General features: G+C 32.9%; 57 protein-coding genes and 2 pseudogenes (2 of these 59 only partly in view). 9 read left to right on the top strand and 50 right to left on the bottom strand.

Annotated features, from left to right (window positions below):
- From DFR54_RS04535 to DFR54_RS04510, 6 genes are all read right to left on the bottom strand, one after another.
- Nucleotides 1-372: the beginning of an ABC transporter ATP-binding protein gene (locus DFR54_RS04535; protein WP_086340988.1), read on the bottom strand. The gene continues 633 nt to the left of window position 1, outside the view; 372 of the gene's 1,005 nt are visible here — the first part of the coding sequence; its start codon is at nt 370-372; the stop codon falls past the left edge of the window.
- A gap of 514 nt (nt 373-886) precedes the next feature.
- Nucleotides 887-1,126, bottom strand: a complete 240-nt coding sequence (gene acpP / locus DFR54_RS04530; RefSeq protein ID WP_206966621.1) for an acyl carrier protein — start codon at nt 1,124-1,126, stop codon at nt 887-889.
- 96 nt (nt 1,127-1,222) lie between these two features.
- On the bottom strand, nt 1,223-2,227 hold the full coding sequence (plsX, locus tag DFR54_RS04525) for a phosphate acyltransferase PlsX (protein ID WP_114289098.1): 1,005 nt from the start codon (nt 2,225-2,227) through the stop codon (nt 1,223-1,225).
- Between the two features lie 56 nt (nt 2,228-2,283).
- Nucleotides 2,284-4,323, bottom strand: a complete 2,040-nt coding sequence (recG, locus tag DFR54_RS04520; RefSeq protein ID WP_114289097.1) for an ATP-dependent DNA helicase RecG — start codon at nt 4,321-4,323, stop codon at nt 2,284-2,286.
- A gap of 85 nt (nt 4,324-4,408) precedes the next feature.
- Entirely contained in the window at nt 4,409-6,043 is a 1,635-nt protein-coding gene (locus DFR54_RS04515; RefSeq protein ID WP_170126922.1) for a DAK2 domain-containing protein, read from the bottom strand.
- Between the two features lie 98 nt (nt 6,044-6,141).
- A complete protein-coding gene (locus DFR54_RS04510) occupies nt 6,142-6,507 on the bottom strand; it encodes an Asp23/Gls24 family envelope stress response protein (protein WP_086340983.1) in 366 nt (121 codons plus the stop codon).
- A gap of 208 nt (nt 6,508-6,715) precedes the next feature.
- Here DFR54_RS04510 and rpmB point away from each other — a divergent pair, with 208 nt between their 5' ends.
- A complete protein-coding gene (gene rpmB, locus DFR54_RS04505) occupies nt 6,716-6,904 on the top strand; it encodes a 50S ribosomal protein L28 (RefSeq protein WP_086340982.1) in 189 nt (62 codons plus the stop codon).
- 82 nt (nt 6,905-6,986) lie between these two features.
- Here the strand turns inward: rpmB and DFR54_RS04500 are convergent, their stop codons facing one another.
- The 10 genes from DFR54_RS04500 to DFR54_RS04455 all read right to left on the bottom strand — a co-directional run bounded on the left by DFR54_RS04500 (nt 6,987) and on the right by DFR54_RS04455 (nt 17,858).
- Nucleotides 6,987-7,652 carry a thiamine diphosphokinase gene (locus DFR54_RS04500; protein ID WP_114289095.1) on the bottom strand — a complete coding sequence of 222 codons (666 nt, stop codon included), beginning with the start codon at nt 7,650-7,652 and terminating at the stop codon, nt 6,987-6,989.
- Nucleotides 7,652-8,305, bottom strand: a complete 654-nt coding sequence (gene rpe / locus DFR54_RS04495) for a ribulose-phosphate 3-epimerase (RefSeq protein WP_114289094.1) — start codon at nt 8,303-8,305, stop codon at nt 7,652-7,654. Before rpe ends, DFR54_RS04500 begins: the two co-directional genes overlap by 1 nt.
- 12 nt (nt 8,306-8,317) lie before the next feature.
- Nucleotides 8,318-9,199 carry a ribosome small subunit-dependent GTPase A gene (rsgA, locus tag DFR54_RS04490; protein ID WP_114289093.1) on the bottom strand — a complete coding sequence of 294 codons (882 nt, stop codon included), beginning with the start codon at nt 9,197-9,199 and terminating at the stop codon, nt 8,318-8,320.
- Nucleotides 9,200-9,311: 112 nt separating this feature from the next.
- Complete coding sequence (gene pknB / locus DFR54_RS04485; RefSeq protein WP_114289092.1) at nt 9,312-11,150, bottom strand: Stk1 family PASTA domain-containing Ser/Thr kinase; 1,839 nt, start codon at nt 11,148-11,150, stop codon at nt 9,312-9,314.
- A complete protein-coding gene (locus DFR54_RS04480; protein WP_114289091.1) occupies nt 11,147-11,902 on the bottom strand; it encodes a Stp1/IreP family PP2C-type Ser/Thr phosphatase in 756 nt (251 codons plus the stop codon). Before DFR54_RS04480 ends, pknB begins: the two co-directional genes overlap by 4 nt.
- A 24-nt stretch (nt 11,903-11,926) precedes the next feature.
- Nucleotides 11,927-13,333, bottom strand: coding sequence for a 16S rRNA (cytosine(967)-C(5))-methyltransferase RsmB (gene rsmB, locus DFR54_RS04475; RefSeq protein WP_114289090.1), 1,407 nt, complete (start codon nt 13,331-13,333; stop codon nt 11,927-11,929).
- Complete coding sequence (gene fmt / locus DFR54_RS04470; RefSeq protein ID WP_114289089.1) at nt 13,290-14,231, bottom strand: methionyl-tRNA formyltransferase; 942 nt, start codon at nt 14,229-14,231, stop codon at nt 13,290-13,292. Before fmt ends, rsmB begins: the two co-directional genes overlap by 44 nt.
- On the bottom strand, nt 14,224-14,715 hold the full coding sequence (def, locus tag DFR54_RS04465; RefSeq protein ID WP_167799525.1) for a peptide deformylase: 492 nt from the start codon (nt 14,713-14,715) through the stop codon (nt 14,224-14,226). Before def ends, fmt begins: the two co-directional genes overlap by 8 nt.
- 14 nt (nt 14,716-14,729) lie before the next feature.
- Entirely contained in the window at nt 14,730-17,150 is a 2,421-nt protein-coding gene (priA, locus tag DFR54_RS04460) for a primosomal protein N' (RefSeq protein ID WP_114289088.1), read from the bottom strand.
- Nucleotides 17,151-17,261: 111 nt separating this feature from the next.
- Nucleotides 17,262-17,858 carry a class I SAM-dependent methyltransferase gene (locus DFR54_RS04455; protein WP_114289087.1) on the bottom strand — a complete coding sequence of 199 codons (597 nt, stop codon included), beginning with the start codon at nt 17,856-17,858 and terminating at the stop codon, nt 17,262-17,264.
- A 141-nt stretch (nt 17,859-17,999) separates the two neighbouring features.
- Here DFR54_RS04455 and DFR54_RS04450 point away from each other — a divergent pair, with 141 nt between their 5' ends.
- On the top strand, nt 18,000-18,704 hold the full coding sequence (locus tag DFR54_RS04450) for a TIGR00266 family protein (RefSeq protein WP_086340963.1): 705 nt from the start codon (nt 18,000-18,002) through the stop codon (nt 18,702-18,704).
- Between the two features lie 37 nt (nt 18,705-18,741).
- On the opposite strand, the gene DFR54_RS04445 is transcribed toward DFR54_RS04450, so the two are convergent.
- From DFR54_RS04445 to DFR54_RS04420, 6 genes are all read right to left on the bottom strand, one after another.
- Nucleotides 18,742-19,614: a PhzF family phenazine biosynthesis protein gene (locus tag DFR54_RS04445; protein ID WP_114289086.1), complete on the bottom strand. Its 873-nt coding sequence runs from the start codon at nt 19,612-19,614 to the stop codon at nt 18,742-18,744.
- A 99-nt stretch (nt 19,615-19,713) separates the two neighbouring features.
- Nucleotides 19,714-20,025, bottom strand: a complete 312-nt coding sequence (gene rpoZ / locus DFR54_RS04440) for a DNA-directed RNA polymerase subunit omega (RefSeq protein WP_086340961.1) — start codon at nt 20,023-20,025, stop codon at nt 19,714-19,716.
- Nucleotides 20,026-20,640, bottom strand: coding sequence for a guanylate kinase (gene gmk / locus DFR54_RS04435; protein ID WP_086340960.1), 615 nt, complete (start codon nt 20,638-20,640; stop codon nt 20,026-20,028). It abuts the gene before it with no gap.
- Between the two features lie 102 nt (nt 20,641-20,742).
- On the bottom strand, nt 20,743-21,627 hold the full coding sequence (locus DFR54_RS04430) for a YicC/YloC family endoribonuclease (protein ID WP_114289085.1): 885 nt from the start codon (nt 21,625-21,627) through the stop codon (nt 20,743-20,745).
- Between the two features lie 10 nt (nt 21,628-21,637).
- Nucleotides 21,638-21,856, bottom strand: a complete 219-nt coding sequence (locus DFR54_RS04425) for a YdbC family protein (protein WP_086340958.1) — start codon at nt 21,854-21,856, stop codon at nt 21,638-21,640.
- Nucleotides 21,857-21,859: 3 nt separating this feature from the next.
- Nucleotides 21,860-23,560, bottom strand: a complete 1,701-nt coding sequence (locus DFR54_RS04420; RefSeq protein ID WP_114289084.1) for a patatin-like phospholipase family protein — start codon at nt 23,558-23,560, stop codon at nt 21,860-21,862.
- Nucleotides 23,561-23,675: 115 nt separating this feature from the next.
- On the opposite strand from DFR54_RS04420, the gene DFR54_RS04415 reads away from it, so the two are divergent.
- Nucleotides 23,676-24,071 (top strand): hypothetical protein, encoded by a 396-nt coding sequence (locus tag DFR54_RS04415; RefSeq protein WP_114289083.1) that lies wholly within the window; start codon nt 23,676-23,678, stop codon nt 24,069-24,071.
- A gap of 27 nt (nt 24,072-24,098) precedes the next feature.
- Here DFR54_RS04415 and acpS read toward each other — a convergent pair whose 3' ends face one another.
- From acpS to DFR54_RS04390, 5 genes are all read right to left on the bottom strand, one after another.
- A complete protein-coding gene (gene acpS, locus DFR54_RS04410; protein WP_114289082.1) occupies nt 24,099-24,449 on the bottom strand; it encodes a holo-ACP synthase in 351 nt (116 codons plus the stop codon).
- Between the two features lie 85 nt (nt 24,450-24,534).
- The gene (gene cshA, locus DFR54_RS04405) at nt 24,535-26,118 is read right to left on the bottom strand and encodes a degradosome RNA helicase CshA (protein WP_282957092.1); all 1,584 of its coding nucleotides are present in this window, start codon (nt 26,116-26,118) and stop codon (nt 24,535-24,537) included.
- A 134-nt stretch (nt 26,119-26,252) separates the two neighbouring features.
- Complete coding sequence (locus tag DFR54_RS04400) at nt 26,253-27,620, bottom strand: UDP-N-acetylmuramoyl-tripeptide--D-alanyl-D-alanine ligase (protein ID WP_114289080.1); 1,368 nt, start codon at nt 27,618-27,620, stop codon at nt 26,253-26,255.
- Nucleotides 27,621-27,734: 114 nt separating this feature from the next.
- Nucleotides 27,735-28,781, bottom strand: a complete 1,047-nt coding sequence (locus DFR54_RS04395; protein ID WP_114289079.1) for a D-alanine--D-alanine ligase — start codon at nt 28,779-28,781, stop codon at nt 27,735-27,737.
- 120 nt (nt 28,782-28,901) lie between these two features.
- Entirely contained in the window at nt 28,902-29,681 is a 780-nt protein-coding gene (locus DFR54_RS04390; protein ID WP_086340951.1) for a hypothetical protein, read from the bottom strand.
- Nucleotides 29,682-29,892: 211 nt separating this feature from the next.
- Between DFR54_RS04390 and DFR54_RS04385 the strand changes: the two genes are divergently transcribed.
- Complete coding sequence (locus DFR54_RS04385) at nt 29,893-30,669, top strand: class A sortase (RefSeq protein ID WP_114289077.1); 777 nt, start codon at nt 29,893-29,895, stop codon at nt 30,667-30,669.
- 82 nt (nt 30,670-30,751) lie between these two features.
- On the opposite strand, the gene DFR54_RS04380 is transcribed toward DFR54_RS04385, so the two are convergent.
- The 5 genes from DFR54_RS04380 to DFR54_RS04360 all read right to left on the bottom strand — a co-directional run bounded on the left by DFR54_RS04380 (nt 30,752) and on the right by DFR54_RS04360 (nt 38,303).
- Entirely contained in the window at nt 30,752-31,693 is a 942-nt protein-coding gene (locus DFR54_RS04380; protein WP_114289076.1) for a 3'-5' exoribonuclease YhaM family protein, read from the bottom strand.
- On the bottom strand, nt 31,690-34,443 hold the full coding sequence (locus tag DFR54_RS04375) for an ATP-binding protein (RefSeq protein ID WP_114289075.1): 2,754 nt from the start codon (nt 34,441-34,443) through the stop codon (nt 31,690-31,692). The genes DFR54_RS04380 and DFR54_RS04375 overlap by 4 nt, the downstream gene beginning before the upstream one ends.
- Nucleotides 34,443-35,648 carry a metallophosphoesterase family protein gene (locus DFR54_RS04370; protein ID WP_114289074.1) on the bottom strand — a complete coding sequence of 402 codons (1,206 nt, stop codon included), beginning with the start codon at nt 35,646-35,648 and terminating at the stop codon, nt 34,443-34,445. The genes DFR54_RS04375 and DFR54_RS04370 overlap by 1 nt, the downstream gene beginning before the upstream one ends.
- A 99-nt stretch (nt 35,649-35,747) precedes the next feature.
- Nucleotides 35,748-36,098, bottom strand: a complete 351-nt coding sequence (locus tag DFR54_RS04365; protein WP_114289073.1) for a YlbF/YmcA family competence regulator — start codon at nt 36,096-36,098, stop codon at nt 35,748-35,750.
- A gap of 66 nt (nt 36,099-36,164) precedes the next feature.
- Nucleotides 36,165-38,303 (bottom strand): PBP1A family penicillin-binding protein, encoded by a 2,139-nt coding sequence (locus tag DFR54_RS04360; protein ID WP_114289072.1) that lies wholly within the window; start codon nt 38,301-38,303, stop codon nt 36,165-36,167.
- A 181-nt stretch (nt 38,304-38,484) separates the two neighbouring features.
- Between DFR54_RS04360 and DFR54_RS04355 the strand changes: the two genes are divergently transcribed.
- Nucleotides 38,485-39,357 carry an RluA family pseudouridine synthase gene (locus DFR54_RS04355; protein ID WP_114289071.1) on the top strand — a complete coding sequence of 291 codons (873 nt, stop codon included), beginning with the start codon at nt 38,485-38,487 and terminating at the stop codon, nt 39,355-39,357.
- Nucleotides 39,344-39,769, top strand: a complete 426-nt coding sequence (locus tag DFR54_RS04350) for an HIT family protein (protein ID WP_346243192.1) — start codon at nt 39,344-39,346, stop codon at nt 39,767-39,769. Before DFR54_RS04355 ends, DFR54_RS04350 begins: the two co-directional genes overlap by 14 nt.
- A 27-nt stretch (nt 39,770-39,796) precedes the next feature.
- On the opposite strand, the gene DFR54_RS13345 is transcribed toward DFR54_RS04350, so the two are convergent.
- The 9 genes and pseudogenes from DFR54_RS13345 to DFR54_RS04310 form a co-directional block, all read right to left on the bottom strand.
- On the bottom strand, nt 39,797-39,994 hold the full coding sequence (locus tag DFR54_RS13345; protein WP_227258993.1) for an LPXTG cell wall anchor domain-containing protein: 198 nt from the start codon (nt 39,992-39,994) through the stop codon (nt 39,797-39,799).
- A gap of 66 nt (nt 39,995-40,060) precedes the next feature.
- Nucleotides 40,061-40,165, bottom strand: a pseudogene (locus DFR54_RS13520) (prealbumin-like fold domain-containing protein); the annotation flags it as partial.
- Between the two features lie 16 nt (nt 40,166-40,181).
- Nucleotides 40,182-41,585, bottom strand: a complete 1,404-nt coding sequence (locus DFR54_RS04340) for a prealbumin-like fold domain-containing protein (RefSeq protein WP_114289068.1) — start codon at nt 41,583-41,585, stop codon at nt 40,182-40,184.
- Nucleotides 41,586-41,776: 191 nt separating this feature from the next.
- The gene (gene proS, locus DFR54_RS04335) at nt 41,777-43,222 is read right to left on the bottom strand and encodes a proline--tRNA ligase (RefSeq protein ID WP_114289067.1); all 1,446 of its coding nucleotides are present in this window, start codon (nt 43,220-43,222) and stop codon (nt 41,777-41,779) included.
- Between the two features lie 286 nt (nt 43,223-43,508).
- Nucleotides 43,509-43,844, bottom strand: a complete 336-nt coding sequence (locus DFR54_RS04330) for a nitrous oxide-stimulated promoter family protein (RefSeq protein ID WP_206172089.1) — start codon at nt 43,842-43,844, stop codon at nt 43,509-43,511.
- Nucleotides 43,845-43,858: 14 nt separating this feature from the next.
- Nucleotides 43,859-45,361 carry a phosphohexomutase domain-containing protein gene (locus DFR54_RS04325; RefSeq protein WP_114289065.1) on the bottom strand — a complete coding sequence of 501 codons (1,503 nt, stop codon included), beginning with the start codon at nt 45,359-45,361 and terminating at the stop codon, nt 43,859-43,861.
- Nucleotides 45,362-45,376: 15 nt separating this feature from the next.
- Nucleotides 45,377-45,829, bottom strand: coding sequence for an arginine repressor (argR, locus tag DFR54_RS04320; protein ID WP_086340938.1), 453 nt, complete (start codon nt 45,827-45,829; stop codon nt 45,377-45,379).
- 69 nt (nt 45,830-45,898) lie between these two features.
- A complete protein-coding gene (locus DFR54_RS04315) occupies nt 45,899-46,915 on the bottom strand; it encodes a D-alanine--D-alanine ligase family protein (RefSeq protein WP_114289064.1) in 1,017 nt (338 codons plus the stop codon).
- A 150-nt stretch (nt 46,916-47,065) separates the two neighbouring features.
- A complete protein-coding gene (locus DFR54_RS04310; RefSeq protein WP_227258994.1) occupies nt 47,066-47,599 on the bottom strand; it encodes an AraC family transcriptional regulator in 534 nt (177 codons plus the stop codon).
- Nucleotides 47,600-47,752: 153 nt separating this feature from the next.
- Here DFR54_RS04310 and cls point away from each other — a divergent pair, with 153 nt between their 5' ends.
- Nucleotides 47,753-49,186: a cardiolipin synthase gene (gene cls, locus DFR54_RS04305; protein WP_249033364.1), complete on the top strand. Its 1,434-nt coding sequence runs from the start codon at nt 47,753-47,755 to the stop codon at nt 49,184-49,186.
- Between the two features lie 118 nt (nt 49,187-49,304).
- Here the strand turns inward: cls and DFR54_RS04300 are convergent, their stop codons facing one another.
- The gene (locus tag DFR54_RS04300) at nt 49,305-49,940 is read right to left on the bottom strand and encodes a CatA-like O-acetyltransferase (protein WP_114289062.1); all 636 of its coding nucleotides are present in this window, start codon (nt 49,938-49,940) and stop codon (nt 49,305-49,307) included.
- Between the two features lie 146 nt (nt 49,941-50,086).
- Here DFR54_RS04300 and DFR54_RS04295 point away from each other — a divergent pair, with 146 nt between their 5' ends.
- Complete coding sequence (locus tag DFR54_RS04295; RefSeq protein ID WP_114289061.1) at nt 50,087-50,434, top strand: DUF6176 family protein; 348 nt, start codon at nt 50,087-50,089, stop codon at nt 50,432-50,434.
- Between the two features lie 49 nt (nt 50,435-50,483).
- Here the strand turns inward: DFR54_RS04295 and DFR54_RS04290 are convergent, their stop codons facing one another.
- From DFR54_RS04290 to DFR54_RS04265, 6 genes are all read right to left on the bottom strand, one after another.
- On the bottom strand, nt 50,484-51,080 hold the full coding sequence (locus DFR54_RS04290) for a nitroreductase family protein (RefSeq protein ID WP_086340932.1): 597 nt from the start codon (nt 51,078-51,080) through the stop codon (nt 50,484-50,486).
- Nucleotides 51,081-51,360: 280 nt separating this feature from the next.
- Nucleotides 51,361-52,545, bottom strand: coding sequence for an MFS transporter (locus tag DFR54_RS04285; protein ID WP_114289060.1), 1,185 nt, complete (start codon nt 52,543-52,545; stop codon nt 51,361-51,363).
- Nucleotides 52,546-52,831: 286 nt separating this feature from the next.
- Nucleotides 52,832-53,308, bottom strand: coding sequence for a hypothetical protein (locus tag DFR54_RS04280; protein ID WP_114289059.1), 477 nt, complete (start codon nt 53,306-53,308; stop codon nt 52,832-52,834).
- A gap of 167 nt (nt 53,309-53,475) precedes the next feature.
- Nucleotides 53,476-54,225 (bottom strand): ABC transporter permease, encoded by a 750-nt coding sequence (locus DFR54_RS04275; protein WP_114289058.1) that lies wholly within the window; start codon nt 54,223-54,225, stop codon nt 53,476-53,478.
- Nucleotides 54,209-54,961, bottom strand: a complete 753-nt coding sequence (locus DFR54_RS04270) for an ABC transporter ATP-binding protein (protein WP_086340928.1) — start codon at nt 54,959-54,961, stop codon at nt 54,209-54,211. The genes DFR54_RS04275 and DFR54_RS04270 overlap by 17 nt, the downstream gene beginning before the upstream one ends.
- A gap of 16 nt (nt 54,962-54,977) precedes the next feature.
- On the bottom strand, nt 54,978-55,943 hold the full coding sequence (locus DFR54_RS04265) for an ABC transporter substrate-binding protein (RefSeq protein ID WP_114289057.1): 966 nt from the start codon (nt 55,941-55,943) through the stop codon (nt 54,978-54,980).
- A gap of 261 nt (nt 55,944-56,204) precedes the next feature.
- On the opposite strand from DFR54_RS04265, the pseudogene DFR54_RS04260 reads away from it, so the two are divergent.
- Nucleotides 56,205-56,672: pseudogene (locus DFR54_RS04260) on the top strand (GrpB family protein); the annotation flags it as partial.
- Nucleotides 56,673-56,721: 49 nt separating this feature from the next.
- Here the strand turns inward: DFR54_RS04260 and DFR54_RS04255 are convergent.
- Together DFR54_RS04255 and DFR54_RS04250 are read right to left on the bottom strand one after the other, a co-directional pair.
- Nucleotides 56,722-57,222, bottom strand: a complete 501-nt coding sequence (locus DFR54_RS04255; RefSeq protein ID WP_114289055.1) for a hypothetical protein — start codon at nt 57,220-57,222, stop codon at nt 56,722-56,724.
- Between the two features lie 40 nt (nt 57,223-57,262).
- A protein-coding gene (locus DFR54_RS04250; RefSeq protein ID WP_114289054.1) for a GNAT family N-acetyltransferase crosses the window boundary here: on the bottom strand, nt 57,263-57,671 show its 3' portion. It continues 95 nt past the right edge of the window; the window shows 409 of its 504 coding nt (coding positions 96-504); the start codon falls outside the window, past its right edge — the gene reads right to left on this strand; it ends in the stop codon at nt 57,263-57,265.

Here is a 57,671-nt window from a genome sequence, read left to right as displayed (position 1 = left end):
AGTATGATAAAACAGCGCTTCGGCAATTTGATCACCAATTCTCATTAATGGGTTTAACGCAGACAATGGATCCTGGAAAATCATACCGATATCATTTCCTCTTACCTTATTGTATAACGTTTCAGACAGACCATTTAAGTTCAAATCGTTATAGATGATGTCCCCTGTAATTCTAGTTTGGTCTGGGTTTTGTAATCCCATAATTGTCATAGCTAAGGTACTTTTACCACAACCCGACTCCCCAACAATTGCTAAAATTTCATTTTTATCTAATGTCAGCGATACGTCATCGACTGCATCATAATAATCATCCTTGATTCGAAAACCAGTGTGCAAATTTCTAATTTCTAATAACTTGTTGTCAACAAACAATAGAATTCTCCTTCCTGTTCTATTCCCGTACTGATTTCATTTCTTATCTTTCTTCATAAACACTTCATTATTGTCCATAGATTTTCATAAAAAAAACCTCAAGATATCCTTTAATTATATTAGAATTACACAAATTAATCAATAGTCATCACTAAAATACGGTTATATAATAATTAAAAAAAAATGTGCTTTTACTCATTTTAAGATAATTACACTCATTTTACCCAAATAATGCATGTTATATAAATGTTCATTTATCTGATAATTGTCTTTAAAATCTGATTTCATTATATTTTTATTATAAAACGAATTGTGTGTGATTCAGAAACAATTACGTGTAATTCAATATGAAAAAAAGACAGTTTTTCTAAAAAAAATGACTCTTTTTTTATTTATTTTACCAAAAAAGTGTGTTTTACGCACCTTTTTTATTAAAAAACCTATGTAATATAGTAAAAAACGAATTAACTATGTTTAAATCATTTTAAACATTTGCTAATTCGTTTTCTAATAATTACTGATTTGCCATAATATAATCAACAGCTGCACCGACTGTTTCAATTTTTTCTGCGGCTTCATCTGATATTTCTGCTTCAAATACATCTTCTAATTCTAAAACAAACTCCATAATGCTGATTGAATCTGCTTCTAAATCATCTTTAATACTGATGCTTTCAGTTACTTTATCTTCATCAATTTCAAAGTGTTCTACTATAATATCTTTAATTTTCCCAAATACTTCTTCACGATTCAAATCCATTGCACCCCCATTTCATTTGTACTGCGTTTTAAATCCCTCGTAAACTTAATTTTACTTCCAAAGAGAACATTTGTCTATCTTAAAAAAATTTTAAGCTTTTGACTCTTCAAAGAAGGTTTGTAAATCTTTTACTAAGTCTTCTTCTAGCATTGTTTTAATTTGGCTGATAGTATTTCTAACAGCATCTGGACCTGTTGAACCATGTGTTTTAACAACTGGTGCTTTAACACCAAACAACACAGCTCCACCGTGACTTGAATAATCCATTTTGTCTTTCATGCCCATTAGGCTATCCTTTAATAATAAGGCGCCCATTTTACTCTTCATACCACCATCTTTAATAGATGATTTTAACACACCCATAATAGCTTGAGCTGTTCCTTCAACTGATTTCAAAACAGCATTACCTGTGAAACCATCTGTTACAACAACGTCAGCTCCACCATCAAACACATCACGAGCTTCAATATTACCAATAAAATTAATACTTGGTTCATTAGATAATAATTCAAAGGCTGCTTTTGTTAACTCACTACCTTTTGTTTCCTCGCTGCCATTATTTAAAAGAGCAACTCTAGGATTATCAATATGTCTAACTTTTTTAGCGTAGAAAGAACCTAAAATACCGTAAGTTAATAAATGCTCTGCTTTATTATCTGCGTTAGCTCCCATGTCAATAAAATCAAAACCAGCATTTTTTTCTCCAGTAAAAACAGGCATGGTTGTCATTAAACCAGGACGCTCCACTTGTTTAATACGACCAATAATAAAAAGACCTGATGCTAATAATGCACCAGTATTTCCTGCTGAAAAAATGGCATCTGCTTCTCCATTTTTTACTGCATGAGCAGCTAACACCATTGATGCTTGTTTTTTCTTACGAATTGATTTAACCGGTTCATCATCACTTTCAATTTTTTCATCTGTATGAACAATTGTGACATTCACTTCGTCTGTTAAATATTTTTTTATTTCTGCTTCTTTACCAAATAGTAAAAATTCAATTTCAGGAAAATCTTTTTTTGCTAAGTTGATACCTTCAACAATCGCTTTTGGTGCATTATCGCCACCCATAGCGTCTACTGCTATTCTCACTTTGCCTACCTCCTAGTTTGTCATTACATTTGCTTTTTTATTTTATCATAAAGAACCTAATCAAAGAACTCTGATTCTTCTCTTCTTTCATTTAAACTAGTTACTAAACCAGCATTAGCTGGATCATTCATCCAGTCATCCGTTTCAATTAACTGGGTTGCTTCTACTCGAGCAGTTTCTAAAATCATCTCATCTGCCACAATATCTCCCACTTTAAACTCTGGCAAACCTGATTGCTTGGAACCAAAAAAGTCTCCTGGTCCACGCATTTCTAAATCTTTTTGACTTAAAACAAACCCATCTGTTGTTTCAGTCATGATTTTCATTCGCTCTTTCCCTTGATCACTTTTTGGACTGGCTACTAAAATACAATATGAGGCTAGACTACCTCGACCAACACGTCCTCTGAGCTGGTGGAGCTGAGCTAAACCAAAACGGTCTGCATCCATTATCATCATCGTCGTTGCATTAGGGACATTGACTCCTACTTCTATAACCGTTGTCGAAACAAGTATTTGCATGTCATTGTCTTTAAACTTAGTCATGATTTCATCTTTTTCTTGAGATTTCATTTTCCCGTGAAGTAAACCAACTTTGAAGTTTGGTTCAAAAAATTGTTTAAGGTGCTCATAAATTTCTGTCGCATTTTTTACATCTAACATTTCAGATTCTTCTATTAAAGGGCAAATAACATAAACTTGCTGACCATTTTTTAACTGGCTATTTAACCACGTTAAAACCGAATCTACTTGTTTAGGTAAAATCCACCTTGTTTCAATAGGTATTCGGCCTGCTGGAAGCTCATCAATGATAGACACATCCATTTCACCGTAAGCTGTAATGGCAAGAGTTCTCGGTATTGGAGTGGCTGTCATAAACAATACATCTGCTTGGTTACCTTTTTCTCTTAAAGCTTTTCTTTGATTCACACCAAACCGATGTTGCTCATCAATAATAGCTAAACTTAAATCATTAAAAATAATATCATCTTGAATTAAAGAATGAGTTCCTACTATAATATCCATCTCGCCACTTGCTAAATCAGCTAAAATTTGACGTCTCTCAGCCGTTTTAGTTGAGCTCGTTAAAAGTCCTACCTTAACATCTGTTTTTGAGAAAACATCGGTTAAACTTTCCATATGTTGTTCAGCTAATATTTCTGTAGGTACCATTAAAGCTCCTTGCAAACCTTCACTGACTACAGCATATAATGCAATCGCTGCGACAATTGTTTTACCACTTCCCACATCTCCTTGGAGAAGCCTGTGCATATGTTCTTGACTTCTTAAATCAGCACAGATTTCATTAACCACTCTTTTTTGAGCTCCTGTTAATTCAAAGGGTAGTGTTTTAATAAACTCTTTCAACACCTTCACATCGTACATAATTGATTTCCCTAAATCTTTTGATGTTTCCTGTTTTTTCAACTGAATCATCTTTAATTGAAATAAAAAGAACTCTTCAAAAGCAAGTCTTCTTTTAGCTAATCTATTTTCTTCTATTGTTTCTGGAAAATGCATGGCATAGGCAGCTTGTCTTTTTGGCATTAAACGGTATTTACTAGTTAACCACTCAGGTAAGTTTTCTGGTAATAAATGCCCATACAACTCCCAAGTTTGCTTAATTAAATCAACTAATGTCTTTTGTCTGATTTGTTTATTCACGTGGTAAATCGGAGAAAAATCTAGTTCTTCTTCTTGAGTTGCTAGAACTTTCATTCCTGTCAATGCTTTTCTACGTCCATCCCATTTCCCGTAAATCGCAATTTCCTCTGAAGCATTAATTTTAGATTTTAAAAAGGGTTGGTTGAAAAAAGTGACACCGATAACAGCTTGTTCAGTCATCATTCTAAAAACAAGTCTACTTTTCTTAAATCCGTAATAGCTGACAACAGGTTCAGCTAAAACCGTTCCTTTTAAAACAACTTTTTCTTGATCTTGAATCTCATCTAGACTTTTCTCTTGAATATCATCATAACGAAAAGGGTAGTAAGTTAATAAATCATAAACGGTTTTAATACCTAAACTATTTAATACTTCGCTTTTTTTAGGACCTACTCCTTTTAGCCAAGCGACTGACTGATTTAATTCATCCACAGATTCCCCTCCTCTACATTAGAATATAATCCTTCTTCATAAAAAAGAGGCTGAACATTTTCACGATCAGCCTCTTGTCATTTTGTTATTCAGCTGCAAATAGATATGGATAAACAGGTTGGTCACCTTGATGAATTTCAATTTCTAACTCATCGTTCCACTCTAAAAGTGCTTCTTCTAATTTTTGTGCTTCTTCTTTAGTTCCTTCTTCGCCGACAATAATTGTGACAATTTCAGAATCTTCATTAATCATGCCTTTTAATGTTGCTAAAGAGGCATCAAAACGATCTGGTATCGAAACAACGATTTTACCTTCAATCATTCCTAGACAGTCATTTTCTCTAATCTCAACTCCATCAATTGAAGTATCGCGAACTGCTGTTGTTACTGAACCACTAGTTACTTCTTCTAACATATCTCTCATTGCAGCTTCATTATCTGCTAAAGGTAATTGATCATTAAAGCCTAATAAAGCTGTCATACCTTGAGAAATTGTTTTTGAAGGAATTACCACTGCTGGTATTTCACTTACTTCAGCAGCTTGGTCTGCTGCCATGAAGATATTTTTATTGTTAGGTAATATAATCACATTATCTGCATTAACTGCTTCAATTGCTTTTAAGATATCTTCTGTACTTGGGTTCATTGTTTGACCGCCACTGATAATATAGTTAGCACCCATACTGCGGAATAATTCTTGAATTCCTTCACCTGCTGCTACAGAGATAATTCCGTAAGGCACGCGTTCTTTAGGAGCTGACGTATTTTCACTTTCACTCTCTAAAATAGTTTCATGTTGAACACGCATGTTATCTACTTTAATTTTGATTAAAGAACCAAATTTTTGACCATAGTTCCTAACTTCTCCAGGTTGCTCTGTATGAACGTGAACTTTAATAATCTCGTCATCAGCAACAACTAATAAAGAATCTCCTAAGTCATTCAAGTAGTTTCTAAATGTATCGTAATCAAACTCACTATCAACTGTTGGACCTTCACCAATACGTACCATAATTTCAGTACAGTAACCAAACTTAATATCCTCAGTTGCTACAGCACCAGAAACACTTCTGTGGTGTTCTGCATTAACCATTGCATCCATTTGGCCAGGTGTTGGTTGATGAATTTCACTCTCAACAATTTTCCCTGATAATGATTCTAAAAATCCTTCATAAACAAAAACTAAACCTTGTCCACCACTGTCTACAACGCCAACCTCTTTCAAGACTGGTAACATATCTGGTGTTTTAGCTAATGCTTTTTTAGCACCTTTAAGAGCTGCTTCCATTACTTCAATACAGTCATCTGATTTAGCTGCTTTTTTCTCAGCGCCAATTGCTGCTCCTCTTGAAACTGTTAAAATAGTTCCTTCAACAGGTTTCATAACCGCTTTATAAGCAGTTTCAACACCGTTTTTAAAAGCGTCTGCTAAGTCTTGAGCACTTAACGTTTCTTTTTCAATAATTTCTTTTGAGAATCCGCGGAATAACTGAGATAAAATAACCCCAGAATTCCCTCTAGCTCCCATTAGTAATCCTTTTGATAAAATCCCTGCTAACTCTCCAACATGCTCGCTAGTCGCATCTCTAACTGCTTTAGCTCCACTTGTCATTGATAAATCCATATTTGTTCCTGTGTCACCATCTGGCACAGGGAAAACATTTAAGGAATTGACAAATTCAGCGTTTTGATTTAGGCGGTTGGCACCTGCCTGAACCATTGCTTGAAATTGTCCTCCATTGATTGCTTTGACTTCCACTAAAATGTTCCTCCTCAATTCTTTAAAAACATACACATTCGATTGTCTTGTGCAATCAATTATTTTTCAGATTGTACACGTACACCTTGGATAAAAATATTTACCGAGTTAGCCACAACGCCTAGCATTGTTTCAAGATTGTATTTAACACTTTCTTGTACATTTCGACTTACTTCAGAAATTTTAGTTCCGTAACTCACCATGATATAAACATCAACTGCTACACCATTTTCTTCTTGACGTACAACAACGCCACGTGAGTAGTTTTCTTTACCTAAAATATCATTTAAGTTATCTTTAATTTGATTTTTACTTGCCATGCCAACAATCCCATAGATATCTGTTGCAGCTCCGCCGACAACAGTAGCGATGACATCGTTAGAAATTTCAATGGTACCAGCTTGTGTTTTAATTTTTACAGCCATTTTGCTACCTCCCTATAGTCAGTAATTTCCCATTATCATTCATCATTTTATCACACAGCACATAATTATTAAAGAAAAATTCCTGTTTTGTTAAAAACTAAATGGATTTATCTTCAAATTTTTATTGCATAAATAAGTAATCTATGATAAATTATTCTAGTGTGATTAATGTGCAAAATGATATATTCAAAGCAAAGGAGGGAATATCATGGCAAAAGAATGTTATATAACTGGGCGTAAAGCAAGATCAGGTAACACACGCTCTCACGCAATGAACGCTTCTAAACGTACTTGGGGTGCTAACTTACAAAAAGTTCGTATCTTAGTAGACGGTAAGCCTAAAAAAGTTTGGGTTTCTACTCGTGCTTTGAAATCAGGTAAAGTTGAACGTGTTTAATAAAGATAAAACAAGAGTCTAGAGACTTTCTCTAGACTCTTTTTCTTTTGTTTTTTGCATGAAAAAGAAAGCTAGAGATTTTCTAGCTTTCTTTTTTTAAGTCTTTCGATTGAATTGTCGCAAGAATCCCATCTTCAAAAGCAAAGCGACTCGTATCTCCTACAAATTCATTACTGGATAATGATCTAGGATATAAAAAATCAACTTGATCTAATTGATATTTCGCATCAAATAAACTTAATTTTCTAACTGGTGTTAAGCAAATATATGCTAAATAATCTTTATCTTCTTCTTTTATTATCTCATACTCACCTGGCAAGTAGTAAACTATCGAATTTTGGTTATCTAAAATTGAAAGTCTCTCTAATATCGGGAGAAATCTTTCTTGAAGTGGTAACCAAATATTACCTAAACAGTGATCTAATCTACCACCTGTTGCTCCAATCAAATAGTAATTAGCCTTTGGATATTTTTCAATTGCCTTTAATACACCAAGTTCCATATCTGTGTCATCTTTTTCAGCTGCACAACGACTAATATTAGTTATATTTTTCTCTAACCAAATCCATTCAGTCTCAGATAAGGAGTCAAAGTCTCCAACAGCTTCCATGATAGGTAAACCTGCTTTTACACCATACAAACTACCTCTGTCTACGCCAATAAAAGCTGTTTCTTCTATTTTAAATTGAGACATCTCTGGCCAAGTACTAGGCGGAGCACCACCAATAATCACAACATCTTTAATCATTATCTTGTAACTTCTCTTATTTTTTTGATTCTCTCACCAACATCTGGAGAATTATACACGTAAGACCCAGCAACTAAAACGTCTGCTCCAGCTTGAACACATAGCGGTGCTGTCTTATCATCTACACCGCCATCAATTTCAATTTCATAAGTGTAGCCTTTTTCTTTTCTTAATTCATTTAAGCGTTCAACTTTTGTTAAACACTCGCTAATGAAAGCTTGTCCACCAAAACCAGGGTTAACAGTCATAATTAAGACTAAATCCGCTAGAGGCAGTACTTCTTCAATAGCCGATACGGGTGTTCCAGGATTTATAACGACACCAGCTTTAACACCACAATTTTTAATCATTTGCATAGCACGGTGAATATGAACTGTGCTTTCCTGATGAACTGTAATAATATCTGAACCAGCTTTAGCGAAATCCTCAATAAAACGTTCTGGATCTTGAACCATTAAATGGACATCTAAAGGTAGTTTCGTTACTGGACGAATAGCTGAAACAATATTAGCGCCTAACGTAATATTTGGAACAAATTGACCATCCATTACATCAACATGAATATAATCTGCACCTTTTTCATCTACTAAACGAATATCTCTTTCTAAATTAGCAAAGTCTGCACTTAAAATTGATGGAGCGATTTTTACCATTTTTCATCTTCCTCACTTTTTATTATATTTAGGTTTTCTTGTTCTAACTTCTTCATAAAATTGTAAGTAATTTTCGTAGCGTGATAATAATATTTCTTCACTGTCTACTCTTTTTTTTACTTCACATTTAGGTTCTTTCTGATGTTGACACTCTCTAAATTTACAAAACTCCGAAGCCTCTAAAAATTCTGGGAATTGTTTTGGTAATTCTTGTAATTCAATTTCTAAGAAATCAATAGAGCTAAAACCCGGTGTATCTGCTACAAGGCCACCGTGAAGTTCAATTAGTTCAACGTGTCTTGTTGTATGACGACCGCGACCTAAAGCCTCAGAGATATCAGCAACCTCTAAATTCAAATCAGGTGCTACCTTGTTCAGAAGCGTTGATTTACCAGCTCCTGATTGTCCCATAAACACAGTTAATTTATCTTTAAAATAAGTCGTTAAGACATCTTTATCTGGTGTATCCGAAAATAAAACAGGATAACCAATTGATTCATAATACGATCTCATTTTTTCCATCTCATGAATAACATCATCTGGAGCAATATCCATTTTAGTTATATAAATTAAAGGTTGGATATTTTTTGATTCCAGAGTTACTAAGAAACGATCTAATAAATTATATGAAAAATTTGGTTTCACACAACTTGTCACAACTACGCCTAAATCAACATTTGAGACTTGTGGTCTGATTAATTCGTTTTTTCTTTCTAAGACCTCTAACACATAGCCATCTGTAATACTGCTACTTTCAAATTCTACCCAATCACCAACAAGAGGTGTAATATTTCGATTTCTAAAATTGCCACGTCCCCTTGTTTGGTAAAGAGTGTCTTCATGTTTAACATAATAAAACCCACTTAAAGCTTTTCTAATTTGACCTTTTGGCATATTGTCCCCCTTTTATCCGCTTCATTTATTCTTTTTTATTGTATCACAAATCACAGATAAAAATAGGGAGTATGACATAAGTTAAAAAGTTACGTCATACTCCCTATTTCATTTAACTACCTGGTGATTGTTCACTATTTGTTGTTTCTGTTGCTGGTTCTGATGGTTCACTTGGTTCGTCTTTACTAGTAGTACTAGAGCTTGAAGATGAGGAAGATGAACTACTAGTTGAAGGTATAGTTGATGGGTCTTTTCCAGCTGAAAAGACAACTGTCACTACGCTTCCTTTACTAACTAATTCACCACTACCAGGTACTGTATAGTAAACTTGGCCTTGAGGCACAGCATCCGTATATTCTGATCTTGCATCTAAAACAAGTCCCATACTATCTAGATAAGTTTCTACACGGTTTTTAGAGTAACCATACATATTATCTAAAGTAAATGTAGAGGCTCCCTTACTAACGTATAAAGTTACTTTAGTTTCTTCTGGAACGACTTTACGATTGGCTTTTGGTGTTTGTTTAAAGACAATATTATCTTTATATTCTTCTGAATTTTCTTCTTTTATTTCTATATTTTCATCCTTAAAACCTTTACTAATCAAATCTTCCTTAGCGTCAATGACATCCATTTGACTATAATCTGGCATACTAATTTCTGATTTCCCAGAACTAATATAAATAGTAATATCCCCACTGTTTTTCTTAACAGATGTTCCAATTGGTGGTTGTGTTTTTACTACTAAACCTTTATCAACTTCGTCATCTTTTATTTCTTCAACTTTTTTCACCGTAATACTATTGTCTTTTAAAATAGCTCTTGCTTGGGCTTCTGTTTTTCCTGTAATATCAGGGATTTCAACATCTCCATTATTTTTTTGGCGTTGACCTAGAAAAAACAGTCCTCCTGAAACTAATAAAACAACTGCAAGCAAAGCAAAAAATATTTTCATACCACGCTTAGATTTTTTCTTCACATCATCAAGTTCGTCATCATCGTCATCTAAGTAAGCCGGCTGTTTTGAATCCTCTGGAATAGACGGAACATAGACATCATCTAAAGGTTGCATCATAATCGTTTCTTCTAACATCGCAGATGGCGTAAATATTGGTTCATTAGCTCTTTCTGGATTTAGGGACGTACTAATATCAGCATACATTTCATTAACTGTTTTGTAACGGTCTGTAATTTCTTTAGCTGTTGCTTTTAACACCACATTTTCTAAAGGTTGTGGAATTTCTGGGTGTCTCTGTCTAACAGATGGGATATCATTTTGAAAATGTTTTAAAGCAATTGAAACTGCTGACTCACCTTCAAAAGGAACTGAACCTGTTAATAGTTCGTACAAAATAATCCCTAAAGCATAAATATCCGATTGTCTAGTTGCCATACCTCCACGAGCTTGTTCTGGTGATAAATAATGGACAGAACCTAGCAAAGTATTTGTTTGAGTTAAGGAAGTTTCTGATAAAGCTATTGCAATACCAAAATCCGTAATCTTAACTGTACCATCTTCATCAACTAACACATTTTGAGGTTTTAAATCACGGTGAATAATTTGATGATCGTGGGCAAGTGAAATCGCTGATAATATTTGCCCCATGATATTAACAATTGTTGGTAATGGAATAGATGGATTTTCTTTAATATATCTTTTTAAATCTGTCCCTTTAACATATTCCATAACAATATATTGCATGTCATTTTCTTCGCCAACGTCATAAACAGTTACAATATTGGGATGGACCATCTCAGTAGCAGCTAAGGCCTCTCTTTGAAAACGACGAATAGCATCCTGATCATTTTGAAAGTCAAAACGTAAGACTTTAATCGCTACTTCTCGATTCAAAATTAAATCATTTGCTAAATAAACATTTGCCATACCTCCGCTACCGATATTGCCAATAATTTCATAACGTTCACCTATTTTTGTGCCAATATTGATCATTCGATTTCACCTCCCTTATTGTTTTCATCAAAATTTATTAATAGAACCGTGATATTATCACTACCACCAGCTTCATTTGCTCCATCTACTAATAATGTTACTTTTTGTTCTAAAGACATATCTTTTAAAATAATTTCTTTGATTTCTTCATCATCTAACATGTTACTTAAGCCGTCTGAACATAATAAAACATAATCATTTTCTTTAACACTTGTGACTGAAAGATCAACTTCAATCTCACCTGGTACACCTACAGAACGAAGTAAGACATTCTTTTTCGGATGCCTTCTAGCCATTGCCGTTGTGATTTCACCAGTTTTTACTAATTCATTCACTAATGAATGATCACTTGTTAATTGTTTAATTGTAGGCTTTCTAACAATATAGCCACGACTATCACCAACGTGTGCAAGTAATAATTCATCTTTTAAGATAGCTGCCACAACAATAGTTGTTCCCATACCAAACTTTTCTGGACTACTACTTCCTTCTGCATAGATTTCTCTATTTTCTTTTTGAATAGCAGAAATCAACCATCTTGCTACTTCCTCTTGAGTTTCTAATGCTGTTTTTTCCCATGAAGTTCCTAAGCCTGTCACAGCTAATTGACTCGCTGTATCTCCTGCTTGATGACCTCCCATACCATCCGCAACAATCCCAATAACAATACCTAATTTGTTTTCAAAAACTCCTACTGTATCTTGATTACTCTTTCTTTTGCGTCCGACATTTGTCTGGAATTCAATCTGCATATTGTCACCCCTTCATTCAATCCCTTAAGCTTTTCTTTGTAATGAACAAATGAAAAAGCCGTCTGTTTGATATTGATGTGGATAAATTTGTAGCATTTTATCTTTGTAACTAGCTGCTACATTTTCAACACCCACCAAATCAATTTTTTCAAAATTTGGATGTTTTTCTAAGAAAATATCTATTACTTCTTTGTTTTCTTCTGAAGTAATGGTACACGTACTATAGGTTATTATACCCCACTCTTTAACTTTTGTAACAACACTTTCTAAAATTTCCAATTGGATTTTTTGAAGTTCTACAAAGTCTTCTTTACTTTTACTGTATTTAATATCTGGTTTTCTACGTAATAATCCTAATCCAGAACAAGGAGCATCTACTAAAATTCGGTCAAAACTATCGTCTTCAAAATGTGTGACAACTTCTCTAGCATCAAGTAATTTAGTTTGAACGACATTTGAAACACCTAAACGTTCAGCATTTTCTTCAATTAACTTAATTTTATGGTCATAAATATCTAAAGCTGTAACCTCTCCACCTTTTTCTTCTTCTAAAAAGGTAGCAATATGCATTGTTTTTCCACCTGGTGCTGCACAAACATCTAACACTTTAGAGTCTTCTTTAATTTGCATACTTGGAGCAACTAACATAGAACTTTCATCTTGAATTGTTAACAAGCCTTCTTTAAATAAAGTGCTACCTGCTAAAAAACCTTTATCTGCAACTACTCCAAAAGGTGATACTAAACTTCTTCTAGCATCGATTCCTTCACCTTGTAGTTTTTCAATCGCTTTGTCTAAACTTATTTTTCTTGTATCGACTCTAGCACTCACATGACTTGCTTCAAGTAAGGAAAAACCAAGCTTTTCAGTCTCTTCATAACCAATATCATCAACTAATTTTTTGGTTAACCATTTAGGTAAACTAATTTCTGTTGATAGGTGTTTCAAACGATTTTTAATCTCACTTGTTGGTCTTGGGCCTTGTCTTTGAACACTACGTAAAACACCATTAACATATCTTGCAATCCCTTGATTTCCTTTTGCTTTAGCGATTTCTACAGCTTCACTAATAACACTATAAACAGGTACTTTATCTAAGTATTCCATTTGATACATTGATAGTAGAAGTAATTCTTTCACCCAATTTTCAATTTTTGATGTGTCTTCTACAAAATCTGTTAAACCATATTCTAAAGTTATTCTACGACTAATCGTCCCATAAACAATCTCTGTCATAAGTCTTGCGTCTTTATCTGACAAGCGGTGTTTTGTCATATATGATTTTAATAATAAATTCGAATAAGCATTTTCTTCTGAAACTTGAACTAACAATTCCAAAGCTGCCAAACGAGGCGATTCATAGACTTTTCTTGGTAATTTTCTATTTTTATTCAAAGATATGCCCTTCTTCCATTGTTCTACCAACACCATTTAAATATTCAACAGCTTTTAATCGTCCTTTACCAGCTGGTTGTAAGTCATTAATTTGAAGAACAGTTCCTTCACCACAAGCAACTAAAAAGTTCTTTTTATTAATCTTAATAATTGTTCCTGGTGCTTTTGTCGTTGTTTCATCAAGTGGCGTTGTATCCCATAGTTTAACTCTTGTTTCTTGGTATGTTGTAAAAGCAACTGGCCAAGGTCGCATTCCTCTAACTTGGCAATCAATTAACTCACTTGTTTTATTCCAATCGATTTGTTCTTCTTCACGAGTGATATTTGGTGAATAAGTTACTAAAGTCTCATCTTGAGGTATTTCTTTAATATTACCTGCAATAAACTCAGGTAGCATCTCAAGTAACATGTCTTTTCCTAATAAACTTAATTTATCAAACATACTTCCTACATCATCCGTTTTTGAAATCGGAATAGCTTTTTGACTTAACATGTCTCCTGCATCCATTTTTTTCACCATTCTCATAATAGTAACACCTGTTTCACTATCTCCTTTAATAATTGAGTAATGAACAGGTGCACCTCCTCGATATTTCGGTAGTAATGACGCATGGACATTAATTGCGCCAAGTTTTGGTGCTTTTAGTAAGGTTTCTGGTAAAAATTGTCCAAAAGCCGCTGTTACGATTAAGTCAGGATTAAGAGAAATAATTTCTTCCATTTCAGGTGAGCCACTGATTTTTTCAGGCTGCAATACTTTAATTCCATGCTCTAATGCTGCTTCCTTAACAGGTGGTGGGGTTAATACTTTTTTTCTTCCCACTGGTCGATCGGGTTGTGTGACAACACGTAAGACATCATACCCCTCAGCTACTAAACCATTTAAGATTGGCACTGAAAAGCCAGGGGTACCCATAAAAATAATTTTAGTCATAACCGTTTTCCTCCATAAATGTTGCTAAATTTTCTGGGGCAATTGTTTCAATAATTTTATCTGTAAAGACTTTACCATCTAAATGTTCAATCTCATGTTGGAAAGCTCTTGCTAAATAATCTGTCGCATCAACTTCCATTTCATAACCATCACGGTCTACATAACGAATGGTTACTTCTTCATATCTTTCAACGGTTCCATACACATCTGGAAAACTTAAACAACCTTCGATATCTATTGATTTACCTGAGTGTTTAACTATTTCTGGATTAATCATTTCAAATAGACCTGTTTCTTCATCTAATTCAACAACGCAGACACGCTTTAAAACACCTAGTTGATTAGCCGCAATGCCAATCGCATCCTCTTTTTTGATTATTTCATGCATTTCATCTAGTAAAATAATTAATTCATCATCAATTTCTTTCACTTTTTTAGTTGGTTGTGTTAAGGCAATATGAGGATATTTAATAATTTTTCTCATAGGTATCCTACTTTCTATATAAAGTGTTGTGGTTCTTGGTCAATACTAATTCGTAGACCATTTCTTATTTCTTTTTGTGATTCTTCTAAAATTTGTTTTAACCCCTGAGATAGGTTGGCTTCGTTTTTATATTTAATAACTGTTTGATAATAATATCTTTTATTAATTCGCGCAACAGATTTTGGTGTCGGACCTAAAAGTATGGCTTGATTGGATAAATAGTTCTTCAAGAAAGCTACTATCTCATACATTTTTTTAGCTGCTAAATGCTCTTCCTCGTGACTGACAACAAGTTGGGTTGTAAAAAAGAATGGTGGGTAGTTACCACGATGACGAATTTTCATCTCTTGTTGATAAAAAGCTTCATAATCTTGGGCTTTTGCTAATTGAATTGCATAATGTGTGGGGTTAAAGGTCTGAATTAAGACTTCACCTTTTTTATCCCCGCGTCCAGCTCGTCCACTTACTTGAGTTAACAATTGGAAAGTTTTTTCACTAGATCTAAAGTCTGGTAAGTTAAGAGCTGTATCAGCATTTAACACACCTACTAAGGTTACATTGGGAAAATCTAAACCTTTAGCAATCATTTGAGTACCAAGTAAAATATCAGCTTCTCCGCTACCAAATTGTTTAAGTAGTCTTTCATGACTTCCTTTTTTACGAGTGGTGTCAACATCCATTCGAATGATATTAGCTTGTGGTAACATCTCTTTTAATTCTTCTTCTACTTTTTGCGTACCTGTACCGTAATATCTGATTTTATCTCCATCACAAACAGAACAACGATAAGGAATATTTTCCTCATGACCACAGTAATGACATTTCATTTGCTTATTATCCATATGAAGCGTTAAAGAGATATCACAGTTAGGACAGGGTAAAACAAAACCACAATCTCGGCACATCACAAAAGAAGAATATCCACGGCGATTTAACATTAAAACAACTTGCTCTTTTTTCTCTAGGCGGTCTTTTATTTTTTCTAATAAAATAGGTGAGAAACTTTGACTAGTTACATATTTCATCGACTCTCTCATGTCTACCACTTGAACATCTGGTAAAGATGCTTTACTTACAGCTCGCTCTTTTAACGGTAGCAGTTGATAGATATTTTTTTGAGCCCTTGCTCGTGCTTCTAAAGACGGGGTAGCACTTCCTAAAACAATTGGACATTTGTGGTACTCTCCTCGCCAAATAGCTAAATCTTTCGCATGGTAACGAGGTGACTCATCTTGTTTGTAGCTACCTTCATGTTCTTCATCAATGACAATCAAACCAATATTTTCTAAAGGAGCAAACACAGCAGACCTTGCTCCGACGACAACTTTAGCTTCTTTGCGTTCTATTTTACGCCACTCATCGTACTTTTCTCCTTGTGATAAGCCACTGTGTAAAACTGCTACTTCACTTCCAAAACGTTTTTTAAAACGAGTAACTGTTTGAGGTGTTAGAGAAATTTCTGGCACTAACATAATGGCAGTTTGCTGTTTTTCTAAGGCATGAGCAATAGCTTGTAAGTAAACTTCTGTTTTTCCACTACCAGTAACTCCCTCAAGTAAAAAGACATCTGGTTTTTGTTGATCCATAGATGACTGAATTTCATCTAACGCTCTTTGTTGTTCAGCGTTTAATATTAAAGCACTGTCTGGTTTAAAGTTGTGTAAGGCATAAGGATCACGGTACACTTCACGTTCTTCAATCACTAACCAGCCATTTTTCTCACCATCATTAATCGCACTTCTAGCAATTTCAAAGTTTTCAATTAATTCAGTGACACCAAATTCTTCCTCTTCAATTTCAAGTAAAAAAGCTAATAAACGTAATTTCTGAGTCGCATTTTTACGGATACTTTCTCGTTCTACTAAAAGTAGCTCATTGGTCATATTCTTTTTAATGACACGTTTTGTTTTAACTTTATTTTTTGTATTTACTTCATAACGAATATCAACTTTCCCTGATTCTTTTAAACGGAGTAACTCTGGAAAAAGCGGCGACTCCTTAGCATCTTCCCAATCAATTTCAGCTAAACCTAAAAATAAATCATCTATGATATGACTTGGAATATCATCTGTCACTTGAGTAATTATTTTTTTGTAAGTCGAGCGCATAACACTTGGTAACATCGTTTGAAGACACGTTATTTTAAAAGAATAAGTTGTCTCTTTCATCTCATCAGCAAGTGCTAATAATTCGGTATTTAAAACTGGGTGTAAATCCAAAACACTAATAATTGGTTTTAGTTGCTGTTCTACTTCCATTGTTTCTCTCAAACCAACAATAAATCCTTGGATGTGACGATTACCATTACCAAAGGGAACTTCCACTCTCATCCCAATAGCGATTACTTCTTTTAAATTTTCAGGAACTATATAACTGAAAGGTTGATCGGTCTGCATAGTCGGTACGTCTACAATAACATCTGCAATAATAAACATCTAATCCATCCTTTCTTATCTGCTTTATTGTACTAAAAAATCGGGCGTTTGTCTGTCTTCTCTTTAGTTCAGCTATTTAACAAAATAAAAAAGATACTCACTCGTATCTTTTTAGTTTCTTGCTACTGTTAAACAAAGACTTGCATCTTGATTCATAAATAACTTTTCGCCTTCGTAAAAGGTTTCTGATAAAACATCAGTAAAACCAATTCCCTCTAGTACTTCTTTTAAATAGTTTTTTTCAAATCCATTGTGAACTCGTTTATCCGTAATTTTTTCATTTAAATCAAAATCAACGATTAACAATTTCCCATCAGCATTTAACTGATTCTTTAATTTAGCTAGAAAGTTTTGGGTTTCTGGCACATGTAGTAACACCAATGAAATCAAAATAATATCAGCCTTAAAGGGTAGTTCCGTTGTTAATAAATTTGCTTCTAAAGCTTTAGCATTCCTTAGTTCTTTTTGTTTAATCTTTTGACTAGTAATTTCTGTCATCTCTTTTGAAGCATCTACTAAATAAAGTTCTTTAACTGAGTCAGCTAAATCTAAACTAACCAATCCAGTTCCACTGCCATAATCTAATAACACCTTATCTGATGTTTCTTGAAGCTTACTTTTCACTTTATCTTGAATTTTTTTAGCTAAATGAATCTGCTTTTCTGAATCATATTTTTTAGCAATGTTATCGAATAAATTTTCAGTCAAGTAACAAGCCTACTTTCTCTTTTTATAGTCTCACTAGTATAACAGATAGCTATGAACGACTCCAATTAGGACACTTTTTTTAAAGCATTTCTTTCATAAAAAAATCCTTCATGATATGATAAATAAAAAAGGTGGGATTTCATGAAATACACATTAACAGAAGGAACTGCATTTCCTCTTGTAGAAGTTACTTTAGACAAAGGTGAAGAAATTAAAATAGAACATGGTTCTATGGTTTATCATCACGGGCAGATTTCTTTAGAAGGAAAAATGAATAGTAATGGAAAAAGTGGTGTTGGTGGCTTTTTTAGTGCTGTTGGTCGTTCTATGACAAGTGGTGAAAGTTTTTATATTTCTCATGCGACTAGTAATGAAGATGGTTCGAAGATTGCAATTGCGCCAGGAACAATAGGTGCTATTCGAGAATTAGTTGTTGGCAAAACTCATTGGCGTTTAAACACTGGTGTCTTTCTGGCATGTGATGATACTGTTTCTTACAACATGGTTAAACAAAGTGTGGGGAAAGCTTTATTTGCAGGTACTGGTGGACTTTTCGTTATGGAATCCCTTGGTCATGGCAGTTTACTTGTTAGTAGCTACGGAGATATTGTTGAGTTAGATTTAGATGGTTCAAAAGATTTTATTATTGATAACACTCATGTAGTCGCATGGGAGGATTCCTTAAATTACTCTATTGAAGTTGCTTCTGGTATGTTTGGTTTCAAAACAGGAGAAGGACTTGTTAACCGATTTACAGGTTCTGGAAAAGTTTTAATCCAAACAAGAAATATTCAATCATTAGCTGGTATCTTATCCCCTTTTATGAATAATGGTAGTTCTAATTAAGCTAAAGAAAGAGGTTGACCTTTAAGTCACCTCTTTTTTATATTGTAATAGTTAGTTTACCATTCAGACAAGCTTTGCCAGATATTTTAACTTCATAAGTTTTCAATTCATTTTTAGAAGCTCTAACTTTAACCACACCTTCTTGATTAAGATGTTTTCCTTGATGAACTAATAACTCCAACTGATTTTTTTCATTAAATAAATACTTAAGTAAATACGCTCCCATTACTCCTGATGCTGTTCCTGTGACAGAGTCCTCTATACTTCCTGATCCAAAGCCAGAAAAATGACGAGCGCTAGCTTCTATTTCTGATAAAATCACAATGGGATGAATCGACGCGTTTGGAAATTCTTTTAACACGTTGGGAAACTCTTTTGTGCGTGGAATCATTTTGTCTAAGATAGCTTCATTTTTAACAGGAACGAGTAGCGTCCAAACACCTGTATTACCATAAATAACAGGCAACTCATCTGACAAATCGTCTATTTCAATCGTTAATAATTGACAAAGTTCTAATTTGTCACTTGAAAAATCTTTAAAAATAGCATGATTTTGCTTCATCGTCACTTCATTTTTACTTTTATCATAACTAACTTCCAAAATTCCTGCTAATGTTTCCACAGTTATCTCTTGACTTGCTTTACCTTGATAAAGTTGATAGATAGCTCCTATTGTTCCATGTCCACATAATTCAGTTTCTTTTAAAGGCATAAAAAAACGTAACCTCAAGTCAGCTATCTGACTAGAACAAACAAAAACTGTTTCATTAAAATTAGCCTCTTTGGCAATTTGTTGCATCTCTTTGTCTGTAAAATCATCTCCATTTAAAACAAGTCCTGCTGGGTTTCCCTTTTCAGGAGTTTCTGTAAAAACATCAATTCTTAAAACATCACACTTTCTTTTAGTCATAAGCTTAATTCCTCCTTAAAAAAAGAGCGTGACTCTAGTAAGTCACACTCCCTTAATTTCTATAAATGCTGTTACAGAAGTAGCTTCGACCTTATTTTTTTACATTTTGCGGTCCATTTGTACGCGAGCTTCCAATTCTTGGTGTTCACGTTTTTTCAACGCTTTACGCTCTTCTTCTTGACGTCTTGCTAATTCTCTTTTTAATTCTGGATTTGGATCAATCACTACGTCACCATTAGCGATTTCTTCTAAACCACGGCCTACGTTTTTAACTGAAACAAATTTGTCTTCTTCAATCATTGGTTGAGCACCTAAATCTAATTCGTGAGCTCTTTTACTTGATAAAATAACCAAAGAATATTTTGAGTCTACTTGTTCTAATAACTTATCAATTGATGGATTTAACATAATTTAAAACTCCTTTAACATTTTTTCATAGCGATCAATAACACGGTCAACTCGGTAATGCTCGCTTTCAATAATTTTTTTAATACGATCTACTGCTAACTCTACTTTATCATTAACAACAGCATAATCATAATGACGCATCATTTCAACTTCTTCACGAGCCACTTTCATTCGCTCATCAATAACTGCTAAATCATCTGTTCCACGGTTAACAATTCTTGATTTTAATTCATCAAAATCTGGTGGTGTTAAGAAGATAAACACGCCGTCTGGCACTTGCTCTTTAACCTTCATAGCGCCTTGTACTTCTATTTCTAAAAAGACATCCTTGCCTTCATCTAATGTTTGATTCACATAATCTAAGGGTGTGCCGTAGTAATTGCCTACATACTCAGCATATTCCAGCATTTTACCAGCTTGAATTAACGCCTCAAATTCTTCTCTTGAACGAAAGAAATAATCCAGTCCTTCTACTTCCCCTTCTCTCATTTTTCGAGTTGTCATTGAAATAGAATATTCAAACTCATTGCCTTCACTTTCAAATATTGCTTTTCGTACTGTGCCTTTACCAACGCCTGATGGACCTGACAATACTATTAGTAACCCTCGTTCTGACATGGTGTCTTCCTTTCCATAATTTTTTAGTTTTATCTATTATAATGCACTCTGGAAAGAAAATTTGCAAGGTCTCTTTCATTAAAAAATCAAGAAAAATCGTGATTATTCAATATTTTGGACTTGTTCTCTTATTTTTTCAATCACTGTTTTAAGGAAAACTACTTGTTCCTTAATAGCAATCGTTGTCGATTTAGAACCAATTGTATTTACTTCTCGGTTCATTTCCTGAATTAAAAAGTCTAACTCTTTACCAATACTAGCCTCGTTTTGAATAAGACTTTCAAATTTTTTCAAATGTAGGATTAATCTATCTATCTCTTCATTAATATCCCCTTTTTCAATTAACAAGGCTACTTCTGTTAAAATTCTAGGTTCATCTATTTTGTCTCCGACTAAGTCCATTACTTTTTTCTCTAGTTTTTCTTGATGCTCTGCTTCAAAAATTTCTGCTTGCCCTCGAATTTTTTCTACTGCTGATTCGATTTCTTTTTTATATGTGACAAAATACTCTTTAATACCTGTCCCTTCTTCTAAACGGCTTTTATCTAAAGCTCTCACAGCTTCTTCAAAAGTTGTTAGTAAATCAATTTCTAATTGCTCATCCACTTCATCACTTTCAACAACTTCAAATAAAGCCGGATGATTAATAGCTCCAGATAAGATTTTTTTAGCTGAAAAATGGTAATCAGCGTATCTTGTTTCCTCAGCCTCATCAAGCTCTTTAACTAGTTTATCTAGTAAGCCCCATTTAATTTCCATTGTTTGGTAAGCATCTGTTTCTTTTTTGACAGTCACAAAACATTCTACTCGGCCACGATTCAAATATTTTTTAGTCATATTTTTTAATTTCATTTCAACAGCATTAAATTCTCTTGGCATTCTAATAACTGTATCTAAAAATCTATGATTAACTGATTTAATTTCTACAATAATTTGGTAATTCTCTTTTAAGCACGTACTTTTACCATAACCTGTCATACTTTTCATCTATTTTCACCTACATTTGTTTTAATGTGTTACGTAAAATATCAAATTCTTCATTAGATAATGTAATGCCTTTACCCATTTTTTCATGCCCTGGCGCCCAATCTCTTAAATCAAATTTTGGCGGGCGACCATTCCAGCTGACTAAGTTTAATTCTTTTGTCCATCCCTTTGGATTTTCTGAAAGAACTGCAATCTCTTCTACAATTTCATATGAAAACTCTTGTGCCATTTATTATTTCCTCTTTTCTAAAAATATTAAAAATAATGCTTCTAAACCATTCATCCAAGAAACATCCATTAAAAATCCAAAAAACTCTTTGTTACTATAACTCTCCCTTTTAAAGTAACGATAATAATACATCATTAACTGATAATCTGTTAAAGGTGATCTTAGACGAACATAATTAGACAACAATTCACCTATTGATTTCATCATTTGATTCGTACTAATCTCATCAGATAACAATAAACCAGCTTGCGTTTTTTCAATTAACAACTCAATTAATTCTTCAATTTCATAAACTTGAATAGGTTCAATACTAACTTTTTCAGCTAAACTTTCCAATAATTTAATTGAAATAATTTCAGGTATTTGATTATTTTTTTGTAACCAATCCCATTTTTTTAATGTCGTTTTCTTTTGATACCATTCTTCAAATTCAGGAATATCACTTAAAAATTTGAAAAATTCACGACTTAATGTTAAACCGCTCTTTTTAAATTTTTCTTTTTTAAAGGTGTATTTCTCTCCTTTAAAATGTCCAAAACTTTTCATTGTCTCTAAATAACCTAAAGACATATTCCAGCTTGAACGATTACCATCGAATAATAAAACGTCCCCTAAGGTCCAAGGACTTCTTAATGTTATCTCTGTTATATCATTTGGTGTTTTGATTCGTTTAATGACACCCGTCCCTTTAACATCACAAATAATCAGTTCACTAGCTCCATTATCAATCAAAATATCTTTTGGCAAATTATTACAATAGCAGCCATCAATATAATAAGTTTCATCAATTAAACAAGGTGCCATTGCCGGAAAAAGTGATGCAGAAGCAAGTAACCATAGAGGAAAGGTTTCCTCTGTCATATCCTTTAAAGACACAACAGTTTCAGTCATCGAAGGAGTCGCAGTAGTCACAATAAAAAAATCCATGTCTTTAGATATAATTTTTTCTGAATCTGTGACTTCCCTAATTAAATTTAATAGAGGTGCTGTACTAATCCCTTTTGATTGGATAGCAATAGATGTTAACTCTCGCCATTCTTTTAACACCTGATTAATAGAATAATCTTGACGTTCTCCCATATCTGAAACTAAAAGGATTTGATCTGTTGTAATTTTTTGCCACATTTTTTCGGCTTGCTCTAAATCCCCTTGTAAAATCAGACCACCATTTAAAGCTCCTACAGACGTTCCACTAATCATCGTATATTTTATCCCAAGTTCCACTAAAGCATGCCAAACACCTATTTGATAAGCTCCCTTAGCACCTCCACCGCCAAGAACTAAACCTGTATTGTATTCAAGTTGATAACTATAACCATGTTCTTCTTCATAAAAATAACCTTTACTAGTTAATCTAGTATCAATATTACTAGTTTGTTTTTTTAAACTAAGGACTATTTTTTCCAAGCGATGTTTTTTAGCTAAATGAATCAAGTAAACATGACTATTCAAATCACCCTCATTTGTAATTAATTGAATAATATTATGCACAACCAATGCTTGATTAATAACAGAAACATGAAATAGTTTTATTATTTTATGTTTTTCAAGACATCCATAAAAGTATGTATCGTCTTCCAATTTAACAATATTTTGGCTTAAATTTTCAATTGCTAATTTAGGCGTTTCAAAAAAAGGAACCCACTGCTCACTATGATCAAAGTTTAGCTGAGTTATATCAGAAGGGTATAATTCTTTAAACATATAGTTTCTCCTTTATTTTTTACTTAAAAAAACAAGCTATTTTCACTAATCATTTGACTAAGGGGAACCCTATTCGTATAATAAGATGGTAAGGATTTAAAGGGGAGGCAAAAAAATGGTTAGTAGTAGCCGATCAATCAAACCAGAACCAGAAAATAGTGTTAAAAAATTTACACGTTTTATTTCTCAATCATCACAACGTTTTTTAGCTTCTTTTATTGACTCTGATTCTGAGCAAGAAAAACAGACTAATCATATTTTCCAACAAATCAATCAAGCCATTGCTCAAAAAAGCATTGTAGTTATCCAATATAGAGACGATCTTCAAGCTAAAGCTACAGATCGATTCGAAACATTAGTAGGCCGCATTTATCAGCATGCTGACAACCCTGAAGCTCTCGTTATTAAACTTCAGAAGAACAATCAAGTTCGCATGATTTCTGCGAAAAATATTAAAAAAATTTCAGTGATTAATCATAATGTGAATAGCCTGAAAACATCTAGAAAGTAACAAAATCAATTGATTTTGTTACTTTTTTTATTCTTCTAATATCACTTGAGCAATCGCTATTTTATCTGTATGTGAGATTGATACGTGAATATTGCCATTAAAAACTTTTGTTTCAATAACTGGACGACCATTTTCTTCATTTAAAATTTCAATATCTTTTAATTGGATTTTTCCAATTCCTGTGCCATACGCTTTTGAAAAAGCTTCTTTACACGCAAACCTACCACCAAAATACTCCACTTGTCTTCTTTCACCTAGTGTCTCAAAGACATCTTTTTCATTTTCAGTGAGGACTCTATTAATAAATTTAGGATTATTTTTAATAATTTCTTTAATTCGATCTAATTCCACAATATCAACGCCAATTCCAATAATCATCTGCTTCTCCTTAAACTTCTTTGTTATTAATTATACGGTTAATAAATAAAAAAAGCCAATACCAAAAGTATTAGCTTTTAAAAAATTATTTTGCGTTATTACGAATTGTAAAGCCACGTGATTTATCTTTGTTGCTGTTAGCGTTATTGTTGTTACGCTTACGATTTTCACCTGGTTTGTTGTTATCGTTACGGTTATTTTTTTTGTAGTTATCGCGTTTACGGTTATCTTCACGATTTCCGCCACGGTTATCTCTGTTGCCTCCGCGACCTCCACCACGATTGCCACCGCGGTTACCACCACCACGATTTCCGCCACGGTTACCTCCGCCACGTTTTCCACCACGACTTGGTAATGGTCTCTCAGGTGTAATATTTACAGGAACTTCTGAAGCATCATCTTTAGCAATTTGTTTAATTAACAATGCTGCTAAATCTTCTGCTGAGTAGTTTTCTAATAAATCACTTGCTGCCTCTTGGTAAGACTCTAAACCATTTTCAGCCATTGCTTCTTTGATAGTTGCAACTGCTGAACCAATTTGTCCTTCGATTGCTTCTTTTTTAGAAGGTGGACGAAGTGGTGTCATTTTTTTCTTAGTTAAATCTTCAATAACATGTAAGTAGCTCATTTCGTTTGGTGTAACAAAAGTAACTGACATACCTTCTTTACCAGCACGGCCAGTACGTCCAATACGGTGAACATAACTTTCTGGATCTTGAGGAATATCGTAGTTATAAACATGAGATACACCTGAAATATCTAATCCACGTGCAGCTACGTCTGTTGCTACTAAAATATCAATTTCATCATTTTTGAAAGCTTTTAAGATACTCATACGTTTATGTTGAGGTAAATCACCATGAATTCCTTCAGCTTTGTATCCACGCATTTCTAATCCACGTGCTAATTCATCAACACGACGTTTTGTACGACCAAAGACAATTGTTAAATCTGGATTCTGAACGTCGAATAAACGAGTCATAACATCAAATTTTTCAAATTCTTTACAACGCACAAAGTATTGATCAATTAAGTTAGCTGTCATTTCTTTAGCTTTAATCTTAACGTGTTCAGGCTCTTTCATGAACTTAACACCAATGCGTTTAATACTATCTGGCATAGTTGCTGAGAATAGTAATGTTTGTCTTGTTTCAGGAACTTTAGAGATAATTGCTTCAATATCTTCTAAGAATCCCATGTTTAGCATTTCATCTGCTTCATCTAAAACTAAAGTTTCTACTTTATCTAATTTTAACGTACGACGGTTGATATGATCTAACATTCTACCTGGAGTACCTACAACAATGTGTGGATTATTTTTTAATGATTTGATCTGACGACCAATATCAGCTCCACCATAAACTGCTTGAACTTTAATTCTTTTATCTTTACCTAGACGGTAAATTTCTTCTTGTGTTTGGATAGCTAACTCTCTTGTTGGAGCAATAACTAAACCTTGGATAGTTGATTTTTCTGTATCAATTTTATCTAACATTGGTAAACCAAAAGCTGCTGTTTTACCAGTACCTGTTTGGGCTTGTCCAATAACGTCTTTTCCTTCTAATGCCAATGGAATCGTTGCACTTTGAATTGGGGTAGCTTCCTCAAAACCGATTTTCTCTACTGCTTGTAACAATCTCTTGTCTAAATTTAATTCACTAAATTTCAAATGATATCCTCCTAATAACTCTGCCTCAGTCATCAACTCTCTCTCATCATTTGCCATTTATGAAAAAAAATTGAAAACGAGCATTCGAATAATATTATCACATTCCTAAAGATTTCTCAACAGAACAAGCCTTATTAATGATTATTTAATAAATATTCGACAATTTCTTTTAATCCCATACCGTTACTTCCTTTTAAGAATATAGTGTCTGTTGGATTAATTTCATTAGATAAAGCTTTTATTAAGTTTTCTTTATTTTCTTTCTCAAATAAATAAATGTTGTTTTCTGAAAATTGATTAGTCAACTTCTCAAATAAGTATTTCATTTCTGTTCCATATAAGTAGACAGTATCTATTTCTTCTGGTGATAAATGTTTTGCCACACTTTCATGCATCTCTTTTGAAGATTTACCAAGCTCTAACATATCACCTAAAACAGCGATTTTTCTGCCTTTAGTTTCTACTTTTGAAAAAGAATCTAACACTAAATTCATTGCTGTTGGATTAGCATTATACACATCACTTAAAATATCCATTCCCTTTGATGTTTTTAACCATTCAGTTCTGTTTTTAGTTAAGTCAAAATCGGCTAAGCCTGTTTGAATTTTTTCAACTGGAACTCCTAAAATATTTCCTACAGATATAGCAATGATTGCATTATTTACATTGTATTGTCCTAAGACTGGAATACTAAAGACAACTTTTGGGAATAAAGTCGTTGTAAAAGTTGTTTCATTTTTAGATTCAGATACAATATCAGCTTTAACAGCCGCAGAATCCTCTAAACCAAATAAAACTTTTTCTTGAGTCACTTTTTCTAAAATAGGTTTTAAGAGTGGTTCATTACTTGGCACAATTAGTGTCCCATTCTCTTTTAGTCCAGTGACAATTTCCATTTTAGCCTCAGCGATTCCCTGACGAGATCCTAAATATTCAATATGAGATTCACCGATAATTGTAATTGCAGCAACATCAGGTCTACCAATTTGTGATAGTAACTCAATATCACCTTTTCTATCCATTCCCATTTCTAAAACAGCTACTTCAGTATCTATGTCCATACTTAAAATTGTGTAAGGTAAACCTATTTCATTATTATAATTCCCTTGGGTTTTATAAGTTTTGAAAGACTGACTTAACACAGCGGCAGTCATGTCTTTTGTTGTTGTTTTCCCATTACTACCAGTAATACCCACAACTTTTGGAGCGACTTTATCTAAATAATATTTAGCTAAATCCTGTAAGGCTTTTTGAGTGTCTTCCACTAAAATATAAGGTTTATTTTCTAATTGTCTATCTGATAAAGTTAAAACTGCTCCATTTTCAAAAGCCACATCTATAAAATCATGACCATCACGATTACCTTTAAGAGGTACAAAAAGTGTTCCTGGAACTACTTTTCTCGTATCAAATTCAACACTTGTTACTTGATTGGTTAGTGATATTTCACCAAACAATTGACCTTTAACAGCTTTAATAATTTCTTTTATAGCTAATTTCATTTAATTTCCTCCTGTCTTTACGACGCAAAAGGGACTGTGACGCAAGTAAGCCACGGTCCCTTATTTTCGAATAAACGGTGTAACAAAAAACAGTTTCTGTCACAACCTCAATTTTTATTGACCTAACTCAATCTGTTGTTTCTTCTCGAAACGCAATTTAGCTAATTGAATTAACTCTTCTAAAAGATCACTATAGTTAATTCCCATGTGTTGCCATAATAATGGATACATACTAAATGGTGTAAATCCTGGCAATGTGTTAACTTCATTTAAAAAGATTTCTTCGTTAGCAGTGACAAAAAAATCACAGCGACTTAAGCCACTACCATCTAAAGCAATATACGCTTTTTCTGCATATTTTCGCATTTTTTTATGTAAATCATCTGATACAATAGCTGGTACTTGCAGAGTTACTTTGTTATCAATGTATTTTGAATCATAGTCATAAAAAGAAACATCTTTAACAATTTCTCCAGCTTCAGTTGTTCTGATTTCATCATTTCCTAAAATCGCGACTTCTAGTTCACGGGCTTCGATTCCTTGCTCTACAATGACGCGTCTGTCATAGCGAAAAGCTTCTTCAATAGCTGCTGTTAGTTCAGCACGAGAATTAGCTTTACTAATTCCTACACTAGAACCCATATTAGCCGGCTTAACAAACATTGGGTAAATTAAAGTCCCTTCACACTCAGCATAAATTTTATCTTGATCTTCTTGATAGTTACGTCTAATTACTGATACGTATGGTAGTTGTGGAATTCCTGCCTGTTGGAATAATTGTTTAGCCACAATTTTATCCATTGCACACGCACTAGCTAAAACGCCAGCACCTACATATGGCATATTTAAAACCTCAAATAATCCTTGAACAGTTCCATCTTCTCCATTTGGTCCATGTAAAACAGGGAAAATAACTGAATTATCTTCTTTAATGTCACATGGATTCATCACTTCTGAGTTATCTAAAGTTAAGTGTAACTCACTTTCAGCATCTGGTGCTTTAGTAAATAGCGGGCCTTTTAACCACTGCCCATTTTTTGTAATATAAACAGTTTGTACTTCATAATAGTTATAGTAAATTGCTTTTAATATTGAAAAGGCTGATAAAATTGAAACATCATGTTCAGCGCTCTTTCCCCCATAGATTAGCGTGATTTTCATCCCAGTCCTCCTAAGTTTCGTAGATTTTATTATACTGTATTTTATAGGAAACACCAATAATCTTTTTTAAAATGGAAAAAACCACTTACCTGCTTGTCAAATCTGCGGCAAGTGGCTTTCTTATTGAGATAGTAAAATAGATTCAAACTCTTCTTTTTCAATGCGCCAAACCCCTGCTGCCTTTGAATAAATAAGGGTACCTATTTTGTATTCTTGTTTAAAATGATAATTTTCTACTTTTCGTAAGTTGTCCTCAACTACATGGATAGGAACTATGTATTCCTCGTTCACCCAACTTGTTTGAGAGAAGTTAAACACAATTCCCTCTTGCATAGTTTCTTTTAAGCTCTTAATAATATCATTTGGAACTTCTGGAATTAACTGTAGTTGGCGACGTTTAAAAAGAGACGGTTTGCCGTTAACTTGTTGCGTTGTTAAACAACTAATTTTTTTTGAGAGCATACCGTAAAAATCTTCAATGCTTCTGTAGTAAATTTTTGTTGTCTTTTTTGTTAATTCAAAAAAGGCAAAACTATTTTGTAGTTGATAAAAGAAAGGTGAACGCAACTGATTTTTCATGTGACCAAAATATAGCAACTCCGAAATTTCATTTGGTGTTAAACGTTGCAACACATCGTAATCTTTAAAGTCTATCCATTTCAATTCACTAACAGCACGACTTTCCATTAAAGAAAAGTATTGCTCCACATTGTCACTTCCTCTAATCACTCGAAAACCAGTATGTGGTTCATATTCCCCTTCACGTTCATATGGATTTAGTAATAAGAGATTTTCTGGGCGGTTAGTTGTATACCGATTAAAATCACTATGAGTCATTCCTTTAGTCAGAATTGAATTACTAATCCCATCAAAATGAACATACAAATAATCTTGCAACACTTTTCACCTCGTTTCTTCCCTTAACACGTTTTTTTCATTAATATAACTATACCATTTATTTCTACTTTTGAAATCTAAAAAGACAAATCCTTAAATTAAGTTTATATTACATAGAATTTTGGTAAAGCGATTTCTGGCAATACTTATGTAATATTCATTTTTATTCATTTATGGTATCATGATTTTGAAGGCAACAAGGGAGGATACCTAAATGAGTCGCAAGAAAAAAACTGCAAAACATAAAAATACACGAAGTAAAAAAAATAAACAAAAAAGTATTGGAACAACTATTAAAAATATTATTGTTAATATTTTTATGCTACTTCTCCTTTTAATTGGTCTAGCTTTGGTTTTTAATAATCAAATAAAAAATTATTTGGTGAAGGATACTACCAACAAACATACTATCAGTAACGTGACTAGAGCTGATGTTAAAAAAAATGAACAAAAAGAGGCTACTTTTGACTTTGACCAAGTAGAGTCTCTTGATTTTAACTTAGTTGCTCAAGCAACAAAGGGACGTGACACAGGTCTTAATACTATCGGTGGAATCGCTATTCCTGATGTGAAAATGAATTTACCTATCTTTAAAGGTGTTTCAAATTACGTTTTAGCTGTTGGTGCTGGAACAATGAAAGAAGAACAACGCATGGGGACGGGTAACTATGCACTAGCTAGTCATTATATGTATGATCCCACCTTACTTTTTGCTCCTTTGGTCAACGTAGAGCTTGGACAAACCATTCTTTTAACAGATTTAGAATATATTTATGAATACAAAGTAACTTATAAAGAATATGTAGAGCCAACTCGTGTTGAAGTGATTGATGATGTGAAAGACAAACAACTTGTAACTCTTGTTACCTGTGACGTTTCTGGAGCTAATCGGTTAATCATTCAAGGTGAATTAGTTAGAGAAGTAAAAGGTAAAGATGCTCCTAAACACATGCAAGAAGCATTTGAAATGGATCAAACAAACTACTATTAAATTCGATTACATAATAATTTAAAGTAAACAAAAAGTCCCGATTTTCATAATCATGAAAATTGGGACTTTTTTAGCATTATTTTTAAATTTTAGGTAGATAAAAATTACGATTATCTAAACCAAAAATTCGTTCTGTATATTCACCAGGCTCAACTTGTTTTAAAGCACCTAGCATCATTTGCATTGAAGCATCTAGATTATCTAAATGGTGTAAGACTTCTGCTTCCATAATTTTAGGTCTAACAGGAGAACCATATTCAAGTAATCCGTGATGAGCTAATACAACATGTTTTAAAACTAATATTTCTTCATCTGTTTCTGAAATATTTAACTCCGCACATGCTTTAGTAATTTCTTCATCAACCATTACAATATGACCTAATAAATTCCCAGCTAATGTATATTCTGTGCCAATAGGTCCTGATAATTCCTTAACTTTTCCAATATCATGTAAAATGACACCGGCATAAAGAAGAGATTCGTTCAACTCAGGATATTGCTCGCAAACAGATTTTGCTAGTTCTAACATCGTTACAGTATGATAAGCTAAACCACCTACAAAGGCATGGTGATTTCTTTTAGCAGCTGGAAAATCAAAAAATTCTTTTTGATATTTCCCAACAATATGACGCACAATTCGGTGCCACTTAGCTTGCGTAATTTCAAACAAAAAGCTGTTGAATTTTTCTTTTAACTCTTCTACTTGAACTGGTGGTTTTTCCATATAAAGAACAGGATCATCAGGTTCTCCCTCAATCGTTAAACGTAAGCTAATAATTTTTACTTGAGGCATATTTTGATAAACTTCTCTTTTACCACCTAGTAAAACGACTTGTCCAGCTGTAAATTTTTCAATTTCCTCATCAGAGGCTCCCCAATACTTACCATCAATGGTTCCAGAAGTATCTTGAAAAGTAAAAGCGATAAATTTTTTGCCATTTCTAGCAACTCTCACATCAGCTACTTTCAATAACACAAAAATTTCAAACGTTTCATCTAATGGGATTTCTCTTAATTTTTTCACGATTTCCCTTCCCTTCCAATTTGAATAATCTCTAAATCTTGACTTTCAAAATAGGCTCTCACAGCTTCATCAGAAGATAAGCAAATAACCTGAGTTCTTTGACTAAATCCTTTTAGCAATCTAAATAAAACTAATTTTCGTTTTTGATCAAAATGCAACCAGCCATCATCAATAATAACAGGTGCTTCATACTCCTCATGGTGAAGATGTACGAACCCTAAACGAAAAGCCATATACAATTGATCTTTTGTTCCTGTTGATAGTTGGACAATCGGCCATTTTCTTTGCTGATTATCAATGACTATTAACTGCCCATCTTTCACAACAACTTTTATATATCTACCTTCAGTTAAAATCTTAAAGTAAGAAGTAACTGTTGCTAGTAAAGCTGGTAGTTGTTGGTCTGATAAGTATTGGAACACGTCTTGGGTTAACTCCTCGGCAATTCGGTAGGTCATCCATTTGTCTGCTAATTCTTTAATCACAGACAGACGGTTTTCTTTTTCCTGATATAAAACATCTAATGACCCATTTTTTTCCATTTGAGTTAGCTCATAAGATAAAGCTTGATAATCATTGCGGTACTGATTATTTTTCTCTTGTAATCGATCAATCTCATTTTTCACTTGAATTAGTTGATGATTAATAGAAACTAATTTGTAAGATTTATTTAAGTCAAAATAATCTTCTAAAGACAAGGCAAGTTCATCTTTTCTAGATTGACCTTTTTCAGACATATCTTGTTTCTTTAACCACAATTTACTTTCTTCAATATCTGTCACATTAGCTAAATCAATTAATGACAAGATTTTTTCTTTACTACTGGCAATATCATTTCTCAATTGATGTAACTGTTCTTGGAATTGATCATGAGTATTAGTAGCCAAAGCTTTGTCTGTTAAGTAATTTTTTTGCTTAGTCACAAACTCTTTAATGGCCTGGAAACTTTCTTTAGTTGTTTTATTTTCAAGTGGCACCCATTCTTTAGCAAATGCTAATGAATCACCATACGAGTTTAAAATACGATCAACTTCACTTAAATTGTGAGTCATCTCTGTTTCTTTTTCTTGAATATTTTGTAATTGTAAATAAATCGGAATTCTAGATAACCATAAACTCATTGTTTCTTTCATAGAAAAACCATATTGGTCAGCCCACTCTTGTTTTTTCACTTGTAGCTCATTGATTTGACTCTCAATTTCTTCTAATTGTGTTTCCAACTCATTTAGTGAATGAGCAACTTCATCTGCTACACTTAACTGAAGTAAATAATCTTCTCTGGCTTCTTCTTTCGTTAGTGGCTCTTTTTTTGCTCTCTTTAAAGCTGAACCAAATAGACCATAAAGACCTAAACCAAATAAAATTAAAACGGGAATATATAGCCACGCTTTTCCAATGACAATAGCTAGAACTAAAAATAGCGCCCCAATAGCTAAACTTAACCCTGAAAACCATTTTTTATTATCAGTTTGTTTACTTCTTGAAGAAGGTCTAGTAACATTTTCAGTACTTAATTGATTTTCAACTGTTGTTAGAGCCATATCCATATCTTTATGGCGAATATTTAAGCGGCTTTTTTCATTAGATAAAACTACTTTTTGACGAATTAACTCTTCTTCTTCTTTAGCAAGAGCTAACATTTCTGTTTCAACGTCATCTGATAAATCAATATTGATTGTTTCTTCTGACAAACGGTATTTCTCAAATAAAGTCACTTTACTTTCTTGATATTCCTTTAATTGCTCATCTAGTAATTGACGACGTTCAGTTAATGATTCCACCATTAACTGCTCTTCTAACAACTCATCAAATAGGCGTTGATTCATCATGTAGAACTGATACGCAGGTGATTCTGTTTCCAAGCGACCTGTTTGAGACTCCAATAATTCTTTTTCTTTTCTTAAAAGAAAATCATAATTTTGAATTTCTTGTCTAACAACTTCAACAGTTTGTGAGGAAGCTGTTAGTGAATCAGAAAATTCTTTTGATAAACTTTCCCATTCAATATACATTGGAAAACGTTTCTGTTGTTCTAATACCGTTTTTTCTAATTCTTGTTGGTAGCCTTGCTCTTTCTCAACTTCAGCAATTTTTTCAAGCAGTTGTTCCGTTTCAAGAGATTTTTCTCGGTAAGTGCCTTCTTGACTCTCGACTAAAGCTATTTGTTCATCGACTTTTTTCAATTGGCGTAATTTTTGATTAATCTCAGGAATTCGTCCTGTTGGTTTAAATAGTTTTTGTCTTTCTTTTAAAAACTGGTCATTCATACTACTTAATCTTCTACTACCAGTTAAACCTACTGCTAATAATAAATGTTGTAGCTTCATTTCATTTAACTGATTTAAATCAGCTAATTGTTCTTGCTGGAAACTAAATATTTGATCAAAAGTTTCTTTTGTTAAAGGAGATAAGATTTTTTCTAAAAATAGTTCGTCACCAGTTTCACCACTCTCAAGGGTTACAGTGGCTGCACCTTTATTTTTTTCCTTGTATCTCTCAACAGTCACTAAACCATACTGATTATCTTCAAATAAAATTTTCCCACCATAAATAGCACCATTAATTGGTGTGAAATCTCTTGTCATTTCCCTTTTCTTTGGAAAACCAAAGAGAATAGTTCGAATAAATTGGTAAATTGAGGATTTACCTGCTTCATTGTCACCAAAAATCAATTGGTTTTGAGGGTCAATATCAATGACTTGATTATTAAATTTTCCAAATCCATCAATTCTTAGTTGTCGTAATTTCATTATTCTTCCCCATTTTTAAAAATCATTTTATCTTTAATTAATTGACTACTCTCAGTAACTAATTCTTCTATTTCAGCTGTATCCCAAGCTAAGTTACTTGCAATAGCTGGTTGATTTAATAAATCAGCTACCACACTTTCAAAATTATCTTTATGCTGATACACGCGTCCTAAATCATCAATTAAAGTTGTTTCAAATCCCATTATTAATTTATCAGAAGTTACTTGAGATAGAGATAGGCTTTGTAACCAACAACGATTATCAGATGCTTTAAAGATTTTATCTTGTAAATAAAGTAAAATTTCTTCTTGTTCCTTTAAAATCTCTCTTGCGTTATCTGCTGTTGTAGTGACATTTAAGCTGACTACATTAAAAGGATGTTGATATATTTGAGCTAATATATGTTTTTCTAAGCGTTCTAATATTTCTTTTCTCTCTAAATCTTCTTCAATGTTAAATTCTTTTTTATGCCATCTTATATTTGAGATATCTAACCATTCTATCTCACGGCTACCTCGGTCTATATCCACATACACAATACCCTTAACTTGATATTCTTTTTTAGTATGTCCTTGAGGTGTTCCTGGATAAACAATTAATGGTCTATCTGATAAAACACTACTCTTATGAATGTGACCTAAAGCCCAGTATTCATAACTGGTTGGTAAATCACCATAGTTAAAAGGAGCATACTGAGGAGAATCATCTCCGTGGTAGAAACCAATATGATAAGTAGTATCTATACTTCTTTTAGGAAACTCTTGAACTTTAGATTCCTTAATCCATTTATTTTCATAAGAGAAACCACTAATTGCAACAGAGTCGCCATTTTTTAAAACTAGTGTTTTCGTTTGAACTTCCTCTTTTTTAAATAAAATTACATTGTCTGGCCATTCAAACCAGTAACGATTTTCTGTGTAGTAATCATGATTTCCAAATGACATCACGACTTTAATATTCTCACGACCAAGTCTTTCAAATTCTTCCATGACAAATTTCTGCGTATGAATAGAAGGCTGATTTTGATGAAATGTGTCGCCTACGACTAATAGAAAATCAACTTTTTTTTCAATGCAAGTATCAACAATTTTAGTCAGTATTTGCTGGTTGCTTATTTTTAATAAATGCTTTATGTCCCCATGATCTGAATGAATTCCCGAGAATGGTTGATCTATGTGAATATCTGCTGTATGAATAAATTTCATCCGTATCACTCCTTCCTTACATCATACCTATTTCATTACCTTTTTTCTATAAAAAAATACAAAAAGAGAGCTAAGTTTTAACCTTAGCTCTCTAATATGTTATTCACCCATGTCATATAATTCTTGAACTGGTTTCATGATGATTCTGTTTAAGTCATTAATAATCATACTAAAAGCTTGTTCTTTTTGCATTAACTCTTGAATGACAGCTGTTTCTTGAACTTTCATAGCCATCTCTTGAGCTTGTTTAGCATCTTCTTCTGAGAATTCGATACCTTGCATTTGTTTTTGTTGTAAATCAATTTGTAATTCTTGGAATTGTTTGAATAGCTCAAATGATTCAGTTTCAGCTTTCATTGCTTCAAAAGCGGCTTGTAATGTTTTGAACTCATCCATTTCACGGATTTCTCTTTCGATTTGATTCGCGCTATCATAAATATTAACTGTCATTTATATTGCTCCTTTAATGTTTAATCTGATGTTATTGTAACATCTTTTCAGCCTAAAACCTACCATTTACCTTCTTACTTTATTCCAAAAGCTATCCCACATATCGCCTACAGTCTCAACACCTTTTTTAATCCCGTCACCTACTGTATTAGCACCTTCAACAACTTTATCTCCAATATCATTTAAGGTTTCCCCAATATCAGATTTTTTACCATTCTTCTCAGGGACATTCTCTTGAGTAATATCATTTGAAGCAAATGGTGTATTTGGTGAAGCTGCTAAAATACGCTGGGTTTCATCTCTAAAGATATTTGCTAAGTTGTTTCCACTACTTCCTGTTAAGTAGTGATCTGGACCACTTTTATCAAATCCAATCCATGTTGAAACAACAACATCAGGTGTATAACCGATAATCCATTGGTCTTTTGACATCCCATCAGCATTGATATTTTCAGTTGTTCCTGTTTTACCTGCAATATTATAGCCATAAGGTTTAGCTTCAATACCTGTACCAGAACTGAACACACCTTGTAGCATACTTGTCATTTCATCTGCTACTTCTGGTGTAGTGACACGCTTAGTTTTTGGTTTTTCATTTTCATAAATAATTACACCTTTAGCATCTTCAATTTTAGTAATAAAATGTGGTTCTGCCTTCATTCCTTGATTAGCAAAAACACTATAAGCACTTGCCATTCTTACCGGTGTTGTTCCTTTGGTTAATCCACCTAAAGCAAGTCCATGATAACGGTCTTTTTCATCTAATTTAATACCAAATTGTTCCACTTTTTTATAGCCACGATCAATTCCAATTTCATTTAAAAGCCATACTGCTGGTGCGTTTAAACTATAGATTAATGATTCTGTCATCGTTGCTTGACCAGAATAAGTTCTAGAATAGTTTTGAACATCGTAATAACTTAAAGCTTCATCTTTTAGAATATCATCTGGTTTATAGCCGGCTTCAAGTGCTGGTGTGTAAACAGATAATGGTTTTAAAGTTGAGCCAGGCGATAACATAGACTGAGTTGCTCTGTTCCATCCTCTATATGTATAATCTCCACGTCCACCAACAATCCCTCTAATACCACCTGTTTTAGGATCTAGGGCTACTGAGGCAGCTTCAACAATCTCACCATCAGGAGCTGCTGCTGGGAACAAACTATCATTAGCAAAGGTTTGATCCATGCCAATTTGATATTGTTGATCTAGAGCTGTATATATTTTGTAACCACCATTAGAAATCTCTTCATCTTTTAGGTTAGCTACTTCTGTTGCTTCCTTGATGACAGCATCAAAATAATAAGGATATTTATAGGAATCATGCTCTGGAACATAAGAATCGGCTATTTCCAGAGGTTGTGTCATTAAGTGGTCTGCTGTTTCTTTATCTAACTTACCATTATCTACCATCACTGAAAGAACAGTATCACGCCTATTAATAGCATTTTCCATACTATCAATTGGATTGTAGATATTTGGACCTTTTAACATCCCTACTAAAACAGCTGCTTCATCAATTGTTACGTCGCTTGCATTTTTACCAAAATATTTTAAAGATGCATCTTGAATTCCCCAAACTCCGTTACCAAAATAAGCTTTATTTAAATACATCTCCATAATTTCATCTTTGCTATATTCTTTTTCAATTTCAATGGCTAAAAACAATTCTTTAGCTTTACGAGTCATTGTTTGTTCTTGTGATAAAAACGCATTTTTAGCTAGCTGCTGAGTAATGGTGCTACCACCACCACCACTATTGTTTCCTCGAATTACTTTTCTTACAGCTGCTCTAGCAATCCCCTTAATATCATAACCTTTATGTTCATAAAACTTTCTATCCTCTGTGGATACTAAAGCATCTTTTATGTAGGGTGATATATTCTCACTGTGCACAAAACTTCCTTTAGATCCGTATTTAGAAGTCGTTCCTGCTTCATCACCATCTTTATCATAAATCGTCGTTACCTGTTTTAACCCTTCTTGTAAGGTGGAAACATTTGTATTTTTGGCTAAGTAAAATAGATAAATACTCATTACCAAAGTTACTAACATAATACTTAAAATAATGATTTTATTAATATGATATTTTTTCCATACTCGCTTTCTCCATGCTCTAAATTGTTGGAAGTATGGTGAAAACCACGTCCAAAACTTTTGTAAATATAGTTTAATAGTGGCTCCTATTTTTTTTATATATTCCATTTGCAGCTCCTCTAACTTGTTTAATTAATTTACACTTATAGTAACATAGACTTGTCACTTCGTGGATAAGACCAAGGACTTATCTTAAACTCTAGCCTATGGTAACATGAAGTTGTTAATAAAGTGTGTTACAATTCTAAAAAAAATATAAAGTTTTGTAACAAATGATTGGAGTTTCCTCATGGAATTTACTTTTACATTACCTAAAGAGACAAAAAAACAAACAATAAAAGAATTATTAGAGCAAGAATGGTTAATCCCGAGAAAAGTAAAACACTTTTTAAGAACTAGAAAAAATGTCTTACTTAATGGTGAACCCGCCATGTTTCATCAAGAGGTTTTTCCAGAAGATAAAATCACCTTAATTTTTGAAGACACAGATTATGACAAACCAGAGATTAGATTAGGAAGAGCTGATTGGATCGAGCCTTTATTTGAAGATGAGCATTTAATTATCGTCAACAAACCAGCAGGCATGAAAACTCATCCTAATCAACCTGATGAAGATGATACCTTACTTAACCACTTAGCTGCTTACTTAGAAAAAAATCAGGAGATACCTTTTGTGGTTCATCGATTAGATAAAGAAACAAGTGGTGCTATTCTTTTTGCTAAAAATCCAGTTGTTTTACCCATTCTAGGTAGAATGCTTGAGAAAAAAGAAATTCATCGGTTATATGAAGCACAAATCAATGGTCATTTACCAAAACCAAAATTAACTATTAATAAACCAATTGGGCGTGACCGCCATGACAGACGAAAACGAATAATTGACGAACGTCGTGGACAAAGGGCTATCACTCACGTAACTGAATTAAAACAAAGCAAACAAACTTCTTGGGTTGAGTGTATTTTAGATACTGGTCGAACACATCAAATCAGAGTTCACTTACTTTCTATTGGAAAACCGATTATTGGAGATCCGTTATATCATCCAAAGGGAAGCAACAACCAAAGACTAATGCTTCATGCTAAAAACTTAAATTTAATTCATCCATTTACTAAAGAAAAAATTCATGTCTTAGCTACACCATTTTTATCTGAATCGTATTAATCAGGAGGCTGTTTTAATGGAAAATTGTATTTTTTGTCATCATATTGAAGCAACTAATATCTTAGCAGAGAGTACTTATTTTTTTGCGGTCTTTGATATAGATCCTATTCAAACAGGTCATATTTTAGTCATCTCTAAAAAACATTACGAAACCATGCTAGATATTCCTAATGAAATACTGTTAGATTTACTTCAATTTGAGAAACAAATTATTGCAACGTTAGAAAATAATTTTGATGTATTAGGTGCAACGATTGCTCAAAATAATGGTGCTGTTATGGATGACGGTACACACTTTCATGCCCATCTAATTCCTCGTTATCAAGATGATGCTTTTTGGGATAGTCAAACAGTTGCATTCAAGCCTCTTGACCTTGAATTATTAAAAGAAAAGCTAAAAAATAGGCTATGACAAAAATATGTCATAGCCTATTTTTTATTAATCCAATTGATGAGTATCATGATATTTTTTCCAGTAAATAAAGAAAATACCCATAACAAGTGTCCAACCGATTAGTACCATATTTGTTTTAATTTCACCTGTTTTAGGCAAAAACTTATCCGTTATTGTTGGTGTAACTGGTTTCTTCGGTTCAGTTGGTTCTTTAGGGACAACTGGCAATTTTTCATTTGTCACATGAACTTGCTCTACTTGAGTTGTCTCCTGTTTTTGAATTTCAAAAACATATTTTTTATCTGTTTTTTTGTAATCAGTTGGAGCCTTAGTTTCTACAAAGTAATAACTTCCTTCTTTTAGCTTCTCTACTAATAAAACACCGTCTTCATTGGTTACTAAGTTTTCTGCTATTAAATTATTATCTTGATCAAATAATGAAAATTCGGCACCTTTTAAGAATTTTTTTTGTATCCTTATTATCTGTTTTAATTAATTTCACAGCACCTAGATGTTCTTCTTCTTTGTGTTTTTCATTCATTACTTTAACTTGTTGAACACTACTTACCTGATCTTTTTTAATTTCAAAGACGTATTTTTCATCTGTTTTTTCATACCCAATTGGTGCTTTGGTTTCTTTGAAGTAATAATAACCAGGTTTTAAGTCACTTACATGAATTTCTCCATTAACGTCAGTTGTTAGTCCTGTTTTAAGCGGCGTGTCTTTACCTTCTTCATACAGATCAAAAACTGCCCCAGCTAATTTGCTATGATCTTTTGATGACGTTTTTCTTAATACAACTCTTCCTTTTTTATTTTCTTGAAAATTCCAGCCATACGTTTCTCCTGCACCTGTAAAACGGTCCACAATAATATTACCACCAATATTTTGCTCACCACCAAGTGTAGCTAACGGGGCTAAAACACTACCTAGCCAAGTACTTCCTAGATTAATACTTCCTTTAAAAGGCTTATCATTATGACTAAAAGTCCATAAGGCAGTACTATCTGAGAAGTCTGTCGTTTCTTTATTACCGCGCTCTGAGCCGTCTGTGTATTTAAATTTAATCTGACTTTGAACGTTATAACTTGTTTCGTTATCTGTTTCCACAATTAAGTAAACGTTTTTAAAATTACCATCACCTAAATTTTTTTCTAGTCCTGTAATGTTAAGTGGTGTATTTTTCTTTAATACTTCTGGTGCTAATCGAATATAAACATCACTGCCTTCAAATCCAGATACATCGATGTAGCGTTCATTTTCATTTTTAAAATCCTTATTATAATAAGTTTTACTCACATTCTGATTAATTAAACTTTGACTAACCTCTGTTAACTTGGCAAATTCCTTTGTAAAATCAATATAAAAATTATCTCCCTTATCCTGGTAAATATTATCTCCAGAGATTCTGTCCATTTGACGACCATTTACTTTAGGACGATTATACTCAGATAAATCAATTTGCGTTTCTTTTCCAAAAACCATTTTTGTATGATCACGAACACCTGAAGCTCCATTAATATCTAACACCTTTTGAGCGTAGTTAGATTCAACCCATGGTATATCCTGAGTTCCAAAATTAGATGAACCTGATAATTCTCTTGTCGCAACATTTCCATTTGTATGATTTCTTAAATGGGCTTTATTGGCAAAAATATGAAAATAACTTGATGCACCTAAAAAGCTTCCTTCAGCTTCAGGTACATCTGTATAAAAATTACCAGCGTCTTTTACATCTACCGCTGCCTCAACTGTTCCTAAGCCAACCATTCCTAAACAAAATAATACGACTATCCCAATTGAACTAATTACCTCGTTTTTTATCAATTTCATATTAGGATCCTCTTTCTTTTTTACATTCATCTCTATATTATCTATTTTACCACCAAAATTAGTGTTCTTTTTCACAATATGTGTAGGCTAAATGTAAAATAAAAAAAGATGTGAAACATAGTTCTTTAAACTATCGTTTCACACCTTTATTATGTTGAAATTAACTATTTTTGTGACAAAAAATGACTATTTTAGTATGCTTTTGCCCAGTGCATCATATACTTAGCATCTTCGCCGTTCCATAAATCTTTAACTCCTGTTAAATCATCATTTTGATGTTCTAAACTCCAACATCTTGACGTAGCACCAGTGTCTTCTTTAATCTTCGCTTCAACTTCAGGATCTCCTGACCAAGGCGCTAAGACAAATCCGCCTTCTTCGATTAACTCGTAGAATTCTTCTTTAGTTGTAGCTGTACGTGTTTTTGCATCTTGACGCTCTTTAGCACGGTCAAACATATCTTGTTGAATTGTTTCTAATAAGTTTTCAATATTAGCTGCTAATTCATCATTTAATTCCATTGTGATTTTTTCTAATGTATCACGGCGAACAACAACCACTTTACCTTCTTCAATATCACGAGGCCCAATTTCAATACGAACTGGATAACCTTTCATTTCAGCTTCACTGAATTTCCAACCAGGTTGTTTATCACTTGCATCCACTTTAACACTCATATTTTTACCTAATAACTCTTTTAAGTCGTAAGCTTTATCTAATACACCTTCTTTATGTTGAGCGATTGGAATAATCATAACTTGAGTTGGAGCAATTCTTGGAGGAATAACTAAACCACGGTCATCACTATGAACCATAATCATCCCACCAATTGCACGTGTTGTGAATCCCCAAGATGTTGTATAAACAGCTTCTTCTTTACCTTCTTTATTAGTAAAGTTAATATCAAATGCTTTACCAAAGTTATTACCAAAGTCATGTGATGTGTTAATTTGCAGTGCTTTTCCATCATACATTAATGTTTCATTCGTAAATGTTTTATCTGCTCCTGCAAATTTTTCGCTTTCAGATTTCACACCTGATACAACTGGAATTGCTAAAAAATTCTCACAAACATCAACATACGTTTCTAACATTAATTTTGTTTCTGCTTGAGCTTCTTCGGCAGTAGAATGGCACGTATGTCCTTCTTGCCAGAAAAATTCTGTTGTTCTTAAAAATGGGCGTGTATTTTTTTCCCAACGAACCACACTTACCCATTGGTTATAAAGAACTGGTAAGTCACGGTGAGAGTGAATAATTTTTTTGAAATGTTCCGCAAATACAACTTCTGATGTTGGACGAATTGCAAGACGCTCTTGTAATTCGTTGTTTCCACCATGAGTTACCCAGGCAACCTCAGGAGCAAATCCTTCAACATGCTCTGCTTCTTTTAATAATAAGCTCTCAGGAATTAACATTGGCATTAATACATTTTCATGTCCTGTTGCTTTGATTTTTTTGTCGATAACATCTCTAATATTTTCCCAAATCGCTGTACCTGTTGGGCGAACAACCATCATTCCTTTAACACTTGAGTAGTCACATAGTTCTGCTTTTAAACAAACATCTGTGTACCATTTTGCAAAATCGTCATCACGACTTGTAATTTCTTTTACGAAACCTTGTTTTTTAGCCATTTCTTATTTCCTCCTTCAATTTAAAACACAAAAAAATCTACTTTAATGCAAGGACCAAAAACGGCGGTGCCACCTTGCTTTAAAGTAGATTTGTACTTTACAACTTAATCTGATGATAAAGGTATCAAACCTAAATGTTTAGTTGGTAGGTTCAAGGGAAGCGTGGATGAAATCTTTCAGCATTTGATTTCTCTCTTATAATCCAGCAAGTGTCCTTTACTAGTCCAGTTTTGATATGTAATTTATGTTGACTCAAAAGAAATACTATCATCTCTGATTTTTAAAGTCAATCATCTTTCTTTTTGTATCGCCATTCTTTAACAAAATGTTCTACTGACATAATAGGATGATAAATCATCATTCTTGGCCCTGAATAACGCATAATTAATTTCATTTTTTCTTGGTAGCTTTTTTTATAGCAATGAACGGGACAAACTTTGCAAGTTGGTTTATCTTCACCAAAACGACAATAATTTAAGCGAGTCATCGCATAAGATAAAACATCTTCTCTTTCTGCTAGATGTTCCTCATCCTTAAATTGTTTATAGTAAATATCAATCATTGCAGCTACTGTTTTTTTCTCAAAATTAATTTTGGGACCATCATTTATCTTACGAGCCAAGATCGTTCACACCTTTATTTTAAGATTTCTAATAATTTTTCGGTATTTAATCTATCTTGTTTAACAAAATATTCTGCTAATTTAGTGAAAACTAATTTATTTTTATCTGCCACATCATTTTCAACTTGTAAAACAAGTAGCGGTTCATGCAAACTCATACGTAACAAGAACCAACCAGAACCGTATACGTCTGTTGTATTAACTCTGATACCCTCATCATTTTCATGATCTACTGTAAATCCTTCTGTTTCTGACACAAAATGATGCAAGTTTTCAATGACAGACTCACCGTAAACTCGGTAATCATCTCCTGAAATTTTAAAACGAACTTCTTGTGCCTCAACTGGTTGTTTTAATTTTTCGATTAATTCACTTAAATTTTTACCTTCTGCTTTTAATTTTGGTAATAACATTAAAATTTTAGCAATTACATAAGCACCATCATCTAGGAAATAATTCTCTTTAAAAGCAGCATGCCCACTAGTTTCAATGGCTAGAGGTGTTTCAATTCCAGCTTCATTTAACTGGACGGCTTTATTAATCACATTACGGTAGCCACATAAATAACGGACTTGTTTACCACCTAATTCTTCAATGAAATCTTTTAAATGACTAGAAGTTGGTGAGTTAGTTACAATTGTTTGCCCTGGATTATTTTCTAAAACAATTTGAGCTAAAACAGCAATTAAGTTATTACGATTAATCACTTGTCCAGATTTTGCTACAACAGCTGCTCGGTCCACGTCAGTATCAAAAATTACACCTAAATCAGCTTTATTTTTTAAAACAGCTTCTTGAATACTCGCCATAGCTTCTTTGTTATCAGGATTTGGCATATGATTTGGAAATGTTCCATCTGGCTCTAAAAACTGGCTTCCCGCTGTATCCGCCCCTAAAGTAGCTAATACTTTTTCAGCAAAAAAGCCACCAGCACCATTACCAGCATCTAATACAATATGAAAATCAGCTAGTGGTTGTTCACTTTTTGTTTCTGCTTGAATTTTTTTAACCATATCTGTTGCGTATAAAGAAATAATTTCTTTTTCTTCGATTGTTCCAACTTTTGGTAATTCGCTCTTATACTCAGATGCAAGTTCTAAAATTTCATCAATATCTTCATGCTCGGCTCCACCTGATTTAGTGAACAATTTAATCCCGTTATAGTAATAAGGTAAGTGACTAGCTGTTATCATAATGCCACAATCTGCATCAAACTCTTCAAATTGAGTTGCCATAAACATAGCTGGTGTTGTTGAAAGACCTGTGTCATAAATTAAAACGTCCTCTTGTAAAAAAGCATCAATTAGTGCTTGTTTAATAACGCCAGCTGACAAGCGACTATCGTGACCAATGGCAATTTTAAGTGGTTTGTGGTTAATCTTTTTAACCTCTTTTAACCAAGCAAAAATACCAACACCAATTTCCCTAACTTCTTTTTCAGTTAAGTTAGCTGTAAACTCCTCATGAGTAATAGCAATCCCACGAATATCCGATCCATTTTGTAATGCTGATAACATAAAACATCCTCCTATTTATTTAAGATAAGACAATAATCTTTTATTAATTCGTTTAGCCTCAGATTCTGAGGTAGAGATTAAAACAATAGTATCTGTTCCTGCTAGAGTTCCTACAATTTCTGGTAATTGCAATTCATCGATTTCTGCTGCCACAATATCTGCTGTTCCAAGTAATGTATTTACTACATTCATAAACTGAACTTGAGTCACTTGAGAGACAGAATCTTTAAAGACTTCCTTTAAATGAGTATCATGTTCAACAGATGTTGCTTCTAAAATACCATATTTAACGACACCACTTACATCATGGACTTTCACAATATTCAGCTCTTTAATGTCTCTTGAGATTGTTGCTTGGGTTGCCTCAATCCCTTCTTTAGCTAATTTTTCAATTAGTTGATGTTGATTTTCAATTATTTCCTCAAAAATAATTTGCTTTATGAAAGATTGACGATCTTTTTTCTTCATCTTGGCAAACCCCCTCTCCTGTTAGTTTCTTTTATTATAGCAAACCTACTTAGTAACACCTTAATTTTTTTAATTGTATTTTTTTAAAGAAATTTGAACTAATTTTTCGCATAATGTTGGGTAATCTAAACCAATAGCCTGAGCTTCTTGAGGTAGAAGACTTGTTGGTGTCATCCCTGGCAGTGTATTAGCCTCGATACAAAAGATTTCATTTTGCTCATTCATTAAAAAGTCAATTCGTGAGTAACTTGACAGTCCTAAAACACGATGAGTTTCCAAAGCCATCTCTTGCATTTTTAAGGTTAATTCTGTCGAGATATGTGCTGGAGTAACTTCCTCAGCACTACCTGCTTGGTATTTATTTTTGTAATCATAAAAACCTACTTTAGGAATAATTTCAATAATTGGTAAAGCTTCCTTATCAAGTACCCCAACAGCAAATTCACGCCCAACTATTTTTTCTTCAATAATGATTTCTGTGTTGAAAGTTTTCGCTTCAATAATGGCTTGGTCAAATTCTTCTTTTGTATTCGCCATGTAAACACCAATACTTGAGCCATTATCATTAGCCTTAATCACACAAGGAGCCTTAAACTCAACTCCTTCTTCATACACTTCCCAGGCTGGCGTACTAACACCATGAAAAGCCATTAACTCTTTTGCTAATAATTTATCCATAGCAATCGCACTTGCTTTGTGACTTGAACCTGTATATTTAATATCATAAATATCAAATAAAGCTTGGATTTTTCCTTTTTCACCTATACCACCGTGAAGAGCTAGGAAAACAATATCTGCTGACTGACAAATAGGTAATAAACCTAAACTCACTTCTCCTGCCACTTGATACGTTTCTTTTAATTCTTCAATGTCAGGTGCTATTTCTGGCACATTGTATTCATAGTGGTCTTTATTTAGAGCTTCGTAAGCGATATCAAAATCTGGGTACGAAGAAACATCATCCAATAAATCTAATAATAAAACGTGATGGTTATTTTTCTTTAAAGCATTAGCTACTTGGGCTCCTGATGACAGTGAGACATCTCTTTCATCACTTAAGCCACCTGCTAAAACGACTATTTTCATAAAAAATCCTCCAACTGTATTAAATGTAAACTCAAGTATACCAAATTTTTTAATATGTGGAATAGTTCCGTAAAAAATTTTATGAATAATTGGATATTTTTGTAACTAAAAAAGAGACTGTACATAAGTATGGCACAATCTCCTTTTAGTTTAATTTATCGGAATATAAATATCTGTTAAACTTTTATCTGTCATACTTTTAGCTGGTTCTGTCACATAGAGCTCAAAGGGAACAGCATCTCTAATTTGGCTTTCATCTTTAAACAACCACTCTTGATACATATAGTGCCAAGCTTGTTCATATTCTTTAGCTGAAATATTAAAATGGCCAACGCCAAATTTTCCTGAAATACTTGATACGCAAACATTACCACTTTCAACTATCTCCACATCATTTGGGACTGTCATAGCAATACTAGTTCTTAGATTTTCATCTTTTGTGATAAAAGGATTGTCATTATACATAGTTAAAACTTTTGTCACATCTGGATTGATTAACTCATTTTTTGTCCCAAACTCAAATAACTCTTTAAACAAACAATGAAAATGAAATTCTGAAAAATTTGCATGTTGAGCTAGGTCAGCTAAACTGATTGCTTCACTTAAATGTTGTTCAATATAATCTTCTGATTGATTAATTAATCTAAGATAAATTTCTTCTTGTTCTCTATTACCTTTAGCCAAAATTTTCCCTCCAACTAGTTCAAATATCTTAAATTAAGTGTATCTCATCTAAAGTGAATCTCACAGCCTTTCATATTAGGAATAGAGCTTCCATCTCACTATAAAAAAATGCTATACTTTCTTCAATAGACACCTATTAAAGGAGGAGTTGTATTGAACTTTTTCGTCATTGTACTATATTTAATAAATTTAATTTTTTCCTTATTTCTAATTTTTTACCGTGAAAAGGACACAAGCGTTACTTGGGCGTGGTTATTAGTTTTCCTATTCCTACCATATATCGGCTTCTTTCTATACCTATTCTTTGGTTATGGTCTTAGTGACAAACAAAAATTCAACGTTGAAAATCATCATGTACAGGCTCTAGAAAAAACAGATGGCTTTATGACACCTAATATTCAATCCTTTAGCTTTCCCAAAGAAGAAGATTCTCCTGATAAGCATTTTTTCTACAGTCTGAATCGCTTGCCTGTTAGCCATCACAATCAAGTTACTCTTATCACTGATGGGCAAAAAAAATTGGAACTCCTAAAGAAAGATTTAAGAGCAGCAAAACAAACTATTCATATTCAATATTATGCCTTTGTAACTGATGAAACTGGGCTTAGTCTTTTAGATATTTTAGTAGAAAAAGCTAAAGAAGGTCTTCAAGTTAAGTTACTCTATGATGAAATGGGTTCTAAAGGTATAAAGAAAGAGCTCTTACAACCATTGATTGATGCTGGTGGTGAGGTTTCTACTTTTTTAACATCTCAACAAATGCTATTAAAATTCAGAATGAACTATCATGCTCATCGTAAAATTGTTGTTATCGATAATGAAATAAGTTATACAGGTGGCTTTAATATTTCTAATCAGTATGTGATACCAACTGAGCCATTTGGTTACTGGCGTGACACTCACGTTCGCATTTTAGGACCTGCTAGTTTGTTATTACAACTGCAATTTATTAGTGATTGGAACGTTTCTGTTCCTAATATAAAAAGGATAGATTACACACCGAATTTCTTTAAACAGCAAACTGATACATCTCAAGCTGATACTGATATTTATGTTATTTCAAGTGGTCCAGACAATGATAAACAACAAATCAAACTAGCTTTTGTTAAAGAAATACTTTCTGCAAAAGAACGAATTTGGATTCAAACACCTTATTTGATTCCTGATACAACGATTATTGATGCCTTAGAAATTGCTAAAAGATCTGGAGTTGACGTCAAAATAATGGTTCCTGATAAACCAGACCACCCATTTATTTACCGTGCAACTCAATTTTATTCACGTTTATTATTAGAAAAAGATATTGAAATCTATTCTTATAATGGCGGCTTTCTACACTCTAAAGTATTAATTAAAGATGATAAAACAAGTATCGTTGGCTCTGCTAACCAAGACATTCGAAGTTATAAATTAAACTTTGAAACAAGTGTTGTACTTTCTGATTTAACAATGAATGCTTCCTTGTCAGAGGCTTTTGAAAATGACTTACAAAAATCAACTAAATTAACACTTGAGACATTCAATAATATGTCATTATGGATTCGTTTTAAGCAAAAAATATCTCGCTTATTTTCTCCAATTATGTAAAAAACTTAAAAACTCATGATATGAATATTTGAGTTGATACAAAATCGATAGGTGAAATCATCAAAACTCATTTAATAAAATAGAAAAAGGTTCCTAAATTTAGGAACCTTTTTTGTGATTAAAATTGATTAAATTGTGTTTGTAACTTATCCACTAACAAGGCAACATGGTAACCATCACTTGTTGCATGATGCACTTGAATAGCTACTGGCAATAATTTTTTATCTTGTTGTTCAATCATTTTTCCAGCTGTAATAATCGGTGCTAAAAAAGTCTCATTATTATTAATATTTAGATTAAAGCCATCAAAAGATATCCAGGGTAACATTGAAATAACAAATAAATTCAGTGGCATATCTACTTGAGGAGCCATTTTTTTTGATGTTTCATGTTGATTTAGTGTTTCTAAATAAAGTTCTTGAAAACTAGATACCTCTTTGTGCCAAGGTGTCCAAACACTAATAAAATTATCACTAACTTTACTATTAATCGTGTAATTTGCTTCCACATGATCCCACAAAACTAATTCTTGATTTTCGTTAAAACCTATTTTGAAACAATCAAACTCGTTAACTACCTGTGTCACTTGATGGATAAAGGTAGGATAGAACTTAAGTTTCTTCTCTTTTATTCTCTTATAAAATAAAGTGACATCTAACTTAGTTGTTAAACTAAAACTAGTTCCTGATTCCATAAACCCTTCAAAGTGTTCTTTTCTGTTCCATGTCTTTAAATCTATTTTTTTGTAAGTCATTTTTCTTTTCCTCTCAATAATAAAATCTGCTTTATTAAGAGGCTACTTTCACTGTCCAAATCATTGTTTATCACTCCTTGAACAGATTTTAGCATAAAATATTTCACCTTCATTATGCTACAATTTATTTAAAAGGAGTTCTAAAGATGCTAAATATTGAACTGACACGATTTAAAGTTAAAAAAGGAAAATCAAAAGTAGTTGATGAATGGTTATCCTTTTTAAATGATAATATGAATGAAACTTTACTTACTCTAGAAGCTGAAAAAATGTATGTCGAAACTATTTTTAGAGAGATGTTGAACGGGGATGAGTATCTTTATTGGTACTCCGTGCAAGGTGTTGGTGGCCAAGAAGTAGAAGACTTTGAAAGCTTCATTGATAAGAAGCACTTAGAGTATTGGGAAGAATGTATTGATAAAGACTTTAAAGCTGTGGATTTAAAGACAGAAGTCGTGATAATTCCCACTCAAATAAGAAAACATATGAACTAATAAAAAAAGATGACTAAAACTAGTCATCTTATTTTACTTCGTTTAGTGATTAACCAAACACTTTAAAACGGTTGTCATCTGCTGCATATTCTTTTTCGCCAGCAGCTGTTTCGATTGAACCAAATACCATTTGTCCACGTAATTTCCATGATGCTGGGATTTCCCATTCTTTAGCTACTGCTTCATCAATTACTGGGTTGTAATGTTGTAAGTTAGCTCCAATATTATTTTCAGATAAAGCTACCCATACGTTTGATTGAGTCATACCACTTGCTTGTTCTGACCATACTGGGAAGTTTTCTGCGTATAAAGCAAATTGTTCTTGTAATCCTTTAACAACATCCATATCTTCAAAGAAAAGAACAGTTCCTTTACCTGCTGCAAAGCCTTGTAATTTTTCTTGTGTTCCAGGGAAGTTTTCTGCTGGAGTTAAAGGTTTTAAAGCATCTTCTGTAATACTCCATAATTTTTTATGAGCATCTCCAAAAAGAATAACAACGCGTTGTGTTTGAGAGTTGAAAGCTGTTGGTGTTTCTCTAACAACTTCTTTAATTAATTCTTCTACTTCTTTATTTGAAAGAGAAATATTTTCTCCTAAATGATAAACTGAACGACGATTTTTTAATGCTGAAATAAATGCTGACATATTTTCACAATCCTTTTCTTTGTTTTATTAGTAACATGAGCATCATACCAACATACTTTTTGTAAGTAAAATAATTTGCTCACTTTTTGTAAGTTTTATTTTTAAAGGACGTTAAAAAAGGTTGTGACAGAAGTGTTTAGCTTCAAGAAATAAGAAGGAAATCACGAAAATTGCTTTTTAATTTTTGGTGATTTCCAGCTTATTTCCGAAGAAGCTGCTTCTGTTACACCGTTTATAAAAAATAAAAGATTGCAACTAAAAATAGTTACAACCTCTTCTTCTACGCTGTTTTATATTTTTTTAATCCCGGGATGTTTAGCATAATAACTAAACTAATTAAATAGATAACTGATAAGAACATCACTACTACTGTTAGATTATATTGATCCATTAAAAAGCCAATTACTACTGATGAGAAACCACCAATTGCTCGTCCAACATTCATAATAAAATTATTAGCTGTTGCTCTGATTTCCGTTGGATATAGGAAACTAATAATTGCTCCGTATCCACCGTACATACCATTAATAAAATAACCAACGATAACTGCAGCTATAAGTAATGACCACTGACCTTTTGCTAAAGTTAGTAAGTAAACTGATGCAGCTGAGGCTACTAAGAAAATTCCAAATGATAATCTTGGGCCTAATTTGTCCATGACTGTTCCAAAGGTTAACATTCCAAGAGACATCCCTAAAATTGTACTAATCATCCAAAGTGAAGAACCTGATACTGATAAACCTAGTTGCTTTTGCATGATTGAAGGTAACCAGTTCATTAAACCAAAGTAGCCGGCAATTTGGACTGTCACCATTAAAGATAAACCAATTGTTTGCCATGTTGTTTTAGCACCTTTAAATAAAAGTGAAAAATTGGCTTTATTTTCTTCTTTTGCTTCATGAGTAAAATCTTCTGGTTCCTTTAAATCTTTTCTAATTACTAAGACTAAAAGAACTGGTAACACACCGATTACATAAAGCATTTTCCAGCCGAGAGTTGGAATAATTAATGATGCTAACACTGCTGCCATAATCGCGCCAACTTGACCACCAATTGCTACAACAGAGGTAGCTCTTGCTAAATGTTTTTTGTTGAATGTTTCAGATACTAGTGACATACAAGCTCCGTACTCACCACCGGCACCAATCCCTGCAATAAAGCGGAATAAATAAATCCAGTAAACATTTGTCGCAAACATCATCAGTAATGATGCCACAGAGAATGTAATCACTGTGTATGAAAAAATCTTAACACGCCCATATTTATCAGCTAAAAGCCCAAAAAAAATACCACCTACAAGCATCCCTAGATTGGTAATCGTTGATATGAAACCAGCCTCTACACTGGAAATATTTAATGATTGCATAATTGAAGATAAAGAAAAAGCTAAAAACATAATATCCATATTCTCTAAACCAATTCCTGCTGCTGTTGACACTAATACTTTACGTTGATACTTAGACACAAACAATCGACTCCTTTTTGCTATTTTTACAATTAAAACATACTCTAAATATAAATAAAAGACAAAAATTTATTAATAGTTCTTTTTCTTTTATATGTTCATTTATGATTCATAGTCATTTTCACCTAAAAAGATTTATTGAGTTATAAAAGAACTAACTATCATCTCTCACAAACAGATGTGTAAAAAAAGAATAGAATTTCTCTTTGTCTAATTTTATTTTTCCTAGATTAAAAATATTTCCGTTTATTCAAACAAAAAACGATGACATCACTTTAAAATGATGTCATCGTTCCATTCTTGGTTTAACAATATAAAAATAAACATTTGTTGCTGAAAAATAAAGAGCTAAAAAAGCTATTATCAACAACATGCTGATTGTAAAATGCTGAAAAATGATAAAAAAGATTGCACAAACTAAAAGAAAAGATACTATGCTATCTAGTAAAAACAAAGTAATACCAGATAAATCTGGCCATTTTTTTATTAACCATTTCAATATCGTACCTCTTAAAGGATCTCGGTAAACATTTTGACGTTGGAGATAAAGTCCTGTACAAAATAATAAAGCAAGAAGTCCTGACAAAATTGCATATAATAAATAACTCGTCCAGTCTACAGTTCCTGGGTCAAAGCTAAAAGCAATAAAATTGATTGTAAAAAAGATAAAGAAGTTAGCTATAATTGACCATGTATTGTTAAGTCCAATTAAAATAATCAAAAGCACATGAATGAGTGTTTTAAAAAAATCAAATTGGTTCATATTACCTGAAAAAAACTCATAAAAAGAATAGCCATAACCACTATAATAGAATCTATGTTTTGTTTTATTTTCATAAATCCTCCTCCTTTTACTTCATTATAAATAACTAAATATATTTAGTCAAAAAACCATGGATTTAGTTTCTATCAACTAAATCCATGGCTTTTTTAAACATATTGACGCCATTTTAATAATCTATTTTCTAATACATCAATTAATAAAAATAAAATAAAAGCAACTGCACTTAATACTAAAATCCCACTATACATATCTAAATAATCTAATCTGCCCCAAGCATCCATTACAAAATAGCCTAAGCCATACTCTGTCCCATATACTTCAGTAAAAAATAAAATTGCAATAGCGGTTCCTAAAGCAACTCTTAAAGCACTTAATATTGATGAAAGGCCAGCTGGAAGAGTAATGACTTTAAACTTCTGCCAAGAAGATGCTCCTAAAACAGTTAAATGTTTATAGTAGCTTTCAGGAATAGCTTTTACCCCATCTCTTACAGAAAGAATCACTGGAAAAACCACAATCAACACAATTAGAATAATTTTTGATTGATTACCTAAACCAAATAACAACATAATAATAGGTAATAGAGCTATTTTGGGAATCGGATAAGTTAGATAAACAATTGGATCTAGTAGTTTATTCCATTTCTCATTTCTTCCCATTAGTAATCCTACTAAAAAGCCAATAACAACAGCTATTAAAATCCCCCAAAACAGGCGAATAAAACTATTGTAAACATGTAAACTCATCTTTGAAGGATCTATTTGAAATAAATGCTTATAGACTTCTACTGGACTTGGTAGCATGTTTTGATTAATCCATAAACTAGCTAACCACCAAAAAAAGTTTAATACTAAAAAAGCTCCAAAACTATGTAAGGCTTTATTTACTTTCGTCATATTGATCAAGCACCTCCCTAACTTGTTTGGCTACTTGATAAAAACGATCACTTAAACGCTTATTCTCTTTCGGAACTGAGAAACTTGTATTTTCAATAATCTCAACAATTTTACCAGGTTTTCCTGATAGTAAAACTATCCGTTGTCCTAGAAAAACTGCTTCTTCTACATCGTGGGTAATTAAAATAGTTGGCGCTGGATGTTTTTCCCATTCTTCAAGAAATAAAGACTGCATCTTTTCTCTTGTAATCGCGTCTAGGGCTGAAAATGGTTCATCTAGTAGATATAAATCTGAATCCATAACCAAACCTCGGGCAATAGAAACTCGTTGTTGCTGCCCACCACTAAGTTGATTTGGAAATTGTTTTAATAACTCTAAAATGTTTAATTCTGAAATAATATCATGAACTTTTTGTTTTATCTCAGCTGTTTCTTTAATTTTTTTAGTTCTTAATCCTAACAAAATATTGTCTTCTACTGATAACCAAGGTAGCAAGCCATAATTTTGTGGTATCCAAGCTAAATTCATCTCTTTTGGAGAAATCGGTCTTTTATCTAAAGTGATTTCTCCAGTATCAATCTTGTGAAGAGCTGTTATGCTATTAAGTAAAGTTGACTTACCGGTACCACTTGGCCCAATTAGAGCAATAATTTCTTTATTTTGGACGGATAAATTAATATCTTCTAGTACTTTTTTGGCTTCATAAGACACATGAAGTTTTTTTATTTCAAGCATTCTAGCTCCTCCTAATTTATTTACTTAATAATGGATTTAAAATATCTTCTTGTTTTAATTCTTTAGAATAAATTCCTTGTTCTTTTGACCAAGTTAAGACACTTGATAATTGTTCAGACTTAATTTGTTCAGCGTGAGTGTATTTAGGTAAGCTTACGCGTCCTTTAATTTCATCAGTAAAACCAATTTTTTCTTTCATAACATCATAGTAATCATCTAATTTATGGTCGTTAATGTAATCTACACCTTTGTTATATCCGCGGTAAAAAGCTTCTACAGCCTCTTTATTATCTGTTAAACTCTCTGTTGTAAAACCAAATACTGTTGCATCAATTCCTAATTCGTTGCTGTTTCCAAGTTCTGTTAAACCATTAGCTAAACCAATTGTTCTAAATGGTTCTGGTACAACTGTCGCATCAATTTTTTGGTTCGCTGTTAATTCCACACGTACTGGAATTTGTGGAACTTCTTCATAAGCAATATCTGCTACGGATAAATCAGCTGTTTTTAAAGCTTCATCTAAAAAGTAGTATGGTGCTTGATTTTTAGCAATTCCTACTTTTTTATCTTTTAAATCAGCTAATGTTTTAACTTCTTCATTGCTTGTTAAAATTGAGAATGTTCCAATGGATTGACTCACTACTTGGAATTTCATATCTCCTTGTAAATAAGCACTAACTGCCACTAAGTCAGTGTTTGCTCCATCCAAATTGCCACTACTTAATGCTGCATCACGGTCCTTAGGTGATTTGAAACTTTGTAAATCTAATTTTAGGCCTTCTTCTTCAAAAAAACCTTCTTTTTCAGCTATATAAACAGGTAAGCTATCCACAGCTGGCATAGCTCCGAAACTTAAAGTTAACTCATTCTTAGTTGTTTCTTTAGCATCGGTTTTAGCTGCCTTTTCTTTAGTTCCACATCCTGTGATTAAACCTAATGTAGCAACTGCTGCTAATCCTAAAATAAGTGTTCTTTTCTTCATGTTTCTTTTTCTCCTCTATGTATAAAAATTTAGTAATCAGTTCAATGAATCACTTTGTTTAAAGTACCACAAAGAAACATTTTTTTCTAATATTAGGCTTTAGTCTTGTGACCATTTTTTAGTTGTGATATTCTTATGGGACGCTTCACTTGAGTCGGAAAATAAAATACAAGGGGAATTAGTATTATGGCAATGAAAATTAACGTTGTACCGTACCGTCCTGAATGTCCGACATTATTTTAAGGAGAAAAAGAAAAATTTTCACAAGTAATTAATGAAGATAATCTAATCAATATTTTACATATTGGTAGTACTTCAGTTCCTGGTTTATCTGCTAAACCGGTGATTGATATGTTAGTTGTTGTTAAAGATATTAATCAATTGGATCAAGACAATAACCAAATCGCAAGTCTGGGCTATCTTTCAATGGGGGAGTTTGGGATTCCTGGTAGAAGATATTTCCGTAAAGGAGAAGACAATCGCACACACCAAATTCACGCCTTTCAGTATGATAATATGTATGATATTAGTCGTCATGTTCTAGTCAGAGATTACTTAAGATGCCACGAAGAAGCTCGTAAGGCTTATGCTAAGATAAAAATCGAAGGCGCTGAAAAATATCCTGAAAGTATTGATGACTACGGAGATTATAAAGATGCTTTTGTTAAACAATTGGAAAAAGATGCCTTAATGTGGCATTGGACAAATAATTTAAAAAAAGAACTATGACAAAATTAAGTCATAGTTCTTTTTTATTAATCTCGTCTATAGCCTAATATTACGAATGACTCATTTCTTTTTTGAATAATTCCTTGTTAGGATGTTTTTCATAATAAGCTCTTGCATGCTTACATAAATATTCTGATAATAATTTACTATTAATACTAATATGATCATCTGACACAGCATCCATAGCTTCTAAATCATGGCTGGAATCAATATGGAAATACAAATCATCGTATTTTACTTCTCCTTGCATAGCAAAATCTCCTTGATGAAGAAGTAAATATCTTAATTTATAACAAGCATAGCCACTAAATTTTGATAAGGCATTTTCCTCATTGTGTTGTTTGGCATAATACGTATTTTGTAAAAAGTGAAACTCTTCATGACGATGAACGTGGTGATTGTACCATTCTCGATAACGATATCCTACATTGGTTTCGTTAGGATATTCAATCTGACTACAAATATCTGGTAACGTCAAAGCTAGGGCTAAAGCTGGCAATGAACAATTTTTACTATTAGCATCTTCAATAACTTCAATGATTTTTAACATGACTCTCATCTCCTTTACTTATGACAAACACTTATTACTATTATTTCCGCTCTTCTCTTAGTACAGCATAATAATATTCATCCCACCAACTGTCTCCTGCTGGAATACATTTTTTAAAGAATCCTTCACGCCTCATACCAATTGCTTCCATTAATTTCCATGAACCTGGATTTTCTGGCTGACAAGTTGCTATGATTCGGTGAATATTCATCTGAGTAAAACCTTCATTTAACATGGCTTTGGCTGCTTCTTTACCGTAACCTTTTTGATGGTAGTCTTCATTAAACACCCAACCAATTTCATAAGAATGATTTCCAAAAAAAGCTTCAAATGATAAGTGACCAATCACTTTATCTTCTTCTTTTAATACAACTGGAAAAAAATGATCTTTATTTTTTTCTAGAAAAAGAGTCATCTCTTCTTTCGAGCTGAATCTTTCTGGAATAAAA

The sequence above is a fragment of the Vagococcus fluvialis genome, from assembly GCF_003337315.1.
Taxonomy (GTDB): Bacteria; Bacillota; Bacilli; order Lactobacillales; family Vagococcaceae; genus Vagococcus; species Vagococcus fluvialis.
Note: the sequence above shows the minus strand (reverse complement) of the source record. Positions and strands in the feature narration are given on the sequence as shown.

Coding starts and splice junctions, on each gene's coding strand:
- DFR54_RS04515 (WP_170126922.1), bottom strand. CDS start 6,043: ATGGTTCAGGCAGGTGCCAACCGCCTAAATCAAAACGCTGAATTTGTC.
- DFR54_RS04510 (WP_086340983.1), bottom strand. CDS start 6,507: ATGGCTGTAAAAATTAAAACACAAGCTGGTACCATTGAAATTTCTAAC.
- rpmB (WP_086340982.1), top strand. CDS start 6,716: ATGGCAAAAGAATGTTATATAACTGGGCGTAAAGCAAGATCAGGTAAC.
- DFR54_RS04500 (WP_114289095.1), bottom strand. CDS start 7,652: ATGATTAAAGATGTTGTGATTATTGGTGGTGCTCCGCCTAGTACTTGG.
- rpe (WP_114289094.1), bottom strand. CDS start 8,305: ATGGTAAAAATCGCTCCATCAATTTTAAGTGCAGACTTTGCTAATTTA.
- rsgA (WP_114289093.1), bottom strand. CDS start 9,199: ATGCCAAAAGGTCAAATTAGAAAAGCTTTAAGTGGGTTTTATTATGTT.
- pknB (WP_114289092.1), bottom strand. CDS start 11,150: ATGATCAATATTGGCACAAAAATAGGTGAACGTTATGAAATTATTGGC.
- DFR54_RS04480 (WP_114289091.1), bottom strand. CDS start 11,902: ATGCAGATTGAATTCCAGACAAATGTCGGACGCAAAAGAAAGAGTAAT.
- rsmB (WP_114289090.1), bottom strand. CDS start 13,333: ATGGTGTTGGTAGAACAATGGAAGAAGGGCATATCTTTGAATAAAAAT.
- fmt (WP_114289089.1), bottom strand. CDS start 14,231: ATGACTAAAATTATTTTTATGGGTACCCCTGGCTTTTCAGTGCCAATC.
- def (WP_167799525.1), bottom strand. CDS start 14,715: ATGAGAAAAATTATTAAATATCCTCATATTGCCTTAACACAACCAACT.
- priA (WP_114289088.1), bottom strand. CDS start 17,150: ATGTTTATTATTGCAGATGTTATTGTAGACGTACCGACTATGCAGACC.
- DFR54_RS04450 (WP_086340963.1), top strand. CDS start 18,000: ATGAAATACACATTAACAGAAGGAACTGCATTTCCTCTTGTAGAAGTT.
- DFR54_RS04445 (WP_114289086.1), bottom strand. CDS start 19,614: ATGACTAAAAGAAAGTGTGATGTTTTAAGAATTGATGTTTTTACAGAA.
- gmk (WP_086340960.1), bottom strand. CDS start 20,640: ATGTCAGAACGAGGGTTACTAATAGTATTGTCAGGTCCATCAGGCGTT.
- DFR54_RS04430 (WP_114289085.1), bottom strand. CDS start 21,627: ATGAAAAGTATGACAGGTTATGGTAAAAGTACGTGCTTAAAAGAGAAT.
- DFR54_RS04425 (WP_086340958.1), bottom strand. CDS start 21,856: ATGGCACAAGAGTTTTCATATGAAATTGTAGAAGAGATTGCAGTTCTT.
- DFR54_RS04420 (WP_114289084.1), bottom strand. CDS start 23,560: ATGTTTAAAGAATTATACCCTTCTGATATAACTCAGCTAAACTTTGAT.
- DFR54_RS04415 (WP_114289083.1), top strand. CDS start 23,676: ATGGTTAGTAGTAGCCGATCAATCAAACCAGAACCAGAAAATAGTGTT.
- acpS (WP_114289082.1), bottom strand. CDS start 24,449: ATGATTATTGGAATTGGCGTTGATATTGTGGAATTAGATCGAATTAAA.
- DFR54_RS04400 (WP_114289080.1), bottom strand. CDS start 27,620: ATGAAATTAGCTATAAAAGAAATTATTAAAGCTGTTAAAGGTCAATTG.
- DFR54_RS04395 (WP_114289079.1), bottom strand. CDS start 28,781: ATGAAAATCACGCTAATCTATGGGGGAAAGAGCGCTGAACATGATGTT.
- DFR54_RS04385 (WP_114289077.1), top strand. CDS start 29,893: ATGAGTCGCAAGAAAAAAACTGCAAAACATAAAAATACACGAAGTAAA.
- DFR54_RS04375 (WP_114289075.1), bottom strand. CDS start 34,443: ATGAAATTACGACAACTAAGAATTGATGGATTTGGAAAATTTAATAAT.
- DFR54_RS04370 (WP_114289074.1), bottom strand. CDS start 35,648: ATGAAATTTATTCATACAGCAGATATTCACATAGATCAACCATTCTCG.
- DFR54_RS04365 (WP_114289073.1), bottom strand. CDS start 36,098: ATGACAGTTAATATTTATGATAGCGCGAATCAAATCGAAAGAGAAATC.
- DFR54_RS04360 (WP_114289072.1), bottom strand. CDS start 38,303: ATGGAATATATAAAAAAAATAGGAGCCACTATTAAACTATATTTACAA.
- DFR54_RS04355 (WP_114289071.1), top strand. CDS start 38,485: ATGGAATTTACTTTTACATTACCTAAAGAGACAAAAAAACAAACAATA.
- DFR54_RS04340 (WP_114289068.1), bottom strand. CDS start 41,585: ATGAAATTGATAAAAAACGAGGTAATTAGTTCAATTGGGATAGTCGTA.
- proS (WP_114289067.1), bottom strand. CDS start 43,222: ATGGCTAAAAAACAAGGTTTCGTAAAAGAAATTACAAGTCGTGATGAC.
- DFR54_RS04325 (WP_114289065.1), bottom strand. CDS start 45,361: ATGTTATCAGCATTACAAAATGGATCGGATATTCGTGGGATTGCTATT.
- argR (WP_086340938.1), bottom strand. CDS start 45,829: ATGAAGAAAAAAGATCGTCAATCTTTCATAAAGCAAATTATTTTTGAG.
- DFR54_RS04315 (WP_114289064.1), bottom strand. CDS start 46,915: ATGAAAATAGTCGTTTTAGCAGGTGGCTTAAGTGATGAAAGAGATGTC.
- DFR54_RS04300 (WP_114289062.1), bottom strand. CDS start 49,940: ATGACTTACAAAAAAATAGATTTAAAGACATGGAACAGAAAAGAACAC.
- DFR54_RS04295 (WP_114289061.1), top strand. CDS start 50,087: ATGCTAAATATTGAACTGACACGATTTAAAGTTAAAAAAGGAAAATCA.
- DFR54_RS04290 (WP_086340932.1), bottom strand. CDS start 51,080: ATGTCAGCATTTATTTCAGCATTAAAAAATCGTCGTTCAGTTTATCAT.
- DFR54_RS04280 (WP_114289059.1), bottom strand. CDS start 53,308: ATGAACCAATTTGATTTTTTTAAAACACTCATTCATGTGCTTTTGATT.
- DFR54_RS04275 (WP_114289058.1), bottom strand. CDS start 54,225: ATGACGAAAGTAAATAAAGCCTTACATAGTTTTGGAGCTTTTTTAGTA.
- DFR54_RS04270 (WP_086340928.1), bottom strand. CDS start 54,961: ATGCTTGAAATAAAAAAACTTCATGTGTCTTATGAAGCCAAAAAAGTA.
- DFR54_RS04265 (WP_114289057.1), bottom strand. CDS start 55,943: ATGAAGAAAAGAACACTTATTTTAGGATTAGCAGCAGTTGCTACATTA.
- DFR54_RS04255 (WP_114289055.1), bottom strand. CDS start 57,222: ATGTTAAAAATCATTGAAGTTATTGAAGATGCTAATAGTAAAAATTGT.